This is a genomic window from Kitasatospora sp. NPDC059817 (genome assembly GCF_042731835.1).
GTDB lineage: Bacteria > Actinomycetota > Actinomycetes > Streptomycetales > Streptomycetaceae > Kitasatospora.
The window spans coordinates 1-43,675 of sequence record NZ_JBHWIR010000037.1; the positions used below are offsets into that span (position 1 = coordinate 1).

Annotated in this window: 35 protein-coding genes, 1 tRNA gene and 1 pseudogene; 16 read left to right on the plus strand and 21 right to left on the minus strand. The window is 72.5% G+C overall.

The annotated features are described in order from the left end of the window. The first annotated feature begins 486 nt into the window (after positions 1-486). From ACFV61_RS10955 to ACFV61_RS10965, 3 genes are all read left to right on the plus strand, one after another. A complete protein-coding gene (locus ACFV61_RS10955; protein WP_380491186.1) occupies positions 487-1,209 on the plus strand; it encodes a hypothetical protein in 723 nt (240 codons plus the stop codon). Positions 1,210-2,374: 1,165 nt separating this feature from the next. Beyond that, positions 2,375-3,658: a restriction endonuclease gene (locus ACFV61_RS10960; RefSeq protein WP_380491188.1), complete on the plus strand. Its 1,284-nt coding sequence runs from the start codon at positions 2,375-2,377 to the stop codon at positions 3,656-3,658. Between the two features lie 111 nt (positions 3,659-3,769). Beyond that, positions 3,770-3,844 (plus strand) — tRNA-Thr (locus tag ACFV61_RS10965). Positions 3,845-3,964: 120 nt separating this feature from the next. Here the strand turns inward: ACFV61_RS10965 and ACFV61_RS10970 are convergent. After that, entirely contained in the window at positions 3,965-4,378 is a 414-nt protein-coding gene (locus ACFV61_RS10970; RefSeq protein WP_380491191.1) for a CU044_2847 family protein, read from the minus strand. Between the two features lie 124 nt (positions 4,379-4,502). Between ACFV61_RS10970 and ACFV61_RS10975 the strand changes: the two genes are divergently transcribed. Further along, positions 4,503-5,726, plus strand: a complete 1,224-nt coding sequence (locus tag ACFV61_RS10975; RefSeq protein WP_380491193.1) for a hypothetical protein — start codon at positions 4,503-4,505, stop codon at positions 5,724-5,726. On the opposite strand, the gene ACFV61_RS10980 is transcribed toward ACFV61_RS10975, so the two are convergent. From ACFV61_RS10980 to ACFV61_RS10990, 3 genes are read right to left on the minus strand one after another with little or no spacing between them, the layout of a single operon-like run. Next, positions 5,716-6,309: an NUDIX hydrolase gene (locus ACFV61_RS10980; RefSeq protein WP_063348805.1), complete on the minus strand. Its 594-nt coding sequence runs from the start codon at positions 6,307-6,309 to the stop codon at positions 5,716-5,718. The genes ACFV61_RS10975 and ACFV61_RS10980 overlap by 11 nt on opposite strands. 43 nt (positions 6,310-6,352) lie before the next feature. Continuing rightward, positions 6,353-9,445, minus strand: coding sequence for a trypsin-like peptidase domain-containing protein (locus ACFV61_RS10985; protein ID WP_380491195.1), 3,093 nt, complete (start codon positions 9,443-9,445; stop codon positions 6,353-6,355). Next, positions 9,442-10,314: a hypothetical protein gene (locus ACFV61_RS10990; RefSeq protein WP_380491196.1), complete on the minus strand. Its 873-nt coding sequence runs from the start codon at positions 10,312-10,314 to the stop codon at positions 9,442-9,444. The genes ACFV61_RS10985 and ACFV61_RS10990 overlap by 4 nt, the downstream gene beginning before the upstream one ends. 202 nt (positions 10,315-10,516) lie before the next feature. Here ACFV61_RS10990 and ACFV61_RS10995 point away from each other — a divergent pair, with 202 nt between their 5' ends. The 4 genes from ACFV61_RS10995 to ACFV61_RS11010 all read left to right on the plus strand — a co-directional run bounded on the left by ACFV61_RS10995 (position 10,517) and on the right by ACFV61_RS11010 (position 13,926). Continuing rightward, positions 10,517-11,863: an MFS transporter gene (locus ACFV61_RS10995; protein WP_380491197.1), complete on the plus strand. Its 1,347-nt coding sequence runs from the start codon at positions 10,517-10,519 to the stop codon at positions 11,861-11,863. A gap of 206 nt (positions 11,864-12,069) precedes the next feature. Further along, positions 12,070-12,789, plus strand: coding sequence for a response regulator transcription factor (locus tag ACFV61_RS11000; RefSeq protein WP_063346183.1), 720 nt, complete (start codon positions 12,070-12,072; stop codon positions 12,787-12,789). Between the two features lie 79 nt (positions 12,790-12,868). Beyond that, on the plus strand, positions 12,869-13,249 hold the full coding sequence (locus tag ACFV61_RS11005) for a pyridoxamine 5'-phosphate oxidase family protein (RefSeq protein ID WP_380491198.1): 381 nt from the start codon (positions 12,869-12,871) through the stop codon (positions 13,247-13,249). Positions 13,250-13,473: 224 nt separating this feature from the next. After that, positions 13,474-13,926, plus strand: coding sequence for a GNAT family N-acetyltransferase (locus ACFV61_RS11010; protein ID WP_380491200.1), 453 nt, complete (start codon positions 13,474-13,476; stop codon positions 13,924-13,926). Positions 13,927-13,930: 4 nt separating this feature from the next. Here ACFV61_RS11010 and ACFV61_RS11015 read toward each other — a convergent pair whose 3' ends face one another. Both ACFV61_RS11015 and ACFV61_RS11020 read right to left on the minus strand, forming a co-directional pair. After that, on the minus strand, positions 13,931-15,028 hold the full coding sequence (locus ACFV61_RS11015; protein WP_380487564.1) for an IS630 family transposase: 1,098 nt from the start codon (positions 15,026-15,028) through the stop codon (positions 13,931-13,933). A gap of 93 nt (positions 15,029-15,121) precedes the next feature. Next, positions 15,122-16,393 (minus strand): hypothetical protein, encoded by a 1,272-nt coding sequence (locus ACFV61_RS11020; RefSeq protein WP_380491203.1) that lies wholly within the window; start codon positions 16,391-16,393, stop codon positions 15,122-15,124. Positions 16,394-16,550: 157 nt separating this feature from the next. Here ACFV61_RS11020 and paaI point away from each other — a divergent pair, with 157 nt between their 5' ends. After that, on the plus strand, positions 16,551-16,961 hold the full coding sequence (paaI, locus tag ACFV61_RS11025; protein ID WP_380487568.1) for a hydroxyphenylacetyl-CoA thioesterase PaaI: 411 nt from the start codon (positions 16,551-16,553) through the stop codon (positions 16,959-16,961). Positions 16,962-17,039: 78 nt separating this feature from the next. Here the strand turns inward: paaI and ACFV61_RS11030 are convergent, their stop codons facing one another. The 11 genes from ACFV61_RS11030 to ACFV61_RS11080 form a co-directional block, all read right to left on the minus strand. Next, positions 17,040-18,299, minus strand: a complete 1,260-nt coding sequence (locus ACFV61_RS11030; RefSeq protein ID WP_380491205.1) for a phenylacetate--CoA ligase family protein — start codon at positions 18,297-18,299, stop codon at positions 17,040-17,042. An 18-nt stretch (positions 18,300-18,317) separates the two neighbouring features. Further along, complete coding sequence (locus ACFV61_RS11035; RefSeq protein ID WP_380491207.1) at positions 18,318-19,310, minus strand: SDR family NAD(P)-dependent oxidoreductase; 993 nt, start codon at positions 19,308-19,310, stop codon at positions 18,318-18,320. Beyond that, the gene (locus ACFV61_RS11040) at positions 19,307-20,614 is read right to left on the minus strand and encodes an MFS transporter (RefSeq protein ID WP_380491210.1); all 1,308 of its coding nucleotides are present in this window, start codon (positions 20,612-20,614) and stop codon (positions 19,307-19,309) included. The genes ACFV61_RS11035 and ACFV61_RS11040 overlap by 4 nt, the downstream gene beginning before the upstream one ends. After that, on the minus strand, positions 20,611-21,840 hold the full coding sequence (locus ACFV61_RS11045) for a phenylacetate--CoA ligase family protein (protein ID WP_380491212.1): 1,230 nt from the start codon (positions 21,838-21,840) through the stop codon (positions 20,611-20,613). The genes ACFV61_RS11040 and ACFV61_RS11045 overlap by 4 nt, the downstream gene beginning before the upstream one ends. Continuing rightward, positions 21,837-22,970, minus strand: a complete 1,134-nt coding sequence (locus tag ACFV61_RS11050) for a RimK family alpha-L-glutamate ligase (protein ID WP_380491214.1) — start codon at positions 22,968-22,970, stop codon at positions 21,837-21,839. Before ACFV61_RS11050 ends, ACFV61_RS11045 begins: the two co-directional genes overlap by 4 nt. Beyond that, complete coding sequence (locus ACFV61_RS11055; protein ID WP_380491215.1) at positions 22,967-24,355, minus strand: KamA family radical SAM protein; 1,389 nt, start codon at positions 24,353-24,355, stop codon at positions 22,967-22,969. The genes ACFV61_RS11050 and ACFV61_RS11055 overlap by 4 nt, the downstream gene beginning before the upstream one ends. Before the next feature lie 6 nt (positions 24,356-24,361). Then, on the minus strand, positions 24,362-26,161 hold the full coding sequence (locus ACFV61_RS11060) for a class I adenylate-forming enzyme family protein (RefSeq protein ID WP_380491218.1): 1,800 nt from the start codon (positions 26,159-26,161) through the stop codon (positions 24,362-24,364). Between the two features lie 103 nt (positions 26,162-26,264). Beyond that, entirely contained in the window at positions 26,265-27,680 is a 1,416-nt protein-coding gene (locus ACFV61_RS11065; protein ID WP_380491221.1) for a flavin monoamine oxidase family protein, read from the minus strand. After that, on the minus strand, positions 27,677-27,919 hold the full coding sequence (locus ACFV61_RS11070; protein ID WP_380487584.1) for a phosphopantetheine-binding protein: 243 nt from the start codon (positions 27,917-27,919) through the stop codon (positions 27,677-27,679). Before ACFV61_RS11070 ends, ACFV61_RS11065 begins: the two co-directional genes overlap by 4 nt. Then, on the minus strand, positions 27,909-29,522 hold the full coding sequence (locus ACFV61_RS11075; RefSeq protein WP_380491223.1) for an amino acid adenylation domain-containing protein: 1,614 nt from the start codon (positions 29,520-29,522) through the stop codon (positions 27,909-27,911). The genes ACFV61_RS11070 and ACFV61_RS11075 overlap by 11 nt, the downstream gene beginning before the upstream one ends. A gap of 223 nt (positions 29,523-29,745) precedes the next feature. Then, a complete protein-coding gene (locus ACFV61_RS11080; RefSeq protein WP_363373498.1) occupies positions 29,746-31,443 on the minus strand; it encodes a GAF domain-containing sensor histidine kinase in 1,698 nt (565 codons plus the stop codon). Between the two features lie 339 nt (positions 31,444-31,782). Here ACFV61_RS11080 and ACFV61_RS11085 point away from each other — a divergent pair, with 339 nt between their 5' ends. Further along, entirely contained in the window at positions 31,783-32,649 is an 867-nt protein-coding gene (locus ACFV61_RS11085) for a universal stress protein (RefSeq protein WP_380491224.1), read from the plus strand. Positions 32,650-32,949: 300 nt separating this feature from the next. Here ACFV61_RS11085 and ACFV61_RS11090 read toward each other — a convergent pair whose 3' ends face one another. After that, positions 32,950-34,293 carry a tetratricopeptide repeat protein gene (locus tag ACFV61_RS11090; protein WP_380491225.1) on the minus strand — a complete coding sequence of 448 codons (1,344 nt, stop codon included), beginning with the start codon at positions 34,291-34,293 and terminating at the stop codon, positions 32,950-32,952. 218 nt (positions 34,294-34,511) lie between these two features. Here ACFV61_RS11090 and ACFV61_RS11095 point away from each other — a divergent pair, with 218 nt between their 5' ends. From ACFV61_RS11095 to ACFV61_RS11105, 3 genes are read left to right on the plus strand one after another with little or no spacing between them, the layout of a single operon-like run. Then, on the plus strand, positions 34,512-35,051 hold the full coding sequence (locus ACFV61_RS11095; protein ID WP_380491227.1) for an ATP-binding protein: 540 nt from the start codon (positions 34,512-34,514) through the stop codon (positions 35,049-35,051). A 41-nt stretch (positions 35,052-35,092) separates the two neighbouring features. Continuing rightward, on the plus strand, positions 35,093-35,773 hold the full coding sequence (locus ACFV61_RS11100; RefSeq protein ID WP_380491229.1) for a phytanoyl-CoA dioxygenase family protein: 681 nt from the start codon (positions 35,093-35,095) through the stop codon (positions 35,771-35,773). A gap of 48 nt (positions 35,774-35,821) precedes the next feature. After that, a complete protein-coding gene (locus tag ACFV61_RS11105) occupies positions 35,822-36,253 on the plus strand; it encodes a hypothetical protein (RefSeq protein ID WP_380491232.1) in 432 nt (143 codons plus the stop codon). A gap of 61 nt (positions 36,254-36,314) precedes the next feature. Here the strand turns inward: ACFV61_RS11105 and ACFV61_RS11110 are convergent, their stop codons facing one another. Next, a complete protein-coding gene (locus ACFV61_RS11110) occupies positions 36,315-37,526 on the minus strand; it encodes an MFS transporter (RefSeq protein ID WP_380491234.1) in 1,212 nt (403 codons plus the stop codon). A 427-nt stretch (positions 37,527-37,953) separates the two neighbouring features. Between ACFV61_RS11110 and ACFV61_RS11115 the strand changes: the two genes are divergently transcribed. From ACFV61_RS11115 to ACFV61_RS11125, 3 genes and pseudogenes are all read left to right on the plus strand, one after another. Then, positions 37,954-38,826: a DUF4231 domain-containing protein gene (locus ACFV61_RS11115; RefSeq protein ID WP_380491236.1), complete on the plus strand. Its 873-nt coding sequence runs from the start codon at positions 37,954-37,956 to the stop codon at positions 38,824-38,826. A gap of 608 nt (positions 38,827-39,434) precedes the next feature. After that, on the plus strand, positions 39,435-39,593 hold the full coding sequence (locus ACFV61_RS11120) for a type II toxin-antitoxin system VapB family antitoxin (protein WP_380491238.1): 159 nt from the start codon (positions 39,435-39,437) through the stop codon (positions 39,591-39,593). After that, a pseudogene (locus ACFV61_RS11125) lies at positions 39,590-39,989 on the plus strand (PIN domain nuclease). Before ACFV61_RS11120 ends, ACFV61_RS11125 begins: the two are co-directional and overlap by 4 nt. A gap of 153 nt (positions 39,990-40,142) precedes the next feature. Here ACFV61_RS11125 and ACFV61_RS11130 read toward each other — a convergent pair. Both ACFV61_RS11130 and ACFV61_RS11135 read right to left on the minus strand, forming a co-directional pair. Then, positions 40,143-40,661, minus strand: a complete 519-nt coding sequence (locus ACFV61_RS11130) for a copper chaperone PCu(A)C (protein WP_380491241.1) — start codon at positions 40,659-40,661, stop codon at positions 40,143-40,145. Then, on the minus strand, positions 40,658-42,997 hold the full coding sequence (locus ACFV61_RS11135; protein WP_380491244.1) for a heavy metal translocating P-type ATPase: 2,340 nt from the start codon (positions 42,995-42,997) through the stop codon (positions 40,658-40,660). The genes ACFV61_RS11130 and ACFV61_RS11135 overlap by 4 nt, the downstream gene beginning before the upstream one ends. Positions 42,998-43,675: the final 678 nt, after the last annotated feature.

A 43,675-nucleotide genomic window follows, 5' to 3' on the forward strand; every position in this document is an offset into this window, starting at 1 on the left:
ACTCCCATACCAGTGAAGTCAGGATGTTCAAGAGATCACGCAGTGGCCCGCTTTTGATGCGCCGTCCGTGGCCCTAATTTCACCCGTCGACGACAGCCCGCCGGACGGCCGGTAGGCGTTAGAGCTATGGGGCTCTGCCCCAAACCCCGGCCCTCCTCGGAGGGGACCAGGGACAGGCGCACGGGCGCGGCTTCGACGTGGTGATCGTGGTTGGGCCGCGGGAGACCCCCACCTCGACCGGTCACCCAAGGGCGTACCCGGAACCTCCTGGGGCCGCCAAGGCCAAGCGCAAGCGTCACCGGGTGAGCCTTGGCGGCCCCAGGAGAACCCGGGTGCGGCGAAGCCGCCCGATCGAGGAGGGAACCACCCGCTCAGCCTGAAGTACGCTGGCGGCCAGCCAAACCGCTCCACCACCCGCGTTGGCGAGGCGGATACTGCGGTCGGAAAGCTCCTCCGACGAAGCTGTCTGGCTGGCAGTATGGCCGAGTGAACTTTTCGGATGGGTCTACTCTGGCGCTCTCCTTAACTGCCTCTCTAGTAACCGCCTGCGGTGGATTTATGGTCGCATGGAATGTCCTCGGAGGGTCCTATAAGAAGTCCGTCGAGGAGAACCGTGACCGAATCCGGCGGGAGCTGAGGATCACGGCAGGCGACAACGCGATCGAGCTGCCCTCCCCAGTGGCGGAGGATCAACCAGCAGAGGGCGGGCCTACTACCGTCAACGACAGACGCCACTATGAGATTCACGTCCATCAGGCTGATCCCGAGGCGCAGCGAGCCGAGCGTGAGGAGCAAACCTTCACTATCCTCCTGGCTGACTACTACGCCCATGGGTTGGCACAAGCTCAACGCAGCTCAGTGGTTAGCTTGGCGGCATCGGTCTTTGGCGGGCTTGTGCTCCTTGCCGGTGTTGCTCTCGCCATCTGGAAGTCTGAGACGACGGGCGAGGTCTACGCTGCTGTTGTTACTAACGTGAGTGGTCTCGTGACCGGCGTAATTGGTGTGCTCTTCCACCGCCAAGGCCGTCTAGCTTTGCAGCATATGGAGGGTCAGGCCCAGCACCTACGACTCGACATGCGCACTGAGCGTGGATTTCGACAGGCGCTCCGACTCGTGGACCAGATAGAAGACGCGTCCCTCAAGGCTCAGCTACAGGCTGCACTGATTCTTCAGTTCTCCGGAGCACAACTGCCAGACATCAAGCCCTGACAACCGTGCCTCTTCCGTGTCCTACGTGACGGAATCGGGCGGTAAACGCCGGACAGTAGCGGGTCTCAGCAAGGCGTGGCAAAGCGTCGGGTGGGCAACGTGGCTGCAGGTCATGGCGCCTGCAGAACAATCCAGTTGGCGATCTTCCCAAGCTCAGCCGCCCAAGGCGCCTGACTTCGGATCATTGAGATTCCGCTACCCGCACAGCCCAGATCCGGCCGAGTTTCGGTTGTCCGATTTGTCGGATGCGTCCCGCGGGTTTCCCATCATGGGATTCCCGCGCCGTCCCAACGCATGCCCACATCGATAGACGCTCCGTCCATCTCGATAATCAGCGCAGGTCAGGCGCCTATACAAGGCTAGACCAGGCTATACAAGGGTGGCACAATAGCCAGTACAAAGTGCGACACGTTTTGCATCCGCTTCCCCTCGTTGGGCGAGCTGGAATGCATCGCACGCCAGGGCTCTTGGGTCGCGGCGTTGCTAGCGTCCGTCGTCGGCAAGGAACCGTCCTGTCGTAGAACAAAGCCCGCTTGTACCCTCCAGCTTGGCGGCATCGGGTACAAGCGGGTCGATGCCCAGGAGGCACCATCGTGAGTCTGACTCGAACCCCACCATATGTGTCAACCCGGATCCCGCAGATCTGGCCAGCTACCGTGATTATCGTCGTGATCGTGCTCCGGGTACCGCCCGACTCGATTCCGACCGCGCTGTCGGCGGTGGCTGGCATCGTGGCGTTGATGTTGGGAGCCGAGCGAACGGCCCTGACTGCGGGCTTCCAGAGCCAACACCTCTCTGGCCGGCGTGGCAGTTAGGTGACCTCTGGAGCGGCAGCGGAGCCAGCGCAGGGTTGAGTGTCTGACTGCGCTACAACGGGTGCGCACTCCGGCGGACGGCCGCGGACGCTCGGGGACCGTTCGGGCAGGTCAACGGCACCGCTCCCCAAGGTCGGACGGGTGACCAGGTTGCTTCGGGACGAAGAGGCCATAGGCCAGTGACTCCCCGATCTCGCTAGGCAGAGGCCCCATCGGAATTGACCGGTGGGGCCTCCGCCGTGCCGCCTCGCCGAACGGTGTAGACAGGATCTGTTGTCTTACCGGCGTGTCAGGGTCGCCAGTAGACTGTTCTGTTCGTTGAAGGGGGCGCTGTGGGGCGTTCGTTGCGTGTGGGTGATGTGCTGCGATACGCGGCTTCGAAGGACACGACGCCAGCGGCCATCGATGGGTTCGACAACTTCTACTTCGTCACGGACAGCCCAGGTCAGAAGCGGGCTCTGCTCGAAGCAGGTATCAACGCGATGGCCAAGGTCAAGACGAGCGGCGGGATGCGGCGGCCAGCGGTGATGATCCGGTCGAGTCCGTGGAAGGCGGGGTCGGAGCAGACGCCGTGGCACGACGTGTTCGACATCAACAACGGGCACGTTCGTTACTTCGGTGACCACAAGCCGGAAATGGCGAAGGCAGTCGGTGCCACCACAGGCAACGCGGCGTTGCTGGAGGCGTTCGACAGCCACCAGGCGCCCACCGCCGAGGGAAGGGCCGCCGCGGCGCCGCTGCTGCTGTTCCGGTCGGTGTCGAAGAACGGCAAGGTCAAGGGGCATGTCCAGTTCTGCGGCGTCGCTCTGATCGAGAGGGCGGAGCGGGTGGTCCAGTGGGGCGGACCCGCGCGGACGACGTTCACCAACTACGTCTTCGATCTCGTGGTGATCGACCTCACCGCGGAGGAGGACAAGCTCGATTGGGACTGGATCACCGCGCGGCGTGACCCTGATCGGACTGACGCCGAGATCCTGGAACTGGCGCCCGCGGCATGGCGGGAGTGGGTAAAGCACGGGCACTCGGTTCTACCGAAGGCCCGCCGGCGGGTGGCGCGCTCGCAGGTTGTGAAGGTGCGTGATCAGCGGCCCACGTCCGGCAGTCAGGTCGAGGCGGACCTCCAGGCGGTCTACAAGCGGTTCGACAATGAAAAGCACGCGTTCGAGGTGCTGGCTGCGATCGTCGCTGCGAAGGTCATGCGGGCATCCGGGCACAGCTATGACGAGGGCTGGCTCACCCGCCGGTCAGGGGACGGCGGGGCGGACTTCGTTGGTCGGCTGGACGTCGGCAGTGGCCTGGCGGGCACCAGGCTGGTCGTTCTGGGACAGGCGAAGTGCATCAAGCCGGACAGCCTGGTGTCGGCCGAGCAGATCGCTCGGGTGGTGGCCAGGCTCAGGCGTGGGTGGATCGGCGTGTACGTCACCACCGGGTCGTACTCGGAGCCGGCGCAGCTGGAGATGGTTGAGGATCAGTACCCAGTGATACTGATCAACGGGCAGGATCTGATCAAGGAGCTGTACGAGATCGCTGGCCAGGATCACGGCGGTGATCTGATGGGCTGTGTCGAGGATCTGTTGAGTAGCCGGTCGCTCGAAGTGCTCAACCGTAGGCCTGAGGAGATCCTTCTCGATTGAGCTGCCGCGGATGGTATCCCGTGTGCCATAGGCGTGCCAGATCGGGCGGTACGTGGCGGTGAATCGCGGGCGCCAACGGTGCAGCGGTCGGGGAACCGGCAGTGTGGGAAGGCCCCAGGTCACGCAGGGTGGCGGACAGCCGCTCTTGTAAAGCGGGGGTCGTCGGTTCGAACCCGACAGGGGGCTCGCGTAGGAAGCGATGCGACCGGCGCCCGAAGGGCCAGCTCACCGGAGTGATCCGGAGGAGCTGGCCCTTCGTCGTTGCCGGGGCGTGCCGCGGGCCGTCGGGTGGTGCGTGGCGGTCGGTCAGCTGGTTTCGGGTGCGGATTCGGCCGGTTCGCCGGGTTCGGTGGATTCGTTCGAGTCGTCGGACTCCTCCGGTTCCTCTGATTCGTTCGGCGGGCCGGAAAGGGCGGTCTCGCCGTTTTTCCGCCAGGTTGCCGTCACCTTCAGGCTGGCCTTTCCGTCGACTCCCGTCACCGCGCTCACGAGGACTCCCGTCTTGACGGAGAGCTCGATTCCGAATTCGAGCGTGAACTCGTCGGGGGCGGCCGCGCGCAGGCCGGATCGTACGTTGCCGACCACGGTCTGGAGTGTGCCCGCCAGGTCGTCCAGCTGGTAGCTGGGGCGGCGCAGCGCGACGTCCCTGGGGCCGCGCTGCTCCTCGATGCGGGCCCAGAATGTCCCCTCGGGCGTCACTACTTGGACAAGCTCCGACATTTCTCCTCCAAGGGGTGCCGTTGCCGGGGTCGAATTGCCGGAAAACCGGTGGCCGGCCCGGGCCGTGGGCCTATCCTTCTTCTTCGCGAGGGGAACTGTATCGGGCGCCGAAGGGTGGCAGGCCATGGATATGGGACAGCGGGCGGCGGGTACCGAACACATCTACCTCTCCGATGTGGAGCCGCACGCGGCGGCGCCGATCGACCGGGCCTCGGACCTGCGGTCACGGGTCCTGCTGCATGTCCTCTTCGCCGACACCCTGCTGATCGGCGACTCGCAGGGCCTCAACAACAGGTACTTCCGGGCGCTCGTCGACGCCGAGGAGGCGCGGAAGGTCCGCTGGTCCCCGGGGACGGCGGCGCTCTCGGACTTCGGCGCTCTCCTGGAGGCCGGCCGGCTGCGGGTCGCGCTGCGGGCGGGCGGGACCCTGCACCGGATCAGCGACGGCCACCGGGCCGAGGGCGTGGAGAACGCACCCGACGTCCCCTACGTGGAGCGGCTGACCAAGGTGTCGTCCGCGCACACGGAGCCGTACGACGGTTCGGCCGTCGCCGCCGCGTTCAAGTCCGGTGTCCTGGCGCGGATCGAGGCCGCCGAGCGGGACTTCGCCGGGAGCGCGCGGGAGGCCCTCGAAGCCGCGCGCGCCTGGGTCGCCGAGCAGGATCCGCTGCTCTACAAGCAGCTCCGGGACTGGCTGGCCGCCTACCGGAGCGCCCGCCCCGGGGGCAGCGCCGAACTCGTCCTCGTGCTCCAGTCGGTGGACGACTGGGCCGGTGAGTCCTACCGGCGGGCGCTGCCGCAGGCCCTGGGCGTCGGCATGGCCGGCCCGCGCGACGGCGAGGGCACCATTCCGGTCTTCCGGAGCCGGCGACTCGTCGAGTACGCGGGGTTCCCGGCGGTGCTGCTCGACAACCTGCTGCTGTCCCAACTCCCGGTGGAGGTGGTGTTCGAGGCGATCGAGCAGCCCTCCCGGGTGGCCCTGGTGGCGGAGTTGGGGCGGCTGCGCCGGGGGATCCAGCCGGACACGGCGGTGCTGCGTTCGGCGGTCGACGAGTTCAGCTCGTGGACGCTGGAGGCGTTCGAGCGCACCTTCCGCCGCGTCGGGGGCCTGGCGTGGGAGCACTTGCGGGGTGAGGTCCGGCTGATGCGCTTCGGGCTGGACGAGGACCCGGTCGCCGGTCGGCTGGGGGCCGGCCTGGAGGTGGTCTCCCCGGCGGCCGACGGCGTTCGCGACCTGTCGCTCCACGTGGTGAACGGCCCGGGTGCGGCTGTCCCGGATCCGCAGCGCCGGGCACAGCCGCGGCCGTTGCGCGAGCTCGACCCCTTCGAGCGGGTGGTCACCCTCTGACGGCCGCCGTCTGCGGGTCGGGGTGGGCCTGGAGGAGGGCGAAGGCGGCCAGGGTGACGCCGCAGGTGATCCGGCCCTGCCGCAGCCAGCGTGCCATCAGGTCGGGGGAGACCCAGACCGGGTCGGTCACCGATTCCATGGCCTCCGGCCGGGCGGTGGCGGTGCCTCCGGGGAGCACGGTGGCGCGGCAGACGTGGATGCCGTTCTCGATCAGGCCGGTGTCCGCGTGGATCAGGCCGAGGCTCTCCACGGTGGAGGCGATGAGGCCGGTCTCCTCCCTGAGCTCGCGCGCGGCGGCCTCCTCCGGGGGTTCGCCGGGTTCGCAGCCGCCGCGCGGGAACTCCAGCGAGGCGGCGCCGACCGGGTAGCGGTAGGAGGGCACCAGCGCGATGCCGTCGGGGCCGGTCGCCACCACGACGACGCCGGTCTGCGACCACTGCCACCGGAGGTAGTTGCCGGCCGTGCCGCCCGGGGCGACGACCTCGTCGTTGTAGAGCCGGCCGAAGCGGTTCCCGAAGACCTCGACGGCCTGGCGGCGTCGGATCGGTGCGGGCGAGGCGAGGTCCTGAGAGTCCGTGGGCATCATGCTCCTACCTGCCGTCGTAGGGCCGCAGGTGGCGGCGGCCTCACCTGCCATGATTGCCCATGGTCGCCAGCTGCTCCACCCAGTGTGCGCGCTCGTCGGTGAACTCGGTTATCTCCGAGGAGAGTTGGACGAGCATCCGCAGCGAGGACCGTTGTGCGGCGAGCCGTTGCCGGTCGCCGGGCGGAAGGGCGGCCCGCAGCTGTGCGGCCTCCCGCAGCGCGCGGTACGCCTCGTCGTCCCGTCCGGCCCGGACGAGGCCGATCGCCTGCCGGTGCAACGCCTCCGGGAGCCTGGCCAGGTAGCGGCCGGGCTGCTGGTCGGCCAGCTCGCGCAGCAGCGCGAGCGCCCGGTAGCCGGCCGTCACCGCCTCGATGGGCCGGCCGGCCAGTTGCCCGCACCGGGCGAGGAGTTGGAGGCAGGTCAGCAGGGTGTCGTCCTGCCGGGACCCCGGTTCGGCCTCCTCGCACAGCTCGACGCCGTGCGCGGCTGCGTCGAGGGCCGCGCTCACCTGGCCGTCCTCCATCCGCACCAGGGCCAGGGTGCTCAGCGCCGTCGCGGTGTCCAGGAGGTACGTCTGGCGCAGGGTGTCGTCCCCGTCCGCCCCGGCGAGGAGTTCCTCGTAGCGGGCGACGGCCGACCTGGCGTGTTCGAGCGCCGGTTCGGTCCGGTGGGCGCGGTGCAGCAGGAGGCTCACGTTGTGGAGCGCCCTCGCGTACTCGGGGAGGTGGCGGCCGGTCTGCCGGACGAGGTCCCGGCTGAGGCGGACGGCCTGCTGGGCGGCGGTCAGCGCCGAGTCGCCGTCGCCGGGGCGGACGCCGTCCGCGGCGAGTACGCCCGGGGCCAGTCCGTCCGCACCGGGTACGCCCGGGGCGGTCTCGTCGAGCCGGAGGCTGTAGCTGATGAGGCGGCGCAGCCTGCGCAGCTGGTCCTCCTCGCCGAATTCGGGGTCCGGCTGGTCCAACAGGCGCTTCAGGACCAGCGCCGCCACCGGCGACATGCTGGAGGGGTAGCCGGGCAGCCGGCTCTCGACGGCGGTGAGGACGTCCGGTTCGCACGCCTGCACGGCGGGCAGCATGAGGGCCGCCAGCGGTTCGGCGTGCGGCAGTACGGCGCCGTTGACGGCCAGGGCCGGCAGGAGCGCGTCGGGCCGCTCGGTGATGCTCCGGGCCAGTGCGGCGTCCAGGGCCGGGTGGGCGGGGTGGTCCACGACCCGCCCCACCCCGGTGCAGCCGCGGGCGCGGGCGAGGATCTCCACGGTCTCGGTGGCCGCCGCGATCCGCTCCTGCGGCGAGGCGGGGTGCGGCGGGTCCAGCAGGGCGAGCAGGTACTCCTCGGAGCGTCCCGAACTCTCCGGCGTACTCAGCACCCGGCGGACCAGGATCTCGCCGATCCGGCTCGGGCCGACGGGGGCGACCAGGCCGTCCTCGGCCGGGTAGAGCATGCGCAGGAGGGCGTTGACGACGTTCATGTTGAGGGGCGGCTGGTGGGGGAAGGCCTCGGCCCGGACCCGTTCCAGCAGGGCGATCAGCCGGTCCGAGCGCCGTCCGGGGGCGAGGACCGGGACGAGGAGGAGCCCTTCCGCCAGGAGCCGGCCGGCCTCGCCGGCCAGGGCCGGCTCCGCGGGCAGCCACGCCGTGAGCTGCGCGTGCCAGACCCGGACCTCGTGGTCGCAGAGCCGTTCCAGCGGATCGCCGTGCCCGGACCAACTGCTTCCCCGGGCGAGGGTGAGGACGGCGTCCAGCGCGAGTGCCAGCACGCCGAGCAGCGAGTCCTCCCGCCCGGCGCGCGACGGAAGGCTCCTCGGTACGGGCAGGTGGTCGTGGCCGAGTCGTCGGGCGAAGACCTCGAAGGCCGAGACGACCAGCGCGGCGGGTGAGGCGTCCCCGGCGGAAGCAGCGGAAGCAGCGGAAGGGACGGAGGGGATCGTCCTGGGGAGTTCCACGACGCTGGCGTCGGCCAGCGCCCAGTCGTCGACGCCGCTCTGCAGCGCCCGCCAGAAGGGCTCGGCCGTGCGGGCGAGCAGCAGGAGGCGCAGCCGGGGCTGCTCGGGTCCGAACCGCGAGACGTGGTCCACCAGGGTGCGGATGTCCTCCAGCCGGGCCTGGGCGTAGTCGAAGACGGCGAGGACCGCCAGACCGTCGTCGAGGGCGGTGGTCAGCTCGTCCAGCCACCCCGGTCCCGCGAGGCTGCTGCGCTGCACGAAGCCCGCGAGCCAGCCGTCCTCGGCCATCAGCCGGCACAGCTCGGCGGCGAGCCTGGTCTTGCCGGAGCCGCCGGGCGCGTGGAGCAGGCGCAGCAGCAGTGGGGTCTCGTCGGCGCACCAGGCCCGCAGTTCGGCGAGTTCCGGGCGGTCCACGAAGGGCATCGCGCCCTGCGTCAGCAGCTGGGCGGGGGTCGGCCGGGGCGTCTGGCGGGGGCGGTGGTGCCCGTACGCCCCGAAGAGCCGGACCTGGCGCCCGGCCCGGTCCATCGCCAGGTCGTACCAGGCCGTGCCGGGCCGGTGGCCCAGTCCGTTGCGCCGGGCCAGTTCGGGGAAGCAGGTCCGCACCGCGTCGACGGGGACCATCCAGCCGCCCAGGACGGCCGTCTCGTCGCGGGAGGTCTTGAGCACTCCGCACACCCGTCCGGTGGCGGGGTCGAGCACGAGGCTGCCGCTGAACCCCTGGACGACCTGGTCGCTCTTGAGCCGGACGAAGTGGCCCGCTTCGCCGGAGCGGCCGACGACGGAGAGGTACAGGGTGTCCCGGTGGGTGCCGGCGTCCAGGGTCGCGTCGCTGAATCCGTGGACGATCACGTCCGAGCCGCCGGGGGGCACCTGATCGGCGAGCCAGACGCCCGCGGTGTCCAGCGGTTCGGGGAGGCGGAGCACCGCGAGGTCCGGGTACGCGTAGATGCCGCCGTCCGGGTCCTGCCGCGGCTCCCGGGCCACCACCTCGGCCCGGAGCGTGCGCCCGTGCACCGTCACTGCCGGGTGCGGGTCGGAGCGGACGACGTGGGCGCAGGTCAGCACGGTGTCGGGGGCGACCAGGAAGCCGGTGCCGGAGCTCTCCGCGGTCTCGATCAGCACCGCCTGTTCCGTGGCGAGTCGGCTGACGGCCTCCCGGCGTCGCCGGGTCTCGTTGTCGGGGATCACGCGGGGTCCCTTCGATCGGGGGTGCCAGGGTGTCGTGCCCGGCCGTCGGAATCCAGTGACGGAGGTGCACCGGGGCGTAGTTGACGCAGGGTCCAGCCGTGGGCGCCGGGGGTCAAGGGGGCGGTGTGGGCGGTGAGGAGTTCGGCGGCGCGGCGGTAGGAGAGGCGGGCGCGGCCGGTGTGGGGGCAGCGGTCGGAGGCGGGGGTGCCGGCGGGGGCGCGGCGGTCGGTGAGGAAGAGCGGGCCGGTGGTGCGGCCGGCGACGAGGAGGGGGAGCAGTCGGGCGGTGCCGCTCTGCCAGTGGACGGGGGTGCGGCCGGGCCGGTGGAGGGTGCGGTGCCGGGGCAGGTCGAGGTGGTCGGTGTCGAGGGCGAGGACGGTGTCGATGGCGGCGCCGGACTCGTGGAGCAGGTGCCAGAGCGACTGTTCGCGCAGGGGCGCGCGGAGGGCGAAGAGGGCGCGCAGGTCGTCGGGGGTCAGGGGAGCGACGGTCGGTCCGGGCCGCGGGCCGGGGTGCAGGTCGGTGGTGGGGTCGTCGTCGAGCCAGTGCTGGGCCCGCCACCAGGCCACGGCGGCGCGCAGGGTGGAGAGTTCGCGGTTGAGCGTGCGCGGGTCGGTGTCGGCGCGGCGGCGGTCGGCGGCGGTGCGCAGGCGGCGGGCGGCGTCCGGGTGGTCGAGCAGGGCGAGCGGGAGGACGGGCGGGCGGGCGCGCCGCCGTTCGGGGCCGGTGGGGGCGGGGCGGTCGGCGAGGGCCCAGGCCCAGGTGTTCAGGGCGATCCGGTAGATCCGCCGGGAGCCTTCGGCGAGCCCGGAGGCGGCCAGGTAGCGCTCGACGGCGACGGCGTACTCGACCGGGGGGAGCTCTGCCATGTCGGGGCCTCTTCCGCAGTAAATCAACTCGGGCCGGACTCTTGAAGGCTACCCATGAAGCGCAGTAAATCGCAGGTGAACAGCCATTTCTGAGGCCGTTTACTGCGGCGGTCGGCGGGGCGTGAAATATTGAGGCCAAAAGACTCAACTTTTCCCCGGAAACCCTTGAACGCCGTTCCCGTCCGGGGGCAGACTGCCGCCCATGGCAGTGGATGCGGAACGGATCCCGGCCCGCCGCCGGCGGCTGGGAGACCGGCTCGCCGTGCTGGGCGAGCGCGATTTCGCGTGGTTCTTCGTCGGCTACTCGACCTCTCTCCTCGGCTCCTCGATGGCGCCGGTGGCGGTGGCCTTCGCGGTGCTCGACGGCGGCGGCGGCGGAACCGACCTGGGGTGGGTGATGGCGGCCCGGATCCTGCCGGTGGTGCTGGTGCTGCTGGCCGGCGGGGTGATCGCGGACCGGTTCGGCAGCCGCCGGGTGATGCTGGGTTCGGACGTCCTGCGCGGGCTCGTCCAGGCGGTGTTCGCCGCGCTGCTGACGGCCGGGCGGGCGCCGGTCTGGGCGATGGTCGCGCTGGTGGCGGTGTGGGGGATCGGGGAGGGGCTGTTCCTGCCGGCCCTCGGAGCGATCGTGCCCGGCCTGGTGCGCCGGAAGGAGCTCCTGGCCGACGCGAACACCCTGCTGGGGCTGGCCCGTTCGGTGGCCACGGTGGCCGGGCCCGCGACGGCCGGCCTGGTGACGGCGACGCAGGGACCGGCGGTGGTCCTGCTGGCCGACGCGGTGACGTACGGCGTCGGCGCGTTCGCCCTGGCCAGGCTCCGGCTGCCCGACCGCGCGGCGAACGCGGTCGGTGGCGAGCAGCCGATGCTCGCCGAACTGCGGGCCGGCTGGTCGGAGTTCGCCTCCCGGCCGTGGTTCTGGATCACCACCGTCCAGATGGGCCTGTTCAACCTGCTGGTCTGGGCGCCGTTCCTGGTGCTCGGCCCGCTCACCGCGCAGCGGGACCTCGGCGGCGCCCGGGCCTGGGGCCTGGTGATGGGGGTGTACGGCGTCGGCGCGGTGCTGGGCGGGCTGGTGATGCTCGGGCGCCGGCCCGAGCGGCCGCTCGCGGTGGCCACCGTGGCCACGCTGGCCTGGGCGCTGCCCTCCGCCGCGCTCGCGGCCGGTGCGCCGCTGCCGTGGGTGGTGGCGGGCGCGCTGGTGGCGGGGGTCGGCTCGGCGGTCAGCGGGACGCTGGTCAGCACGACGATGCAGAGCTGGGTGCCGCCGGAGGTGCTCGGCCGGGTCAACTCCTTCGGGGCGCTCGGCGCGTTCGTGCTGGGGCCGCTCGGGCTGGCGGCGGCCGGACCGGCGGCGGACCGGATCGGCGTGGACAAGGTGCTGCTGCTCGGTGCGGTCTGGCAACTCGTGGCCGGTACGGTGGTGTTGGCGGTGCCGGCGGTTCGGAACCGCCGCTGGGAAGGGAGCCGGCACGGCGAGGACGGGCACCTCGGCGAGGACGGGCGCCACGGCGAGGACGGGCGCCACGGCGACCGGGAAAGCGCGCCCTGACCCGTGCTGGTCCGACCTTTCCAGGATCCGCCGACCACCCGCCCCCGAACGGCTCCGGGGCGCACCCCCGGCCCCGGGGGGGCCCCCCCCGCCCGTGCGCTCGCCCGAATGGGGTCGTTGGGCCCTGGGCCCTGCGGCGGCCGGTGGGCGATGATGCCCTGGGCCCTGCCGGGAGTGTGCGGGGGTGACGAAGGTGGAGCCGCGTGATGGCGACCAAGACGGCGGGCGCCGGGGCACCGGCGCCGGTGCGGGTGTTCCTGCTGGACGACCACGAGGTGGTGCGCCGCGGGGTGCACGACCTGCTGGACGGTGAGCCCGATCTGGAGGTGGTCGGCGAGGCCGCCACCGCCGAGCAGGCGCTCGTCCGGGTGCCCGCGCTGCGGCCCGACGTGGCGGTGCTGGACGTCCGGCTGGGCGACGGCGACGGGGTGTCGGTCTGCCGTGAACTGCGCTCCCGGATGCCCGGCCTGGCCTGCCTGATGCTGACCTCCTTCGACGACGAGGAGGCGCTGCTGGACGCCGTCATGGCGGGCGCCGCCGGGTACGTGCTCAAGCAGATCAGCGGCACCGACCTGGTGGCCGCCGTGCGGACCGTCGCCTCCGGCCGCTCGATGCTGGACCCGGGCGCCGCCACCCGGCTGCTCAACCGCCTGCGCAGCGACGCCGAGCCCGCGCAGCCCGTCACCACCGGGCCCGCGCTGACCGTGCGCGAGCAGGAGGTGCTGGCGCTGATCGGGGAGGGCCTGACCAACCGGCAGATCGGCGAACGGCTCTACCTCGCCGAGAAGACGGTGAAGAACCACGTCTCGCGGCTGCTCGCCAAGCTGGGCGTGGAGCGGCGGGTGCAGGCCGCGCTGATCTCCACCGAGCTGCGCCAGGCGGCCGCCGCCGCGCAGCCGGGGCACCTGCGCTCCCTCCGGGGCTGACGCGACGTCCGGGCCCGGGACCCCCGGCGGGACCATCGGCCCTCGCGGCGCCGCCACCGCCGGGGCGAGCATCGAGGGCATGAACGGTGATCACGACCTGCTCGAACTGGACCGGGAGCGGGCGCTGGAACTGCTGGCCAGGGCCGCGGTCGGCCGGGTGGTCTACACCATCCGCGCCCTCCCGGCGGTGCTGCCGGTGTCCTTCCGGCTCGACCTGTCGGACGGCGGCGGAGTGCTGCTCTCGGCCCCGGCCGGCTCCGAACTCGCGCGGGCCGTGGACGACGCCGTGATCGCCTTCGAGGCCGACGAGGTGGACGGCGTGGACGGCTCCGGCTGGTACGTCACCGTCCTCGGCCGCGCCCAAGTGGGCCCCGCCGTAGGCCGCACCTCCGGGGCCGTCCGGATCCGCATCCGCCCCGAACTCGTCGTCGGCCGGCGGCTGCCCCCGCGCACAAACTAGTGGCGCGTCTCGATTGGTCGACCGGGTAATTGATCTCTGCGGGGCGCCAACCTGGAGACCGGCATGCGTTGTGCATCCGGCAAGATCAATAGAGGATGCATGCTGGACGGCAGATGGAGGGAACCGCCTTGCTTGCCGCCCGGGTGGGGAAGTCGCAGGCAGCGCAGTCCTGAGTCCCTGGCCGTGTCGGCGCGAGGCGGCTGACTGGAGTTGGAGAGTCCGGCGTGGTGATTGCGGAGGAAACAGAGTTCGACCCGGAGGAGATGTTCGGGCTCTACGTCTCGGTCGGGTGGGAGGGGTACACCTGCGACGTCGACAAGCTCTGTCGCGGTCTGGCCAACTCGCACCTGGTCATCACTGCCCGCGATGAGTCAGGCGTGCTCCTTGGCCTAGCCAGGACGGTCTCCGACGATGAAAGCATCTGCTACGTCCAGGACCTGCTGGTCAACCCGAGGTTCCACCGGCAGGGGATCGGCCGGGCGTTGCTTGAACACCTGATGGAGCGGTACGCGCACTGTCGCTTCTTCCTGTTGTCCACCGACCATGAGCCGACACCGGAGGGGAAGAGGAACCACGCTTTCTATCGGCAGATGGGCTTCCTCTCCTACGAGGAGAAGCAGATGACGGGCTTCGGCCTGCCGAGGATCCGGGCGCCCCGAGGCCAAACCGAGACGTGACGCGCTACGCGGCCCTGGCTGGATACTCGGTCCAACTGCGGATCGGCGAGCCCAGGGCGAAGTTGGACTTGGGCTCGGCGCATGCGTTGTGCCAGCGGATGTAGACGTTGATGGCGGCGTTCTGCTCGGCGTGGCTGCGGTGGTCGGTGCCGTTGAGCGCGAAGTGACGAAGTGCCGCGAACTCGGACTCGATCCAGTTCAGCCACGAGCCGTAGGTGGGCAGGAAGACCAGCTCGACCTCGTTGTCCGCTGCCCAGGCCCGCACGTTCGGGTGCTTGTGCGGGGAGAAGTTGTCCAGCACGACGTAAGGCTTCTCCCCGGGCCAGCGGGAGCGCAGGGCCTTGAGCAGGCCGAGGAACTCACGCCATCGCTTTCGCTTACGGATCCGGTAGTAGATCTTGCCGGTGGTCAGGTCGAGGGCGGCGAGCATGTGCATCACGCCGTCGTAGCGGTTGTAGGTGGCCTGCAGCCGGCGCGGCGAACGCGTGGGGCGCCAGGCCTTGCCCTTGCGCGGCTGAAGGTTGAGCGGGCCGAACTCGTCCACGCAGACCACCCGCCCGTCGGCGGGCGGCGCGTCGTAGAGCTCCAGGACCCGGTGCATCTTGGCGATGAAGGCCGGGTCCGTGGATGCCCTCCATGTGGTCGTCGTCTGCCAGGAGACTTTGCCCTCGCGCAGGATCCGGCGCAGGGTCTCGCGGCTGAGGACGGTGACGACCCTGCGCGCGATCAGGTGCTCGGCGAGCTTGGTCAGGCTCCAGGTGGAGAACGCGGCGATACCCCAGTCCGCGGGGGACGTCCGGGCGATCAGGCAGATGCGCTCGCGCACCTGTTCACCGATCGTCTTCGGGCGTCCCCCGCTCCATTTTGGGTCCAGTGCGTCGAACCCCCGCTCGTCAAAGGCGTGGATGACATCGCGCACGTAGTCCTCACCGACCCGCAGCAGCGAGGTGATGTCCCGCACGGACTGCCCCTGCGTGGACATCAGCACCACGATCGCCCGCCGCAGCCTCACCGGATCCTTCGACGTCCGGCCGATCCGCTGCAGCCGCCGGCCCTCCTCCATGCTCACCGGCCGGACGAACACTCCCGGACGACGCCCCACGACCACCTCCAAGATCAGAACTCGGAGACAGCCTGACGGACTACCAGCAGCCGATCAATTTCCCGGTCGACCAATCGAGCCGAGCCACTGGTGCTAGTGCGGATCGCCCTCGATGTGGCCCGCCAAGGCGCGGACAGTGGGCGGGAGTTGGCGCAGGCGCACGGCGAGGAGCGGGACGGCCAGGGCGAGGTAGACCCAGCTCAGCGCGACCCGGGCGGACTCGCCGGGGAGGGCGAACTGGACGGCGAACAAGGCGAACAGCAGCCCGGCCTTCCAGGGCAGGAACCGCAGGTCGAGCAGGAGCACCACGGCCAGGACGGTCTGCGCGGCGGTCAGCAGCACCTCGTCCACCTGGCGCTCGACCAGCGGGAGGGAGGCTGCGCCGCCGCCGGCCAGGTAGGCGAACGGGAGACAGCCGATCAGCAGGGTCCACTGGTTGACCTTGCTGGAGAGCAGCGCACCGAGGCCGTCGTCCCCGCGCAGCCGCCAGGCGAAGACGACCGCGACGATCAGCTCGGGCGCCTCGGAGGCGAGCGGGGCCAGCCACTGCACCAGCAGGAAGCGGTCGATGCCGAGCGAGGCGCCGGCGTCGACCAGCGAGGTGGCGAAGGGCTCGGCGCAGGCGAAGATCACCCCGGCCGCGACCGCGAAGACCAGGACGGTGGTCGCCCGGCGGCGCTGCCGCGGGAGGGCGGCCAACCGGGCCGGGACGCCGATGAGTTCCTCCTCGTCGTCCTCGCCGCAGCGGCTGACCCGGAAGAGGTAGTAGCCGTACCAGGCGATCAGGACGACCGCGAGCACCCAGGAGATCTGCCGGGTCAGCGGCATCACGAAGGCCACCAGGGCGGCGGCGCCGAGGAAGCCGGTGTCGATCCGGCGGTGCTCCCGCAGGGTGATCCCGGGGGCGGCGCCGTGCCGCCGGGCGGCGAAGTAGGAGGCGAGGGCGACCAGCGGCCAGCCGACGCCGACCAGCAGCCGGTTGGCGCCGGTCATGTTGGCGGCCGCGTAGGCGGCGTACTCGGGCCGGGTGCCGGCCGCGTACGCGAAGTAGAGGTCGACGGCGTACTCGGGCAGGACGGCGATGAACGCCAGCAGGGCCAGGGCGAGCGGGCCGGAGATGTCGGCCCGGGCGGTCTCCGCGGCCCACATCAGCAGGAGCGCCGCCGCCAGCACGCCGAGGCCGAAGACCACCATGCCCGGTACGGGCGCCAGGTGCACCCCGGCCAGCCGCAGCACCACGGAGGGCAGCGCGCCGGCCACGGCGGCCCCGATCCGCAGGGCCGTCACGGATCCGCTGGGCGGCTGCGCCGACGGGATCCCGCCGGTGCCCGGCGGGGTGGCGGTCGCGGGTGACTTCTGGGCCATCAGCCGTCCTTGCGCTCGGGGAACCTGAGCAGGCTAGGGTCGGCGGGCGGCGGGGCGGGCCGAACGGCGGGGCGGCGCGGCCGAGTTCCCCCGGACGGCGGCCGGGCGCCGTGCTCTACGCTGACCCGGACGCCGTCGACGGAGGGAACAGGACGCCATGCTCGACCCCGGGACCGCCGCCCTCTACGCGCGGGACGAGACCTGCCGGCTGCTGGGCATCGCGCTGGACGAGGTGTCCGCCGGCCGCGCGGTGACGCGGATGACGGTGGCCACGACGATGGTGAACGGCCACGGGACGGCGCACGGCGGCTTCCTGTTCCTGCTCGCCGACGCCGCGTTCGCGTTCGCGTGCAACAGCCACGGCCCGGTGACGGTCGCGCAGGCGGCGCAGGTCGTCTTCCTGGCCCCGGCGGCGGTCGGGGACGAACTGGTGGCGGAGGCGGTGGAGCGGTCGCGGGCCGGGCGCAGCGGGGTCTACGACGTGACGGTCCGGCGGGCGGACGGGAAGGTCATCGCCGAGTTCCGCGGGCAGAGCGTGGTGATCGGGGGCCGGCCGCAGACCGGCTGAGCGCCCAGTCCCCTACCGCTGCCCGGCCCCCGCCCCCGCCCCCGCCCTCGCCACCCGGCCCCTGCCATCACCGCCCGGTCAGGACTGCGGACGCTCGTCCAGTACCTGCTGGAGCTTGCCGGTGCGCGGGTTGGTGACCAGTTCGGAGCGCGGCACCCACTCGACCGCGAGGTCGTGGATGCTGCCCAGCGCGACCTCGTCGGGGTAGAGCGGCCGGGCCGTGTACACGGCCTCGACGAGCCGGTCGGCGAGTTCGGGGGCCGGCCGCTGCCCGGTGTAGCCGAGGCGCAGGATCAGGCCGTCGCGCCCGGCCCAGCGGCGCTGCACGAGCTGCATGCCGGTGATGTGGCGCTCCGGGTCGGCGGCGAGCAGGACGGCCCGGATCTCCTCGGTGGGCATGGCGACGGTGCCGACCCGGGCGCCCTCGGTGGAGCGGCCGAGCAGGCGGAAGCGGCGGCAGCGGGCGTCGGTCCACTCGGCGCGGTCGCCGGTCGGGTAGCGCAGGATCGGCATCAGGGTGCGGAACAGGTTGGTGACGACGACCCGGCCGGGAGTGCCGGGCGTGGTGATCGTCTTGCCGGTGACGTCGTCGACGAGCTCCACCACCGTGCGGTGCGGGAAGGCCTCGTGCACCCGGACGTCGTCGCCGGGGACGGGCGAGCCGACCAGCCCGGCGTCGTTGGAGGCGTAGCCGACGGAGGCGACGGCGGCGTGGGGGAAGGCCCGGGCGAGGATCGGCCGCAGGTCGGCGAAGAGCAGATCGCCGCCGAACAGCAGCAGTTCGACCCCGTCGGCCGTCTCCCCGCGCTGGACCAGGCACTCGGCGACGGCGCTGAGCTTCATCGGCTCGCCGGCCAGCACGTGGACGCCGAAACCGGTGATGAGGTCGGCGATGTACGGGTCGGGGGCGGCGCCGCCGACGCCCAGGCGGACGTTGTCCACGGGTGCGTGGTGCAGGGCGCCCTCGATGTAGAGGAAGCCGCCGTAGAGTTCGCCGGCCGTGAACAGGTTGGCGACCCGGTGCCCGGGCCGCAGGCCGGCCCGGACGAGTCCGGCGCCGAAGGCGGTGACCGAGTCGGCGTGCTCGGTGCGGGTCCAGGGCGAGAACTTGGGGACGCCGGTGGTGCCGCCGGTCTTGTAGATGCCGGCGTCGCTGAGCGGGCCGGTCAGGACGCGGTTGTCGGGCCAGGTGTTGGCGGCCCAGAAGGCGGCCTGGTCGATGACGGGGAGCTGGTCGAGGCGCTCGGCGGCGGGGGGCAGGTCGCGGTACAGCTCGGCGTAGAACGGCGAGTTGGCGCGGGCGAAGGCGATCAGCTCGGCCAGGGGCTTGGCGGGCATGGTGGTCGGGTCCCTTGTTCAGGAGGAGGGTGCTGCGGGGGGTGCTTCGGCGGGTGTTTCGACTCGTGCTTCGGCTCGTGTTTCGAGGCGTGCTTCGCGGCGTGCGTCGGGCTGCCCGAGCCAGGTCCGGGCGAGGGACTGGACGGTGGAGCCGTCCGGGTCGGCGAGTTTGGCGGCCAGGTAGTCGGCGGCCCACTGGTTGGCGGGCACCCGGAAGGGCGGCCGGTCGGCGAGCAGGGTCCGTACGACGACCTCGGCGACCTCCCGGGCGGGCTGGCCGGCCGACTCCCAGCCCTGGCCGCCGACCCAGTCCAGGTAGCCGGCGAAGGTGGGCGCGTACGGGCCGGAGGCGGCCTGGATGGTGCCGCGGTCGATGTCCGGGAAGACCCCGAACCGGGTGTCCGGGACGTAGCCGGGCACGACCACCGAGACCTGGACGCCGTGCGCCGCCGCGACCGGGGCGAGCGCCTCCAGGAACCCCTCGACGGCGAACTTGGCGGCGCAGTAGGCCTCGTTGAACGGCTGGCCGACCACGCCGTGCACGCTGCCGACGGCGACCAGGCGGCCTGCGGCGGCCCGCAGCAGCGGCAGCGCGGCCCGGCTGACGGCGGCCACCCCGAAGAAGTTGACCTCCAGGTTGGCCCGCAGCGCCGCGTCGGTGGACATCTCCAGGGTCGGGTCGGAGTTGGAGACGCCCGCGTTGTTGACCACGGCGTCCAGCCGCCCGTACGTCCGGGCCACGCCGTCCAGGCAGGCGGCGACCGAGCCGGGGTCGGTGACGTCGAGGCGGCGGACGTCCACGGTGACGCCGGCGGCCTCGGCGGCCCGCCGGAGCTCCCCGGCGCGGCCGGGTTCGCGCAGGGTGGCCACCGTGCGGTACCCGGCCCGGGCCGCCGCGACGGCGGTGGCCAGGCCGATGCCGGAGGACGTCCCGGTGATCAGCAGGACCTTGCCGTCGGCGTTCACATTGCGCACGGCGTTCCCGGCGTTCCCGGCGTTCGCGTCGCTCACGACGCGCTCTCCGCGAGTTCCCCGGGGGCGGCGGCCTCGCGCCCGGCGGCGTCCAGCAGCGGCTGGAGGCCGAGGGCGGGGAGGAAGGAGCAGGCGGCCAGCAGGGTGCCGCCCGCCATCACCGCCCGGGCCGCGTCCAGGATGCCCAGCGGGCCGGTGAGCAGGGTGACGGCCAGGCCGCCGACCAGCGCGGCGAGCGGGATCACGCCCCAGGTGACGGTCCGGAAGGCGGCGTGCATGACGCCCTGGTTGCGGGCGGTCATCCGGGCCTGCCGGGTGGGCGCGCTGCACACGTTGATGCAGGACATGAAGAATCCGTAGCAGCCCATGGTCACCGCGATCACCGGCCCGGGCGGCAGTGCGGGCGCGGCGAGCAGGCCGAGGCCGGCCAGGCAGTGCAGCAGCAGCGACCAGGCCATCGTCCGCCCCAGGCCGAACCGCCGGCTGAGCCGCGGGGCGACGAGGGCGCCGACCAGCGCGCCGAGCGCGGCCACCGACATGGCCGCGCCGAAGGCGCCGACCGTCACGCCCAGGCCCCGGTAGGCGAGGACGGGCAGGACGGTGACGAAGACCGGCCCGCCGCAGTTGAGCGTGACGGCCGCCAGCACCACCCGGCGCAGCACCGGGTCCGCCCAGTTGAGCCGGAAGCCGAGGGTCAGCCGCTCCCGGATCGAGCCGTCCTCGACCGTCCGCTCGCCCCACGGGCTCATGTACCGGAAGCAGACGGCCGAGACCAGGTAGCTGGCCGCGTCGACCAGCAGGGCGGCCACCCCGAGCGCGCTGTACAGGGCGGCGGCGATGGAGGGGCCGGCGACCTCGGCGACCGAGCCGCTGCCCTCCAGCCGGGAGTACGCGCGGACCATGCCGTCCTCGGGCACCACGGCGGGGACGGCGACCAGGTAGCCGACGTTGAAGAAGATCGTCGCGCCGCTGATCACCGCCACGCAGCCGAACAGCAGCGGGGTGGACAGCACGTCGAGCCAGTACGCGAGCGGGATCGCCGCCACCGCCGCCAGCCGGACGAGGTCGCAGCCGAGCATGGTGCGGCGCTTGTCCCAGCGGTCGACCAGCACTCCGGCGACCGGCCCGAGCAGCGGGATGCCGAGGTACTGGGCCATCGCCACCACGCCGACCTGGAGGGCGGAGGCGTGCAGGACGAAGATCATCAGGGTCGGGACGACGAACACGGTGACCTTGTCGCCGACCAGGCTGACGGTCTGCCCGGCCCAGAACAGGTCGAAGCCCCGGCCCAGCGGCGCCGGCCGGACGGGCGCCGCCCCGCCTCCCGCCGGGTCGGACTTCACGCGCCCTCCCGCAGGACCAGCCCGGCGGTCTTGCCGGTGCGGCCGTTGCTGATCAGCTCCTCGACCGGCCGCACCCGGAAGGACTCCGGGTCGTGCTGGAAGGCGGTGCTGAGCGTGAAGGTGGCGGCGAACAGCTCCTTGCGCAGCCGCTCGGCGTCGGGCGCGGCGCCCGTCCCGCCGGTGAGCAGCAGCACCTCCACCCCGGTGGCCCGGCCGCGCTGTTCGGTCAGCACCACCTGGGCCCGGGCCACGCCCGGTTCGCGCTCGGCCCGGGCGATCAGCTCGGCCACGTCCAGCCCGAGGCCGCGGACCTGGACGACGCTGTCGCGCCGGCCCAGCACCCGCATCGCCGGGCCCGGCCTCCCGCACGGGCAGTCGGTCAACTCGCCCGCGTCGCCGGTGCGGTAGCGCAGCACGGGGTTGAGCATCTCGGGGTTGAGGGTGGTGAAGTCGAGCAGGCCTTCGGCGTCGGCGTGGACCAGCTGGTCGGGCAGCGGGTGGAAGGTGTCGGCCGGGCAGTCGGGGGTGTTGGTGGCCACCACCCAGGTCTCGGTGCTGCCGAACATGCCCCAGCGCCGCGCCTCGGGCGCCACCACGGCGAGGTCCTCGGCGAGTTGGGGCTGCCAGGCCTCGCCGAGCCACAACACCTTGCGCAGGGAGGGGAGTCGGATGCCGGCGGCGCGGGCGTGCGCGAACCAGAGCCGCAGCACGCTGGGCGTCCCGCCGATGGCCGTCACCCGGCGCGCGACCAGGAAGGCCAGCCAGTCGCCGTACTCCTCGGCGGCGACCGAGCCGAGCGCGATGATCCGGCAGCCGGAGAGGTCGGCGAGCGCGGCGGCGAGGAAGTGCGCGCCCCACATCCGGCCGGCGCCCCAGGCGTTGACGAAGACGTCCGTCCGGTCGAGCGGCTGCCAGTGGGCGTGCACGCCGGCCATGTAGAAGCCGGTGGGGGCGTAGCCGACCTGGGGGGCGCCGGTGCTGCCGCCGCTCTGGAACAGCCAGGTGGCGGCCTGGTCGGCGGCGGGCTCCAGGTGGGCGAGGGCGGTGTTGAGGTCGTCCTTGGCCAGGGGCGGGAGCGTGGCGAGCCGGTCGAGGGTATGGACGTTGACGTGGCTGGCGTAGCGCGGGGCCAGGGCGGGGACGCTGCGCAGCCGCTCCAGGGTGCGCCGGGCCACGTGCAGGCGGGGCACGGCGGTCTCGGGGGGCAGGGAGAAGGAGGCGGTCATCGGGAGTCCGTCCGGGGGTCGAGGGATTGGGTGTGGGAGGGGCTGGGGGCGGGGCTGGGGGCGGGGCTTCGGGCGGGGTCGAGGGTGAGCGGGCGGGCGCCGTCCGCGAGCCACTTGGCATGGCCGTCGCGGTAGGCGGCGAAGCGGGCGCGGGTGACGTCCCGTTGGAGGGTGCGGTCCGGGTCGGTGAGGTCGGGGGCGATCACGCCGTCCGGTTCCAGTTCGGAGAACCAGTACCGCTCGCCGTCGTACAGGAAGTCGACGCAGAAGAACGGGATCGGCAGCCGCTCGGCGAACCAGGCGGTGGCGGCGGCGAGTTCGGGCGGCACCGGGGGGAACTCCATGGCGCCGCCCCGGCTGGCGTTGGCGACCGGGGAGCCGGGCTCCGGGGTCCGCTTCATCACCGCGTACGGCTCACCGTCGACGACGTACACCCGGTAGTCGATCGTGCCGTCGCCCAGGTAGGGCTGGACCACCAGCGTGGTGTCGCCGCCCTGGGCGAGGCTGGCCAGGCCCCGGACGTCCTCGGGGCCGCGGGCCAGGTTGATCCCGCCGCCGCCGCACCAGCCGGCGGGTTTGACGATCGCGGGGTAGGTCATGTTCCGCAGGCCCACCTCGTAGCCGTGCTTGCTGATGTCCCGGCCGGTGCCGATCCGCACCGTCGGGATGGTCGGCACCGGGGAGCCGCCCAGGAACAGCAGGGTGGCCAGCTTGTCGTTGCCGATCAGCGAGACCTGCGGCGGGAAGGGCAGGTAGAACCCGGCCTGTTCGAGCACCGCGTACAGCGCGTACTGGTTGAAGACGTCCATCGACTGGTACGGCAGCGAGTAGAGCGCGGTGATGAACAGGGTGTCCTCGGGGGTGACCGGCTCGTCGTCCACGTAGACCCGGGGGCGGCCGGGCCCGGTGGCGTCCACCGTGACGGCCTCCGGGGCGTGCCTGGTCCAGCGCAGGCCGAGGTCGGCGGCGCTCTCGGCGTAGAGGTCCCAGAAGAAGCCGTGCCACATCGCGGCCATCCGGGAGGACTCCCGGTCGGGGAAGATCCAGCACAGGCGGCGCAGTTCGCCGTCCCGGGGAGGGGAGGGGCTCGGGGCAGGGCTCGGGCCGGGGCTCGGGTCGGGGGTGCTCATCGCGCTCCTCGTGCGGTGGACGGCCCGGACCACCAGCGGCGGCCGGTCTCCGGGAGGGTGTCCACCGGGTCGTAGTAGGGGTGGCGCCGGTCGAGCGGGGCGTCCTGGCCGCCGTCGCCGCTCTCCAGGCCGGTGCGGTAGTTCTTGGTCCAGTACGAGATGCCGAGCTCGCGGTCGTAGGCCACCGCCTGGTGCACCCAGCGCTTGCCGACGTGCGGGACGTCGCAGACCAGGCGCGGGGTCGCGTAGCCGGGCAGGTAGCCCATGATCGCCTCCTGGAGGCGCTGCGCCTGGTGCAGCGGCGTCCGCCAGTGTTCGGCGCCCGGGATCACGTCGCAGAGGTAGAAGTAGTACGGCAGGATGTTCGCCTCGCCCTGGAGGGCGAAGCACAGGTCGAGCAGGTCCTCGGGGGTGTCGTTGACGCCCCGCATCAGCACGCCCTGGTTGCGGACGTCCCGCACACCCGCGTCCAGCAGGGCCCGGGCCGCCTCGGCGACCAGCGGGGTGACCGAGCGCACGTGGTTGGCGTGGGTGTGCACGGCCAGGTTGACCGCGCGGCGGGCGGCCAGTTCGGCGACCCGGGCCAGGCCGTCCAGCAACTGCGGCTGCAACCAGTGCTGGGGCAGGCCGACCACGGCCTTGCTGGCCAGCCGGATGTCCCGGACGGTGCCGAGGTCCAGCAGCCGCAGCAGGAAGGACTCCAGCCGGGGCCAGGGGACGTTGGCGAGGTCGCCGCCGGACAGCACCACGTCGCGCACGGCGGGGGTGCGCTTGAGGTAGTCGAGCATCTGCTCCTGCCGGTCGGCGGGGCGCAGCAGCAGCCGGGTCTTTGCCACCTGGGGTGTCGAGGTGCCGACCAGGTCCATCCGGGTGCACTGGCCGCAGTACTGCGGGCAGGTGGCGGTCAACTCGGCCAGCACCTTGGTGGGATAACGGTGCGTCAGACCTTCGACGGCCCACATGTCCGCCTCGTGCAGCGAGTCCCGTTCGGCCCGGGGGTGGCTGGGCCAGTGCGGGTGCCGGTCGGTGCGCACCGGCAGCATGTAGCGGCGCACCGGGTCGGCCAGGAACGCCTCGGTGAAGGCCTGCGGGTCGGCCGGGGCGTCCGGGGCCATGGTGTTCAGCAGCTGTGGCGGCAGCAGCATCGGCATGGTGGCGAACCCGGCCTGGTCGGCGGCGAGTTCCTGGTAGAAGTGGTCGGTGAGCCGGTCGCCGACGACGGCCCGCAGCTGCCGGGCGGTCTTCACCGAGTGGGCCCGCTGCCACTGGGCGTCGCGCCACTGCGCCTCGGTGACGTGGCGCCAGCCCGGCAGCCGCCGCCAGTCCGGCTCGACCAGCGCCGTCCGCGCGTACGTGTACGGCTGGCGGATCACGGGGTGGTCCATGGCCGGCTACTGGCCGGCGGAGGGGGCGGTGGAGGGGCCGGCCTGGGTGCCGGTTCGGGGCTCGGTTCGCGGGTCGGCTTGGGGGTCGGCTTGGGGGTCGGTGAAGAGGCCGGCGAAGCGGGTGCGCAGCTCGCGCTTGAGCACCTTGCCGGTCGGCCCGAGCGGGAAGTCCTGCGGCGTGCGGGCGATCCGGACGGCGGCGAGCGCGGCCAGCCCGGCCGCGGCCAGCGCCTTGTTCGCCGCGTCCTGCACCTCCTCGGCGCCGGCCCCGGCGGCCCCTCCGGCCCCGGCCTGCAACCGGACGACGGCGACCGGGCGTTGGCCCTCGCCGACCGCCCCGGGGACGCCGACCACCGAGCAGTCCTGCACCAGGTCGGCGCAGTCGGCGAGCAGCACCTCCTCGATCGGCAGGCTGTAGACCGGGCCGTCGGCGGTGTCGATGACGTCCACCGTGCGGTCGAGGTGGTAGAACCGGCCGTCGGACGCGCGGCGGGCGACGTCGCCGGTGAGCCAGTAGCCGGCCAGCTCGAAGCTCTCGGTCAGCCGCCGGTCGTGCCAGTAGCCCGGGGTCCGGGAGGGGCTGACCACGCCGAGCAACCCGACCGTGCCGTCCGGGAGTTCGGTGCCGTCCTGGTCGAGCACGGCGGCCTTCAGGACCACCTCCAGCGGCCTGCCGACGCAGCGGTCGTCGCGGGCGCTCTCCGGGGTGGTCACCTGGCCGAAGAGCGCCATGCCCATCTCGGAGGAGCCCAGGCCGTCGACGAACTGCGAACCGGGCAGCGCGGGTTGGTCGGCGAGGTCCTGCGGCAGCAGCCAGGGGCGGATCAGCCCGGCCGGCCGCTCGCCGAGCGTCACCAGGCGGCGGATGTGCCCGTGGTGCGCGCTGTCGCCGGTGTTGAACCAGGAGTGCACCCGGGCCGCGCCGCGGACCGGGAGGTCGCCGGTGGCCAGCTCGACGAAGGTCCGGGGGAAGGAGGCGACCATGGTCGGCTGGAAGGCCTCCATCACCGGCTCGACGACGGCGCGCCGCCAGTCGGACATCACCACGGTGGGCAGGCCGAGCAGGGTCGCGGTGAGGAAGTAGCTGAGTCCGCCGGCGTGGGTGTGCGGCATCAGCGACATCAGCCGGTCGTACGGCTCGGCGGGGAAGCGCTCCATGCGTGGCTGCTTGCCGTCCCAGAACTGGCGGTGCGCCAGCATCGTGGACTTGGGGGTGCCGGTGGTGCCGGAGGAGTGGATCAGCGCCACCACGTCGTCCGGGGCGTGCCGGTACGGGTGGCCGGCGGGCAGCTCGACGGCGTCGGCGTCGAAGGCCTGCACCTCGGCGGCCAGGGCGAGGAAGCGCGGGCGGCGGCCCGGGTCCTCGCGGTAGGCGGCGGCCAGCCGGGTGGGGTCGTCGGCGACCACGCCGACCACGCCGACGTGGTCCAGGTAGCGGACCAGCACGTCGTGCCGCATCGCGTCGTTGACCAGCGCGGGGACGGCGCCCAGCGAGGTCAGCGCGAGGAAGTGCAGCAGCGGCTCCAGGCCCTCGCCGACCACGACGCCCACCGGCTCGCCGGGGCGCACCCCGTTGGCGTGGTACCAGGCGGCGTAACGGTCGCGCAGCGCGGCCAGGTCGAGCAGGCTGTGGCCGCGCAGCACGACCTCGCCGCGGTGGTCGGTGCGGTGGGTGAAGACGGACGGGACGGCACGGTGCGGGTTGGCCGCGAGGGCGTGGTCGAGGAAGTTGCCAGCGCCCAGGGCGGGTTCGGTCATCAGCCGCTGTCTGACGGCGAGGGGCGCGATGGAACTGCGGTCGCTCATGGGGGTCTCCCGAGGGGGTACCGGGCGCGGGTTCTCGTGGAACCGGCTCCGGGGAGGGGGAAAGGCGGGGGGAAGGCGGGTGTGCGGGCGTCGGGCGCTGGTTTCAGGCGCGGGCGAGGATGTCGGCGACGACCCGGTGGCCGGAGCGGATCGCGCCCTCCATCAGCCCGAAGTACGCGGTGCTGGTCTCGGTGCCGGCCCAGTGCACCCGGTGGTGCGGCGCGGTCAGCGCCGGGCCGAGCCGCGGCCAGTCGCCGGGCCCCAGCAGGGCGGCGTAACAGCCCTGGCTGAATGGGTCGTTGAGCCAATCGGTGACGTGGCAGGCGGTCGGCTCGGGGAGCATCGGGAAGAGCTGCGCGGCCTGCCCGACGGCCGCCGCGCGTTGCTGCCGCGGGGTGAGGGCGGCGAAGCGGTGCGCCTCGGCGCCGGTGACGAAGCCGGTCAGGACGCCGATGCCGGCCTCGGCGGGGGAGTCGTCCACGGTGGAGAGCAGCGGCCCCCGGGCGTTGACCGACCAGCCGGACAGGCCGTGGTCGCGCCACAGCGGCGCCGGGTAGACCAGGTGGACCTTGACCGCGCAGCCGCGCGCGGTGCGCTCGCCGGCCCGGCGCACCGGCAGGCCGGGCCGGTAGTCGATCGCGTCGGCGAGCAGCGGCGGCAGCGCCATGACGGCGACGTCCGCGCGGTGTTCGCCGCGGTCGGTGTGCACGGTGACGGCGTCGGCGTCCTGCTGGACGGCCCGGACCGGCTCGCCCAGCCGTACCCGGCGGCCCAGGCGCTCGGCCAGCCGCTCGCACACCTGGTGGGCGCCGCCGGCGATCCGGTCCTGCTGGGCGCCGCCGGCGAAGGCGTTGAGGTAGCGCAGGCCGCCGCCAGAGCGCAGGTAGAAGGCGAGGTGGAGGACGGAGATGTCGGCCGGGTCGGCGGCCGTCATCTCGCCCAGGAACAGCGGGAAGAACAGCCGGGCGTCGGGGTGGGTGAGGTGCTGCTCGGCCCACTCGGCGGCGGTCAGGGCGTCCAGACGTTCGGCGTCCGGGGTGAGCCAGGGCGCCTCCGGGCGTACGGCGGCGGTGAGTTCGGACAGCCGGTCGAACAGGTCGCCGAGCGCGACGCCGTCGAGCGGCGGGAACCGGCCGTCGCGGGTCGCGGCGTCGGGGCCGGGGCCACTGTCGCCGCCGGTGTCGCCGCCGAGCGCGAACCGGCTGGCGCCGGACATCGTGGTGGGGGTGGTCTTGAGCCCCAACTCGTCCATCATGGCGAGGAGTTCGGTGTGCCGGTCGCCCAGGTAGGCGGCGCCGGCGTCGACCAGGACGTCGGGGGCGGCCTCGATGCCGTGGGTGCGTCCGCCGACCCGGTCCCGGGCCTCCAGGACGGTCACGTCGAAGCCGTGCGCCGCCAGCCCGGTGGCGGCGGTGAGCCCGGCCAGTCCGGCGCCGACCACGACGGCGGTGCCTGCGGGCTGCTGGTCGTTGAACTGCTGGCCGTTGAACGGGTCGTCGTCGGACGGGTGGTCGTTCATCTCGCGGCCGAGATTCTGCGCGCGAGCGCGGTGGGGGTGGGCGCGAGCAGGAACTCGTCGAAGGTGAGCTCGACGGCGTAGCCGCGCGCGACGGCGCTCAGCACCCGGGTGGCGATCAGCGAGTCGCCGCCGAGGTCGAAGAAGTCGGAGTCGGGCGCCACGTCGTCGCGTTCCAGCACGCGCCGGAAGACGGCCACCAGGTCCTGCGGGGTGGCGGGGGTGGTGAGGTCAGTGCTCAACGGAGGTCTCCTTCGACCTGTCGTGGGCGCCGTAGCGCAGGTGGCAGCCGGCCCGGTCGACCTTGCCGCTGGGGGTGTGCACGAGCCGGGGGACGACGGTGATCCGCCCGGGCACGAGGTGGCCGGGCACCCGGGCCCGCAGGTACGACAGCAACTCGCGGGCCAGGTCCGGCGGGGAGGTGTGCCGGCGTGCCACGACGTACGCGAGCAGCGTGGTGCGGTCGGCCAGAGTGGCACCGGTGACGGCGGCCGCGGTCACCTCGGGGTGGCCGGTGAGGTGCGCCTCGACCTCCGCCGGGTCCACCCGGACGCCGCGCACCTTCAATTCGCCGTCCAGGCGGCCCTGGTGGGTGAGCAGGCCGTCCGGGCCGCGGCTCACCCGGTCGCCGGTGCGGAAGTACCGCTCGCCGTCGACGGTGGTGAACCGGGCCGCCGTCGCCTCGGGCAGGCCGGGGTAGCCGAGCGCGAGGCCCGGCCCGCCGATCAGCAACTCGCCCTGCCCGCCGAGACGTTCGATGACGTGCGGCAGGGCGTGGCCGATCGGTGCGGGGCGGATCGGTGCGGGGCGGATCGGTGCGGGGCCGATCGGTGTGCGGGCGGCCGGTGCGCGGTGGGCGCCGGGCCCGACCGGTTCGCGGGCGAGCGGTCCGGACAGGTCGACGGCGTGGGTGATCTGGGTGGTCTCGGTGCAGCCGTAGGTGTTCAGCAGCCGGATCCGCCCGGTGTCCAGCCGGGCCCAGTCGTCCAGCCGGGCGGGCTGGACGGCCTCCCCGCCGATCACCAGGAGCCGGACGCAGGGCGGCAGTTCGGCCCGGTCTTCGACGAGGTGGTGGACGAGCTCGTGCCAGAAGGCGGTCGGCAGGTCCAGGACGGTGATCCGCTCGCGCTCGACCATCCGCAGGAAGCGCGGGAACGATCCGCAGTGCGTGTCGGGGTCGAGGACGAGGGTGGCGCCCGCGGTGAGTGCCGGGAGGATCTCCTCGAAGCAGGTGTCCCAGTTGAGCGAGGCGAACTGGAGCACCCGGTCCTGGGGGGTGAGGTGGAAGAGGTCGCGCAGTGCGTGGGCCGTGGCCGCGACGGCCCGGCGGGGAGTGGCGACGGGTTTCGGCTGCCCGGTCGAACCCGACGTGAAGAGAATGTAGGCCGGATGTTCCGGGCCGCTTGCGGAACGGTCCGCCGGAAGGGTTCCGGGCGGTTCTCCGGGGAATTCCGAGAGGGCGGGTAACTCCACTAATCGAGTGCCGAGTTGGTGGTCCGCGACGGCTTCGCCGAGTATCGCCGTGCGGCAGTTCGCGGCCGTCGCCATGGCGTGTCGACGGGCCTCCGGGAATGCCGGATCGATCGGGCAGTACGTACCTCCGGCGGTCAGCACGCCGAGAAGTGCGACCACCGTTTCGGCCGTGTGGACGGCCGGCACGCAGACCGTGCCGGGGTCCGGTCCCAGGCGCCTGGCCAGGGTGTTCGCCAGCTCTGCGAGCCGGCCGTAGTCGAGGGTGCGCCCCCGCTGGACGATCGCGGGGTGTCGGGGATTGCGGCGTGCCATTTTTGTGAACGCGTGGATCAGGTCGGGAGCGACCTGGAGGGTGTCCTGATTAATTGACATGGCCGCCCCAAATGATGCTGTCGAATGCTCATCCGTGCTCGGCGAACGGCGACTCTACCGTCGAACATGCGTGGCGACAATGGATGTTGAGAGCGTTCTTCGAGGGGGGCGTGCTCGACGTGTGAACCCGCCCGAGGGCGTTCGGTCGTTCGAGTAGGGACGGCGCGCGCAAGGGCGCGGAGCGGCGTGGGCGAAGGCCCGGCGACAGCCCGGTGACGGCGCGTCAGGAGCCGAGCGGGGCCTCCCAGGAGAGCCGGGTGCCGCCGCCCTCGGCGGGCTCGACCGTGAAGGTGCCGCCCACCCGCTCGGCCCGCTCGGCGAGGTTGCGCAGCCCGCTGCGCCGGCCGCCCTCGGGCACGCCCACCCCGTCGTCGGCCACCACCAGGGCCACCCGCCCGGCGAGCGCCCGCAGCGTCACCTCCACCCGGCCCGCCCGCGCGTGCCGGGCGGCGTTGCTGAGCGCCTCGCCGAGGACGGCCACCGCGTGGTCGGCCAGTTCCTGCGGCACGTCGGTGTCCAGCAGGCCCTCCATGCTCAGCCGGGGCGCGAAGCCGAGCGTCCCCTGTGCCTCGGCGACGACGCGGGTGGCGCGGGCGCGCAGGCCCCGGTCGGGCTCGCTGTGGGCGCGCAGCCCGAAGATCGTCGACCGGATGATCTTGATGGTCTCGTCCAGGTCCGCCACCGCGCGGGCGACCCGGTCGGCGGCGGCCGGGCTGTCGATCAGCCGGCCCGCGCTCTGCAACGTCATCCCGGTCGCGAACAGCCGCTGGATCGCCAGGTCGTGCAGGTCCCGGGCGATCCGGTCACGGTCCTCCAGCAGCGTCAGGTGCTCGGCGTCGCGCCGCCGCTCGGCCAGCTCCAGGGCCAGCGCCGCCTGGTCCGCGAAGCCCAGCAGCGGCCCGGTCTCGTCCGGCCCGAAGGCCGGCTGCCCGGCCGCGCGGGCCAGCAGCAGCACGCCCCGCCCGTACCCCGCCCCGGTGCCCAGCGGCACCGCGACCGCCGGGCCCAGCCCGTCGAAGCGCCCCGCCGGGCCCGCCGGGTAGCGGGCGTCGCAGGCCAGGTCGTCGCTGGTCACCGGCGAACCGGAGGCGTACGCGGCGCCCGACAGCGTGCCGTCCACCGGCACCGTCACCCCCAGCCGCGCGGCCGGCGCGCCACCCAGCGCGACCTCCACCGTCAGCTCCTCCGCCCGCTCCTGCGGACCGTCCAGCGCCACCGAGACGTCGGCCAGCTCGGCGCCGGCGATCTCCCCGGCCCGGCGGGCGATCAGCTCCACCACCTCCAGCCGGGGCGCGCCCGACAGCAGGCTGCGGCTGATCTCCGCGCTGGCCCGCAGCCAGCGCTGGCGCAGCTGCGCCTCCTCGTACAGCCGGGCGTTGTCGATCGCCACCCCGGCCGCGACCGCCAGGGTGGAGATCACCGCCTCGTCGTCGGTGTCGAAGTCCAGCCCGCCGCGCTTGTCGGTGAGGTACAGGTTCCCGAACACCTCGCCGTGCACCCGCACCGGCACCCCGAGGAAGGTGTGCATCGGCGGATGGTTCGGCGGGAAGCCCGCCGAGGCCGGGTGTTCGGACAGCACCGGGCAGCGCAGCGGCTGCGGGTCGCGGATCAACTCGCCGAGGATGCCCCGGCCGGACGGCGGCGGGCCGATCTCGGCGATCTCCTCCTCGGACATCCCCACCGTCAGGAACTGCGACAGCGAGTGCCCGTCCGGGCCGATCACCCCGAGCGCGGCGTAACGGGCGTCCACCAGGTCGGCGGCGGCCTCGACGATCCGGTGCAGCGCCTGGGCGAGGTCCAGCTCCCGGCCGACCGCGAGCACCGCCTCCAACAGGCTGTGCACCCGGTTCTGGGTGCCGCGCGCCGCGTCGATCCGCCACTGGAGCTCCTCCAGCAGCTCGTCCAGGCGCAGCCGGGGCATCCGCGCGCCGCCACCCGCCGCGCTGCCGTCCGCTCCGCCCACCGCTGTCCTCCTCGTACTCGCCCTGGCCCGTCCTCCACCCGCCGCCGGAGGGCGCCAGGTGCCGCCCGATCAGGGCGATTGCCGGATTCACGGTAGTGCCCGGGTGTCGGCACCCCGCACGCCGGGGTGCGCCGTACGCTCCCACGGGCGGGCCTTTCGTCCCGTCGCGGAGGGGCCTGCGGCCTCTGTCGCGAGGCCCTGGCGGACCGCCAGGGTGGGGGAGGAGCGGACGGGCCGTCAGTGCGCACACCGTCCCCGCGCCGCCCCGCCAAGCGCCGACACAGTGGAGGAACCCTCATGACGCCATCCGTCCTGGCCGGGGTCGACGGCTCGCCGGAGAGCACCACCGCCGCCCTCTGGGCCGCCGACGAGGCGGTGCTCCGGGGCACCCCGCTGCGCCTGGTGCACGCCTGGCCGTGGCTGACCGACGGCGTGGCCACCTTCGCCGAGCCCGACGACCTGCCGGCCGCCGCGCAGCGGGTCCTGGCCTCGGCCGCCGACGCGATCCGCGAACGCCACCCCGACCTGGCGGTGCACACCGACGCCGTCCTGGACGCGCCGGTGGACGGCCTGGTCGCCGCGGCCGCGGACGCCGCCCTGCTGGTGCTCGGCTCGCGCGGCCTCGGCGGCTTCACCGGGCTGCTGCTCGGCTCGGTCGGCATGGCCGCGGCCGCCCGCAGCACGGTGCCGGTGGTCGTGGTGCGCGAGCCGGGCGCGCCCGACGGCGCCGGCGACGGCGTGCCCGAGGTGCTGGTCGGCGTCGACGCGCACGCCCCGGAGGAGGAGGTGCTCGCCTTCGCCTTCCAGGAGGCCGCCCTGCGCGGCGCCCGGGTGCGGGCCGTGCACGGCTGGGACCTCCCGCCGGTCTTCGGCTACGCCGGCGGGGCCGTGCCGCCCACCGAGATCGCCCAACTGGAGGCGCTGGAGGCCAAACTGCTCTCCCTCGCCCTGGCCGGCCAGCGCGAGCGACACCCGGACACCGCGGTGATCGAGGACGTCCGGCTCGGCGCCGCCCGCGGCCTGGTCGAAGCCTCCACCGGCGCCGCCCTCCTGGTCGTCGGCCGCCGCCACCGCTCCCTCGACTTCGGCCCCCGCCTCGGCCGCGTCGCCCACGCCGCCCTCCACCACGCCCAGTCCCCAGTCGCCGTCATCCCCCACCCCTGACCAACGGAACGATCGCGAAGGCGCGTACACCGTCACCGTGACTGGTTTTCACACGCGCGCCGCCTCCCGAAGGGGGCGCGCGTGCGTCCAATCGTGGGGTAAAGCGCCAACGTGCCCCGACCCGTTCCTATCGGAGCACGTTGGCGCCTATGACGGCCCTGCCGCCCGCTGCACGCACCTGCTCTCGCTCAGGAGCGCGAGGGCAGGCACAAGCCAGGCCCTGGCGGGGACGTCACTGAGGTGTCGTGATGCCAGCCCCAACCACAGCCAGGACGACGACCGTGAGGTCTTCTTCGGGGATCAAGTCCGGTGGGGGGTGATCGGTCGGGCGCGTTCGAGAAGATCGCGGACGTGGGGGTTGCGCCGGTGCGGTTGGGTTGCGGAGAGCATGGTGCGGATGCGGTCGTCGGCTCGGCCGGACTGGACGTGGGGGAAGTCGTCCAGGGCGAGGTTCCAGTTCTGGACGGCTTCCTCCAGCCGGCCGGCTTCGAGCTGCCATTCGGCGAGCATCGCGCGGTGACGGACGCGGGCCCGGCGGTACACCGCGGGTCGGACCTTCTCGGAGTGCTGGAGTGCGCGGATTGCGCCTTCGCGGTCGCCGAGTTCGTAGTTGACCTGGGCGACGTGGTACGAGAGGGAGGCCGGGTCGTAGGAGCCGTGGGCTTTGGCCTTGGACTCGGCCTGTTCCATGGCGACTTCGGCCGAACGGAGCATGGCGACCGCACCAGCACGGTCACCGGTCTGGGCGAGGGCGTGGGCCTGCTGTCCGGCGAGGAAGGCGCGCATCCGTGGGCCGGCCTCGGGTGATGCGGCAGCGGCGGCGTTCGCGTACCGCAACGCGGTTGCTCCGTGGCCGAGTTCGACCGCTTGGACGCTCATTCCGCGCAGGGTGGTGCAGTAGGTGAGGTGGTCGCCGGCGGCGAGGGCGAGCTCCAGCGCTTTGGTGTAGTAGGCCTGGCCGAGCAGGTCGAGGCGTTCGTCCACGGCCATGTAGCCGGTCAGGTAGAGGTGGTCGGCGGCGGCGGACAGCATCGCCTTGCGGACCTCGTCGTCGGCGGTGGCCTTGAGGTGTGGGGCGATGTTGTTGACCATGAACGCGGCGGCCATCGGGCGGGCGGTCCGGCCGCCGAACTGGTCGTCCAGCTCACTGATCCGTTCGGTCATGGCGATCACGGCCTCGACCTCGGCCATGCCGATCCGGGTGTGTGGATCCGCCTTCAGCCGCTCGAATCGCCCGATGACGTCCGGCCGGCCTGGAATGGTGAAGGCGACCGAGTACAGGCCCGCCCCGAGTACGCCCCTGCGCGATGGGTCCATGTCCATGCTCCCGAGGTCGATCAGTCCCGCCACCGTATCCCCGGACTGGGCCTGAACGTCAGGTCGATCGGCGAAGCCCGCCTCGAATGCGGTGACCGGCCGCCCCAGGCGGCGGGCCAGGGCCTCCAGGACCACTTTCTGGTACTTGGCCATGGGACGGGTGCCCGAGAGCCAGTGCGAGACGGCCGACTCGTCGTACCTCAGCTTGTAACCGGCCTCGGTTCCGGCCCGGTTGACCGCTCGGGCGAACTCGCCGTTGCTCGCCCACCGGCATTCCTCTACCAGCGGGGCGAGCTTGCCGGTGGGTGTCCGTTCGCGTGCTGCCATCGCCGCCCCCGGGCCGGGTTTCAAGGGTTTCAAGCATCCGGGGTGTCTCTACCGTGTTCACGCCGAGCGCACACCTGTTGACTCATTGTCAGGCCGAGTGAGAGCCCCGTACGTCGGGGTCGCGTCGGCTCCACGATCGGCGGCACCGCCCACCTGCTCGTCCATTCCCCCAGGTGGCCGGTACCGCTCTCCAGGCCAGTGCCGAAGGGTGCCCCACCGTGGTCGTGCATTCCCATGTCTTCTTCCTGACCAGAGATCCGGTCTCCGTGCCCGTCGCCCGTCGCCGGGTGAGGAGCCGCGTCGCCAGCTGGGGCGTCCTGCTCGACGAGGACTCCCGGCTCGCGTTGGACACGGTCACCTCCGAGCTCGTGACCAACGCCGTCCGGCATTCCGACCGGCCGATGCTCACCGTCGCCGTCTACGTGAGCGTCCCGCTGCGGCGGGCCCTGGTCGAGGTCTACGACGGCTCGATCACACTTCCCCGGCGACGCCAGGCCGGCACGGACGCGGAGAGCGGCCGGGGGCTGGAACTGGTCGAATGCCTGGCCCTGGCGCACGGCGCGGAGCGGACCGAACAGGGCAAACGCGTCTGGGCGGAGTTGGCCCTGCCCGAACAGCCGATGACCCGGCGACAGCTCCTCGCCGGGCCGCGACGAGCGGTCCAGGCAGCCTTGAACGCGCTCGAACGCCGTGGCCGGACGCCGATACGAGCCCCGCACTGCCCCGGCAGCACCCGTCCCGCCGTTCCGGCCCGCTAGGCAGGAACCCCGTCAGGAAGGGATCAGAACCAGTGATCAGCATGACCAGGACCAACGGCGTCCTCGGCCGCCGCGGACTACGAACCGGCGTCGAATGGTCCACCCCCGGTGCCGCCCGCGCTCGCGCCGCCCAGCTCGTCGCCGAACACCGCTCCCAGCAGCGGGAGATCGTCCGCAACCCGCACCTGAATACCGAGTGGGCCCGCGCCGCCGTGCGAACCCCGCAGCTGCTGGCCGCCGTCCAGGAAGCCATCGGCCAGGACATCGCGGTGGAGAACACGTTCCTCGTGGTGAAGTGGCCCGGCCGCGCATTCGAGATTCCCTGGCACCAGGACGGCATCGATGCCCGCCTCGAACTGGACCCCGACCGCTCGGTCTCCGCCTGGCTGGCAATCAGCGACGCCACCGTGAGCAACGGCTGCCTGCACGCGGTACCCGGCTCGCACCAGTTCGGCTACCTGCCGTTCTCCTCCGAGGCCGAGCACGACGCCGAACGCGGCCGGGCCGACCAGGCGATCGGCTTCACCGCCGACGCCTCGACCGCACTGCCCCTGCCGGCCGGGTCCGCCCTGCTCATGGACAGCCGCCTGCTGCACCGCTCCGGCACCAACACCAGCAACGGCGCCCGCGTCGGCCTGAACGTCCGCTACGCCGCCCCCGGCGGTATCCGCCGCCGCGACCCCCAGAGCCCCAGCCCCGACCCGATCAGCGGGACGGGCTGATAGCCACCGCCCAAGGGATCAACACCCCACCGAGAGGAGCACAACGCCGTGACCATCCTCGAAGAGATCGTCACCCGCGATGGCCTGGTGACCCGGGTCCGCGTCTTGACCGGCGAGGACGCCGACGCGGCCCGCCGCGCCGACAAGACCCCGATCGCCAAGTCCGACTGCACCTACTACTGCCCCGACGCCGCCACCGCCGAGCGGTGCATCCAGTCCCTGCGCGAGTCCGACGAGCGCCTGCGCAACCGCCCCGAGGAGCTCATGCTCTGGGACTGGCAGTGCACCTACTTCGAGGCCGAACCGGGCAACCCCAACGGCGGCGGCACCGTCCTCCTCGGCGTCGCCTGGTACGACCGGGCGTTCTTCGACGACCGGCGCGACGCCTGGTTCGGCGCCATGCACCAGCGGATCTACAAGGACCTCGGCATCCCGCTGGAGGACATCACCGTCACCCACTGGCAGCTGATCACCAGCTGACCCGAGCACCACCAGCACACCGGCCGGGCCCCGCACCGCAGGGCCCGGTCCACGCCTGGACTCAGTCGCGGGCCGCCAGCTCCGGCACCGGCTCGACCTCCGGCAGCGGCCGGCGCCCTCGCACCAGGCCCAGCACCAGCACGGCACCCGCCCCGCCGGCCAGCGTCACCGCCAGACCGCCACCCAGGAACGCGGCCCCCGGCCCGGCGGCGGCCAGCCCGGGGACGAACAGCATCGACACCGTCCCACAGGTGCGGATCACGGTCAGGTCCACCGTCAGCAGCCGCCTGCGAGCGGCCGGAGGGAACAACGCGAAGTGCGTCGACAACGCGATCTGCAAGAACGGCGACACCGCCCCCGACAGCACGGACAGCGCCAGCAGCACCGGCAACGACCCAGCCAGCCCAGCGGCCGCCAGCACCAGCCCCGACACCGCCCACGCCCCGCAGTACGCCGCCGTCAGCGGCACCGGCAGCCGCACGTTCCCGGCCACCAGATTCCCGGCCAGAGCACCCGCGCCTGTGCAAGCCAGCACCGCCGCGTACGCGGAGGCCCCGGCGCCGAGCCGGGCGGCCAGCAGCGCGGGCATCGCCAACGACACCGCCCCGGCGAAGATCCCGATCCCGTGCACAGCCAGCACCACCCCGGTATCCGGATGGGTCCGCACCAGCGACCAGGCGCCGTGCCGCGTCCCAGCCGGCAGCGGCGCCGTCTGCGAGACGACAGCAGCTGGCCGGACGCGAGCGGCCAGCAGCACCAGAGCGAGCGCCGAGACGGCGAACGTCGCCGCGTCCACCCAGAACAGCCCGGCCAGCGGCATCACCGCCAGAAGCAGTCCAGCCGTCCCGGGCCCGGCGATCCTGGCGATGCGGCCGGTCAGGTCCATCAACCCGCTGACGGCCTGGACCTCGCCCGTCCGGACCAGATCCGGCACCATCGCGCCGAGGTTCGGATCGAACAGGGCACCGCCCACCCCCAGCAGCGCGGCCGAGGCGATCAGTCCCACCATGCCGAACTCGGCCCACGCCCACGGCAGCGCGGCCACCAGGACCAGCCGCACCGCGTCCACCACCGCCAGCGCCCGCAACGACGCGAACCGGTCCATCATCCGGCGCCCCACCGTCCCCAGCACGATGTACGGCAACGACTCGGCGACGGCCATCAGCCCCATCGCCCCGGCACCCGCGTGCTCCCACGCCATCCACATCACGGCCATCGCGTACAGCCGGTCACCGAACACCGACGCCGTCTGCGCCCCCCACAGCAGAAGCACAGGCCCACGCCGCAGCAACCGCACGTACCGCATGATCCACTCCGCCCCAGGAAGCACGAAGTCCCGGCAGCGAACCGCCACCGGGAACTCCCCACACCCTAGGGCAACTTGAAACCCACCCGGAGCAGGCGCCCCGAGCGCGGCACCCCGTCGCCGACGGCCACATCCCTCACTCGGCCCCGACTCCGGCAGGCTGTCCGGCACACCGGCCCCGCTGATCGGGCCGGCCATGCCTAAAGAATATTTTCACCTAGCAGGGCCTCGTTTGATTCACATCGAATCGAATATGTCAGCGACCTCAGAAGTTGATTTCGATATATTCTTCATTGAAGTTTGCCGCACACGAATCTGCTCTTGTTTGTCAATGATCCGTGTCCTATCCTTCAGTGGATCCAGTGGTGCAAGATGGGGGTCTATGGTGGCGAGTGTGGGCGCTCCCAGGGATGGGCAAGATTTGCTCGAATATCGGTCGAGTTTGACGCCAGAGCAGGAGTGTCGCGCTCAGGAGGACTACCGGAGGACGGTCAAGGAGTTCGACCAGCTAGAGGTTGACATTCGAGAGGCTCGCACCTTTCAGCGGATCTTCTGGTTGAGCATGCTCGGCGCGATGGCGTTGACCTTCCTGCTGGGCTACACCGTGATCATTGGCCTCTGGAATACGCAGCTGCTGTTCGTGCGATATGTGGGACTGGCGATCGTAAGCGCCCTGTGGGTCGCTATGGGTCGGCTCCTGCGGACCAACCGCCAGAAGATCGCTGCCAAGTCCGGCGATCTGCGCAATGCGCTGCAGGATCGCCAGACCGCCGCAGCCCAGCTCCCACTGGATTCCCCTTCTGGCCTGCGAATTTACCGCGAAGCGTCGCTGGAGATCATCGATCAGTATCGGAAGGGTGCCAACAAGAACCGACGAGTTCACAACTTCTTCCAGGTGATCATCATCACCGGGTCAATCGTGACGTCATCCCTTGCTGCAATGAACGACGGAAGCAGTGTCACGTTGAGGTTCGGAACCGCCTTCCTCAGCGGCTTCGTGGGAATTTCGGCAGGCGTGACTGGGTACTTCAAGTTCCGGGAGCGCGGCTACAACCTGCAGTCGACTGCCGACGAGATCGAGAAACACTATAACGCATCACAGTTCATGCTCGATGAATATGCCGGAAGCGACCCGAGCAACCCTCTCCCCGAGGGTGATCGACTGCGAATGTTTGCTCGATTTGTCGAGCGCCTGAAAGAGGAGCAGCGGAAGCGGGAGCTGCAGCTTGAGCAATCCAGCTCCGCGAGCGAGGAGCACGCCAGCTGATGAGCTCAAGGCGCACAGTGGGATGGCAGGAATTACGTTTCCTACTCTCGCCGATCCAACACTGGCGCACCCGCCGGTTAATGAGGGCCCATGGCTCAATTTCGTACACGACTGCCTGGTGCGTGGTGGAGCTGGCTCGATCCCCCTCTGAGCTTCCGTACGTCCACGATGTCGCCGCCCGGATGAAGGCACTGGGCATGCCGACGCCAGGAATCACTCTAGAACCTTGGGGCTGCTTAGACCCAGTCGAGCAGCGCCGCCGCCTCGCGTGGTTGGAGCGTCATGGGGCAACCCCACTTGCTGCTATGGGAGTGACGCGCGGGGCAGTCGAACAGGCAAAACTTCATGTTGTGGAATGGGGCCTGCCCGCCGGACACGGAGCCGCCGCGGTCACGGCCAGCCGGAGCGCAGAGCGTGGGGACGGCGAGCGGCCGCGGAGATAAAGGAGGGGCCAAGCAGTACTGCCGGAGCCGGTTCTGAGTGCGCACTTTTCCCCTCCCCCACTGTCAAAAGCGGCACCACCCTTGTCGGATCCCCCGTAGAAATTGGAACGCCAAGTGCCCGGACGCCAGCCGAAGTCGAACAGTGTCGGCTCCGCCAGGTGCGGTATGAGCACCAGCACCAAGAAGGAGACGGTCAACACCGCTCTACGCGAGGTGCTGGAGAATAGACGGCGAGCGCTCGCCCTCACGCGGCTGCGTGCCGCGGCCGATGCGGGGTCCTTCGACCTGGAGATCTTCGAGGACAAGAGGAACTACCGTCGGTGAACGCGGCGCAATTCCTGATCGACACCAGCGCGCTCGCGCGTTTCATGTGCGGCGACGCCGAGCAGTAGGGCTGGGAGCAGGCCGCAGCGGCGGGCTTGGCCGCAACCTGCCCCATCACCGAGCTTGAGTTCTTCTACAGCGCGCGGACAACAGCCGACCGCACGCAGTGGATCGAAGACATGCGGCTGGGTGCCGGTCGATGACCGCGCCTGGCACGTCCAGGGCATGCTGACCAAGCGAGGTCAGCATCGCAGCGCCGGAGCCGTGGACCTGATCGTCGCGGCCACAGCCGAACTGCAAGGCCTGACCCTCCTGCACCGGGACCGCGACTTCGAGTGCATCGCGAACGTCACCGGACAGGCCCTCCAGTGGTACGGGCCGGAGAGCGGCAAGTGAATCCTGCCCGGTCCAGTCCAGGACCGGGAGCCGGAAGAGGGCCCTGGTCCTGCTCGAACCGCAATCTCGCAACTCTTCCTCCGCCCGACAGGCCATCGGCGGGGCCGGATCGCGCCTCGACGGGGGGGCGGGGCGTGATCCGGGCGGGGAGTGTCAGGGTGTCGGCGGTTCGGTTGGGCGGGGGCGGGTGCCCGGGGGGAGGACTTGGGCCTTGAGGTGGAGGTCCGGGCTGTGGCGGAAGCCGAGGGTGAAGTCCACCCACTGGCCGGCTCGTAGGGGCGGGGGGTCGGCGATCATCAGGTCGGCGTCCTCCGGGGCCATTGCCAGTTCGCCGCGGCCCGGGATCGGGAGGGCGGTCACCGGCTCCCAGCGGCCTGCGGCGCCCTGGTGGAGGTGTCGCTTGATTGTGATCCGGCCGCCGAACTCCCAGCTGGCGGACGTCAGTTCGTCCGGTACGTCGCCCGGGTTGCGGATCGTGAAGAACGCCGCCGTGGCCGGGGCCGCGCCTGCCGTCGGCAGCAGCAGCCAGCCCGGGCCGGCCTCCACCGGCCGGGGCCGCCCGGCCCCGCCGACCGCCGTCCACCCGGTCAGCAGCACCAGCGTCAGTGCCGCCGCGCCCACCGGCGGGCCGACCACCCGCAGCCGTCCGAGCGCGCTCATCGCCCCGTTCATCGCCGCGCCCCCTTCCGGGCCGCCGAGGCGCCCCGTCCGGGCTGCCAGGTGCGCAGCCGCAGGCTGTTGCCGACCACCAGCAGCGAGCTGAGCGACATCGCCACCGCCGCCAGCATCGGGTTGAGCAGGCCGACGGCCGCCAGCGGGATCAGCACCACGTTGTAGCCGAAGGCCCACAGCAGGTTGGCCCGGATCGTGCCGAGGGTCCGTCGGGCCAGCCGGACGGCGTCCACCACCGCCTCGATGTCGCCGCGCACCAGGGTCAGTCCGGCCGCGCCGATCGCGGCGTCGCTGCCCGAGGCCAGCGCCACCCCGAGGTCCGCCGAGGCCAGTGCCACCGCGTCGTTGACGCCGTCGCCGACCACCGCGACCGTCCGCCCGGCGCCCCGCAGCTCGGCCACCACCGCGGCCTTGCCCTCCGGTGAGGCCGCGGCGTGCACCCGTTCGATGCCCAGCTCGCGCGCCACCGCCCGGGCCGCGCCCGGGCCGTCGCCGGTCAGCAGGACGGTCTCCAGCCCCATCCCGCGCAGCCGGTGGAGCGCCCGCCAGCTGCCCGAGCGCAGCGTGTCGCCGACGGTGAGCACGGCCGCGGCCCGCCCGTCCAGCTCGACCACCACGGCCGTGCGGCCGGTGTCCGAGGCGGCGGTGACCGCGTCCGCGAGGTCGGCGGGCAGCGGCTGCGCCGTGCCGTCCGGGCGGACCACCCGTATGCTCCGGCCCTCGACCACCCCGGACACCCCGACCCCGGTGGCGGCCGCGAAGGCGTCCACCGCAGGCAGCGGACCGCAGCGCTCCCGCGCGGCCGCCGCCACGGCCCGCCCGATCGGGTGCTCCGAGCGGTGTTCCACCGCGCCGGCCAGCCGCAGCACCGCACCCTCGTCGAGCCCCGAGTCGAGCCCTTCGTCGAGCCTCGCGTCGAGACCTTCGCGGCGGCCTTCGTCGAGCCCCGCGTCGAGGCCCTGGGCGACCGTCACCGTCGCCAGTTCCATCCGCCCGGTGGTCAGTGTCCCGGTCTTGTCCAGCACCACGGTGTCGACCCGGCGCAGGCTCTCCAGCACCTCCGGGCCGCGCACCAGCACGCCCAGCTCCGCGCCCCGCCCGGTCGCCGCCAGCAGCGCCGTCGGGGTGGCCAGGCCCAGGGCGCACGGGCAGGCGACCACCAGGACCGCGACCGCCGCCGTCACCGCCGCCTGGGGGGCTGCGCCCGCGCCGAGCCAGAAGCCCAGCACGCACACAGCGCCCGCCAGCACGCACGGCACGAACACCCCGGCCACCGCGTCGGCGAGGCGCTGCGCCCGGGCCTTGCCGGCCTGGGCGTCCGCCACCAGTGCGGTGATCCGGGCGAGTTGGGTGTCGGCGCCGACGGCCGTCGCCCGTACCACCAGTGCGCCGCCGACGTTGACGGTCGCGCCGGCCACCGCGTCCCCGGGGCCGACCTCCACCGGCACGCTCTCCCCGGTCAGCAGGCTCAGGTCGAGCGCCGAACCGCCCTCGACCACCACCCCGTCGGTGGCCACCCGTTCGCCCGGCCGCACCACGAACTCCTGCCCTGGCAGCAGCAGTTCGATCGGTACCAGGCGCTCTTCGCCGGTCCCGCCGTCCCGGACGCACACCTGCTTCGCGCCGAGTTCGGCCAGTGCCCGCAGCGCGGAGCCGCTGCGCCGCCGCACTCGGCCCTCCAGCAGTCGCCCGGCCAGCACGAACAGCGGCACCCCGACCGCCGCCTCCAGGTAGACGTGCGCCGCGCCGCCGCCGTCCGCGGTCAGCGAGAACGGCATCCGCATGCCGACCTCCCCGGCGCCGCCGAACACCAGCGCGTACGCGGACCAGCCGAAGGACGCCACCACCCCCAGGCTGACCAGGGTGTCCATGGTGGCCGCCGCGTGCCGCAGCCCTTGCCAGGCCCGGCGGTGGAACCCGGCCGACCCCCAGGTCACCACTGGGACGGCCAGCGCGAAGCAGACCCACTGCCAGCCGGGGAACTGCAGTGACGGCACCATCGACAGCACCACCACCGGGACGGCCAGCAGCGTCGTCACCAGCAGTCGCCGGCGCTCCGCCGGCTCCTCGTCCGGCAGCCCGACGCCCGCCCCTGCGGGCGCCAACTCGGCGGTGTATCCCGCCCGTTCGACGGCTGCCACCAGCTCTGCGACCGGCACCCCGGCCGGGTGCAGCACCCGGGCCCGACCGGTCGCCAGGTTCACCCCGGCCGTCACTCCGTCGATCCGGGCCAGCCGCTTCTCCACCCGGCCCACGCAGGCAGCGCAGGTCATCCCGCCGACCGCCAGATCGGTGCTCACCAGGGCCCCGGCGTCGGCCCCCGCGACCGGGCTCATCGCATCCCGCCCATGTCGTGCCCGCCCATCCCGGGCGCCCCGGGCGACGCGCCGCCCCCGGGCGTCAGCCCGGGAGACACCGGGCCCGCCTGCCGTCCCACCGCATACGCCACCACGAACACCACCACCAGCAGCAGGGCGAACCCCGCCAGCACACTCAAGGGCCGGACACCCGGCGACTTCGCACTCACCCCCCAGCAGTCGGACGGCGGGCGCGGTTGGTTCCCGTACGGTCCGAACCGGTGGGGCGCGCCCTGGCACCGCGGGCCCGGCGGGACCCGTACGGCAGGCTCCGGGCCCGGATTAATTCGGATGACGCACCCGATGTGACCAGGTAACGTCCGGGACGGCGCCTCCCGATGCGCTGGGTCCCGGCTACTACCCGTCAACTAGGTGCCGGTGCCCGTGGTCGGTTCCGGGAGGCGCCCATACGCGTTCGGCCCCGGGGCCGTTCCGGCCCGTGACCCGGGTCATGGCCCGGGGTCCGGGCGAATCCGCCCTCTGTCGAATCTGATCGCCATACGGTCCCTTCGTGTGCCGAAGACCGGCACCCGGCCCGGGCGGCCCGCGCCGGGGGGGCGGGGGCGGGGTGAAACCCGCCGGGAGTATGGCCGGGTTCGTATAAAAAAAATGAGACGCCGACCACCAAAGACAGGTTGATAGAGGGGGGTGAGCGAG

What these genes read in the sequence shown, in the direction of transcription:
- ACFV61_RS11000 (WP_063346183.1), top strand. Translation starts at nt 12,070, where the DNA reads ATGGCGACCAAGACGGCGGGCGCCGGGGCACCGGCGCCGGTGCGGGTG.
- ACFV61_RS11090 (WP_380491225.1), bottom strand. Translation starts at nt 34,293, where the DNA reads ATGGCAGCACGCGAACGGACACCCACCGGCAAGCTCGCCCCGCTGGTA.
- ACFV61_RS11065 (WP_380491221.1), bottom strand. Translation starts at nt 27,680, where the DNA reads ATGAACGACCACCCGTCCGACGACGACCCGTTCAACGGCCAGCAGTTC.
- ACFV61_RS10995 (WP_380491197.1), top strand. Translation starts at nt 10,517, where the DNA reads ATGGCAGTGGATGCGGAACGGATCCCGGCCCGCCGCCGGCGGCTGGGA.
- ACFV61_RS11030 (WP_380491205.1), bottom strand. Translation starts at nt 18,299, where the DNA reads ATGCCCGCCAAGCCCCTGGCCGAGCTGATCGCCTTCGCCCGCGCCAAC.
- ACFV61_RS11060 (WP_380491218.1), bottom strand. Translation starts at nt 26,161, where the DNA reads ATGAGCGACCGCAGTTCCATCGCGCCCCTCGCCGTCAGACAGCGGCTG.
- ACFV61_RS10990 (WP_380491196.1), bottom strand. Translation starts at nt 10,314, where the DNA reads ATGGCAGAGCTCCCCCCGGTCGAGTACGCCGTCGCCGTCGAGCGCTAC.
- ACFV61_RS11130 (WP_380491241.1), bottom strand. Translation starts at nt 40,661, where the DNA reads ATGAACGGGGCGATGAGCGCGCTCGGACGGCTGCGGGTGGTCGGCCCG.
- paaI (WP_380487568.1), top strand. Translation starts at nt 16,551, where the DNA reads ATGCTCGACCCCGGGACCGCCGCCCTCTACGCGCGGGACGAGACCTGC.
- ACFV61_RS10975 (WP_380491193.1), top strand. Translation starts at nt 4,503, where the DNA reads ATGGATATGGGACAGCGGGCGGCGGGTACCGAACACATCTACCTCTCC.
- ACFV61_RS11055 (WP_380491215.1), bottom strand. Translation starts at nt 24,355, where the DNA reads ATGGACCACCCCGTGATCCGCCAGCCGTACACGTACGCGCGGACGGCG.
- ACFV61_RS11050 (WP_380491214.1), bottom strand. Translation starts at nt 22,970, where the DNA reads ATGAGCACCCCCGACCCGAGCCCCGGCCCGAGCCCTGCCCCGAGCCCC.
- ACFV61_RS11120 (WP_380491238.1), top strand. Translation starts at nt 39,435, where the DNA reads ATGAGCACCAGCACCAAGAAGGAGACGGTCAACACCGCTCTACGCGAG.
- ACFV61_RS11075 (WP_380491223.1), bottom strand. Translation starts at nt 29,522, where the DNA reads ATGTCAATTAATCAGGACACCCTCCAGGTCGCTCCCGACCTGATCCAC.
- ACFV61_RS11080 (WP_363373498.1), bottom strand. Translation starts at nt 31,443, where the DNA reads ATGCCCCGGCTGCGCCTGGACGAGCTGCTGGAGGAGCTCCAGTGGCGG.
- ACFV61_RS10970 (WP_380491191.1), bottom strand. Translation starts at nt 4,378, where the DNA reads ATGTCGGAGCTTGTCCAAGTAGTGACGCCCGAGGGGACATTCTGGGCC.
- ACFV61_RS11135 (WP_380491244.1), bottom strand. Translation starts at nt 42,997, where the DNA reads ATGAGCCCGGTCGCGGGGGCCGACGCCGGGGCCCTGGTGAGCACCGAT.
- ACFV61_RS10980 (WP_063348805.1), bottom strand. Translation starts at nt 6,309, where the DNA reads ATGCCCACGGACTCTCAGGACCTCGCCTCGCCCGCACCGATCCGACGC.
- ACFV61_RS11020 (WP_380491203.1), bottom strand. Translation starts at nt 16,393, where the DNA reads ATGGCCCAGAAGTCACCCGCGACCGCCACCCCGCCGGGCACCGGCGGG.
- ACFV61_RS11005 (WP_380491198.1), top strand. Translation starts at nt 12,869, where the DNA reads ATGAACGGTGATCACGACCTGCTCGAACTGGACCGGGAGCGGGCGCTG.
- ACFV61_RS11085 (WP_380491224.1), top strand. Translation starts at nt 31,783, where the DNA reads ATGACGCCATCCGTCCTGGCCGGGGTCGACGGCTCGCCGGAGAGCACC.
- ACFV61_RS11100 (WP_380491229.1), top strand. Translation starts at nt 35,093, where the DNA reads ATGACCAGGACCAACGGCGTCCTCGGCCGCCGCGGACTACGAACCGGC.
- ACFV61_RS11045 (WP_380491212.1), bottom strand. Translation starts at nt 21,840, where the DNA reads ATGACCGCCTCCTTCTCCCTGCCCCCCGAGACCGCCGTGCCCCGCCTG.